At 62.9% G+C, this 56460-nt stretch carries 51 protein-coding genes, 2 tRNA genes and 1 pseudogene (2 of these 54 running past the window's edge); 24 read left to right on the forward strand and 30 right to left on the reverse strand.

The window, feature by feature from the left end; all coding sequences use genetic code 11:
- From mutL to VMP31_RS23365, 11 genes and pseudogenes are all read left to right on the forward strand, one after another.
- On the forward strand, nt 1-1451 hold the 3' portion of the coding sequence (mutL, locus tag VMP31_RS08175) for a DNA mismatch repair endonuclease MutL (protein ID WP_325505886.1). It extends 430 nt beyond the left edge of the window; 1451 of the gene's 1881 nt are visible here — the last part of the coding sequence; its start codon lies off the left edge, out of view; it ends in the stop codon at nt 1449-1451.
- Between the two features lie 33 nt (nt 1452-1484).
- Complete coding sequence (gene miaA / locus VMP31_RS08180; RefSeq protein WP_325506128.1) at nt 1485-2426, forward strand: tRNA (adenosine(37)-N6)-dimethylallyltransferase MiaA; 942 nt, start codon at nt 1485-1487, stop codon at nt 2424-2426.
- A gap of 102 nt (nt 2427-2528) precedes the next feature.
- The gene (hfq, locus tag VMP31_RS08185) at nt 2529-2789 is read left to right on the forward strand and encodes an RNA chaperone Hfq (RefSeq protein ID WP_325505888.1); all 261 of its coding nucleotides are present in this window, start codon (nt 2529-2531) and stop codon (nt 2787-2789) included.
- Between the two features lie 14 nt (nt 2790-2803).
- Nucleotides 2804-4105, forward strand: coding sequence for a ribosome rescue GTPase HflX (gene hflX / locus VMP31_RS08190; protein ID WP_325505890.1), 1302 nt, complete (start codon nt 2804-2806; stop codon nt 4103-4105).
- 96 nt (nt 4106-4201) lie between these two features.
- Nucleotides 4202-5356, forward strand: coding sequence for an FtsH protease activity modulator HflK (gene hflK, locus VMP31_RS08195; protein ID WP_325505892.1), 1155 nt, complete (start codon nt 4202-4204; stop codon nt 5354-5356).
- Nucleotides 5356-6225 (forward strand): protease modulator HflC, encoded by an 870-nt coding sequence (gene hflC, locus VMP31_RS08200; protein WP_325505893.1) that lies wholly within the window; start codon nt 5356-5358, stop codon nt 6223-6225. Before hflK ends, hflC begins: the two co-directional genes overlap by 1 nt.
- 141 nt (nt 6226-6366) lie before the next feature.
- Nucleotides 6367-6552: a DUF2065 domain-containing protein gene (locus tag VMP31_RS08205; RefSeq protein ID WP_325505895.1), complete on the forward strand. Its 186-nt coding sequence runs from the start codon at nt 6367-6369 to the stop codon at nt 6550-6552.
- 37 nt (nt 6553-6589) lie between these two features.
- A complete protein-coding gene (locus tag VMP31_RS08210) occupies nt 6590-7777 on the forward strand; it encodes an ATP phosphoribosyltransferase regulatory subunit (RefSeq protein ID WP_325505897.1) in 1188 nt (395 codons plus the stop codon).
- A gap of 79 nt (nt 7778-7856) precedes the next feature.
- A complete protein-coding gene (locus VMP31_RS08215; RefSeq protein ID WP_325505899.1) occupies nt 7857-9152 on the forward strand; it encodes an adenylosuccinate synthase in 1296 nt (431 codons plus the stop codon).
- A gap of 931 nt (nt 9153-10083) precedes the next feature.
- Nucleotides 10084-10344 (forward strand): annotated as a pseudogene (locus tag VMP31_RS23360) (HAMP domain-containing protein); the annotation flags it as partial.
- Nucleotides 10318-11202: a methyl-accepting chemotaxis protein gene (locus VMP31_RS23365; RefSeq protein ID WP_414705438.1), complete on the forward strand. Its 885-nt coding sequence runs from the start codon at nt 10318-10320 to the stop codon at nt 11200-11202. The pseudogene VMP31_RS23360 and the gene VMP31_RS23365, both read left to right, overlap by 27 nt.
- A gap of 95 nt (nt 11203-11297) precedes the next feature.
- On the opposite strand, the gene VMP31_RS08225 is transcribed toward VMP31_RS23365, so the two are convergent.
- Together VMP31_RS08225 and VMP31_RS08230 are read right to left on the reverse strand one after the other, a co-directional pair.
- Nucleotides 11298-11384 (reverse strand) — tRNA-Leu (locus VMP31_RS08225).
- Nucleotides 11385-11468: 84 nt separating this feature from the next.
- Nucleotides 11469-11555 (reverse strand) — tRNA-Leu (locus tag VMP31_RS08230).
- 206 nt (nt 11556-11761) lie between these two features.
- On the opposite strand from VMP31_RS08230, the gene rnr reads away from it, so the two are divergent.
- The 7 genes from rnr (at nt 11762) to dnaB (ending at nt 18869) form a co-directional block, all read left to right on the forward strand.
- Entirely contained in the window at nt 11762-14275 is a 2514-nt protein-coding gene (rnr, locus tag VMP31_RS08235) for a ribonuclease R (protein WP_325505903.1), read from the forward strand.
- On the forward strand, nt 14272-15024 hold the full coding sequence (gene rlmB, locus VMP31_RS08240; RefSeq protein ID WP_325505905.1) for a 23S rRNA (guanosine(2251)-2'-O)-methyltransferase RlmB: 753 nt from the start codon (nt 14272-14274) through the stop codon (nt 15022-15024). The genes rnr and rlmB overlap by 4 nt, the downstream gene beginning before the upstream one ends.
- 254 nt (nt 15025-15278) lie before the next feature.
- Nucleotides 15279-15701, forward strand: a complete 423-nt coding sequence (rpsF, locus tag VMP31_RS08245) for a 30S ribosomal protein S6 (RefSeq protein WP_069519638.1) — start codon at nt 15279-15281, stop codon at nt 15699-15701.
- A gap of 28 nt (nt 15702-15729) precedes the next feature.
- A complete protein-coding gene (gene rpsR / locus VMP31_RS08250) occupies nt 15730-15960 on the forward strand; it encodes a 30S ribosomal protein S18 (RefSeq protein WP_069519637.1) in 231 nt (76 codons plus the stop codon).
- A 36-nt stretch (nt 15961-15996) separates the two neighbouring features.
- On the forward strand, nt 15997-16890 hold the full coding sequence (locus VMP31_RS08255) for a hypothetical protein (RefSeq protein ID WP_325505908.1): 894 nt from the start codon (nt 15997-15999) through the stop codon (nt 16888-16890).
- A gap of 21 nt (nt 16891-16911) precedes the next feature.
- Nucleotides 16912-17358, forward strand: a complete 447-nt coding sequence (rplI, locus tag VMP31_RS08260; RefSeq protein WP_325505910.1) for a 50S ribosomal protein L9 — start codon at nt 16912-16914, stop codon at nt 17356-17358.
- Nucleotides 17359-17474: 116 nt separating this feature from the next.
- Nucleotides 17475-18869 (forward strand): replicative DNA helicase, encoded by a 1395-nt coding sequence (gene dnaB, locus VMP31_RS08265; RefSeq protein WP_325505912.1) that lies wholly within the window; start codon nt 17475-17477, stop codon nt 18867-18869.
- Nucleotides 18870-18901: 32 nt separating this feature from the next.
- Here the strand turns inward: dnaB and VMP31_RS08270 are convergent, their stop codons facing one another.
- On the reverse strand, nt 18902-19603 hold the full coding sequence (locus VMP31_RS08270; protein ID WP_325505914.1) for a YafY family protein: 702 nt from the start codon (nt 19601-19603) through the stop codon (nt 18902-18904).
- A 63-nt stretch (nt 19604-19666) separates the two neighbouring features.
- Complete coding sequence (locus VMP31_RS08275; protein WP_325505916.1) at nt 19667-20032, reverse strand: VOC family protein; 366 nt, start codon at nt 20030-20032, stop codon at nt 19667-19669.
- 250 nt (nt 20033-20282) lie between these two features.
- On the opposite strand from VMP31_RS08275, the gene alr reads away from it, so the two are divergent.
- Entirely contained in the window at nt 20283-21359 is a 1077-nt protein-coding gene (gene alr, locus VMP31_RS08280; RefSeq protein ID WP_325505917.1) for an alanine racemase, read from the forward strand.
- A 1-nt stretch (nt 21360) separates the two neighbouring features.
- Here alr and VMP31_RS08285 read toward each other — a convergent pair whose 3' ends face one another.
- The 8 genes from VMP31_RS08285 to VMP31_RS08320 all read right to left on the reverse strand — a co-directional run bounded on the left by VMP31_RS08285 (nt 21361) and on the right by VMP31_RS08320 (nt 33053).
- The gene (locus VMP31_RS08285; RefSeq protein WP_325505919.1) at nt 21361-23265 is read right to left on the reverse strand and encodes a diguanylate cyclase domain-containing protein; all 1905 of its coding nucleotides are present in this window, start codon (nt 23263-23265) and stop codon (nt 21361-21363) included.
- 119 nt (nt 23266-23384) lie between these two features.
- Entirely contained in the window at nt 23385-25259 is a 1875-nt protein-coding gene (locus tag VMP31_RS08290) for a diguanylate cyclase (RefSeq protein ID WP_325505921.1), read from the reverse strand.
- Nucleotides 25260-25480: 221 nt separating this feature from the next.
- Nucleotides 25481-26617: a catalase family protein gene (locus tag VMP31_RS08295; protein ID WP_325505923.1), complete on the reverse strand. Its 1137-nt coding sequence runs from the start codon at nt 26615-26617 to the stop codon at nt 25481-25483.
- 232 nt (nt 26618-26849) lie between these two features.
- Nucleotides 26850-28394: a DHA2 family efflux MFS transporter permease subunit gene (locus VMP31_RS08300; protein WP_325505925.1), complete on the reverse strand. Its 1545-nt coding sequence runs from the start codon at nt 28392-28394 to the stop codon at nt 26850-26852.
- A complete protein-coding gene (locus VMP31_RS08305; protein ID WP_325505927.1) occupies nt 28387-29517 on the reverse strand; it encodes an HlyD family secretion protein in 1131 nt (376 codons plus the stop codon). The genes VMP31_RS08300 and VMP31_RS08305 overlap by 8 nt, the downstream gene beginning before the upstream one ends.
- Nucleotides 29495-30601: a hypothetical protein gene (locus tag VMP31_RS08310; protein ID WP_325505929.1), complete on the reverse strand. Its 1107-nt coding sequence runs from the start codon at nt 30599-30601 to the stop codon at nt 29495-29497. The genes VMP31_RS08305 and VMP31_RS08310 overlap by 23 nt, the downstream gene beginning before the upstream one ends.
- Nucleotides 30601-32232: a GH3 family domain-containing protein gene (locus VMP31_RS08315; protein WP_325505931.1), complete on the reverse strand. Its 1632-nt coding sequence runs from the start codon at nt 32230-32232 to the stop codon at nt 30601-30603. Before VMP31_RS08315 ends, VMP31_RS08310 begins: the two co-directional genes overlap by 1 nt.
- Nucleotides 32229-33053, reverse strand: coding sequence for a hypothetical protein (locus VMP31_RS08320; protein ID WP_325505933.1), 825 nt, complete (start codon nt 33051-33053; stop codon nt 32229-32231). Before VMP31_RS08320 ends, VMP31_RS08315 begins: the two co-directional genes overlap by 4 nt.
- Before the next feature lie 421 nt (nt 33054-33474).
- Between VMP31_RS08320 and VMP31_RS08325 the strand changes: the two genes are divergently transcribed.
- Nucleotides 33475-35811, forward strand: a complete 2337-nt coding sequence (locus VMP31_RS08325; protein ID WP_325505935.1) for a YgiQ family radical SAM protein — start codon at nt 33475-33477, stop codon at nt 35809-35811.
- Nucleotides 35812-35917: 106 nt separating this feature from the next.
- Here VMP31_RS08325 and VMP31_RS08330 read toward each other — a convergent pair whose 3' ends face one another.
- The 4 genes from VMP31_RS08330 to VMP31_RS08345 all read right to left on the reverse strand — a co-directional run bounded on the left by VMP31_RS08330 (nt 35918) and on the right by VMP31_RS08345 (nt 39479).
- Nucleotides 35918-37183 carry an Hsp70 family protein gene (locus VMP31_RS08330; RefSeq protein ID WP_325505937.1) on the reverse strand — a complete coding sequence of 422 codons (1266 nt, stop codon included), beginning with the start codon at nt 37181-37183 and terminating at the stop codon, nt 35918-35920.
- Nucleotides 37184-37335: 152 nt separating this feature from the next.
- A complete protein-coding gene (locus tag VMP31_RS08335; protein ID WP_325505939.1) occupies nt 37336-38136 on the reverse strand; it encodes an undecaprenyl-diphosphate phosphatase in 801 nt (266 codons plus the stop codon).
- 121 nt (nt 38137-38257) lie between these two features.
- A complete protein-coding gene (locus VMP31_RS08340) occupies nt 38258-38695 on the reverse strand; it encodes a YqaA family protein (RefSeq protein ID WP_325505941.1) in 438 nt (145 codons plus the stop codon).
- A gap of 55 nt (nt 38696-38750) precedes the next feature.
- The gene (locus VMP31_RS08345) at nt 38751-39479 is read right to left on the reverse strand and encodes a VC0807 family protein (protein ID WP_325505943.1); all 729 of its coding nucleotides are present in this window, start codon (nt 39477-39479) and stop codon (nt 38751-38753) included.
- Nucleotides 39480-39795: 316 nt separating this feature from the next.
- Between VMP31_RS08345 and VMP31_RS08350 the strand changes: the two genes are divergently transcribed.
- From VMP31_RS08350 to VMP31_RS08365, 4 genes are all read left to right on the forward strand, one after another.
- Nucleotides 39796-40707 (forward strand): substrate-binding domain-containing protein, encoded by a 912-nt coding sequence (locus VMP31_RS08350; protein ID WP_325505944.1) that lies wholly within the window; start codon nt 39796-39798, stop codon nt 40705-40707.
- Nucleotides 40708-40817: 110 nt separating this feature from the next.
- Nucleotides 40818-41588, forward strand: a complete 771-nt coding sequence (locus VMP31_RS08355; RefSeq protein ID WP_325505946.1) for a substrate-binding periplasmic protein — start codon at nt 40818-40820, stop codon at nt 41586-41588.
- 236 nt (nt 41589-41824) lie between these two features.
- Complete coding sequence (locus tag VMP31_RS08360; RefSeq protein WP_325506130.1) at nt 41825-42688, forward strand: oxaloacetate decarboxylase; 864 nt, start codon at nt 41825-41827, stop codon at nt 42686-42688.
- 82 nt (nt 42689-42770) lie between these two features.
- Entirely contained in the window at nt 42771-43037 is a 267-nt protein-coding gene (locus tag VMP31_RS08365) for a DksA/TraR family C4-type zinc finger protein (RefSeq protein ID WP_325505948.1), read from the forward strand.
- A gap of 1 nt (nt 43038) precedes the next feature.
- Here VMP31_RS08365 and VMP31_RS08370 read toward each other — a convergent pair whose 3' ends face one another.
- From VMP31_RS08370 to VMP31_RS08435, 14 genes are all read right to left on the reverse strand, one after another.
- A complete protein-coding gene (locus VMP31_RS08370) occupies nt 43039-43527 on the reverse strand; it encodes a hypothetical protein (RefSeq protein ID WP_325505950.1) in 489 nt (162 codons plus the stop codon).
- Nucleotides 43528-43596: 69 nt separating this feature from the next.
- On the reverse strand, nt 43597-45297 hold the full coding sequence (gene ureC, locus VMP31_RS08375; protein WP_325505951.1) for an urease subunit alpha: 1701 nt from the start codon (nt 45295-45297) through the stop codon (nt 43597-43599).
- A 101-nt stretch (nt 45298-45398) separates the two neighbouring features.
- Nucleotides 45399-45707, reverse strand: coding sequence for an urease subunit beta (locus VMP31_RS08380; protein WP_325505953.1), 309 nt, complete (start codon nt 45705-45707; stop codon nt 45399-45401).
- Nucleotides 45704-46222, reverse strand: a complete 519-nt coding sequence (locus VMP31_RS08385; protein WP_325505955.1) for a GNAT family N-acetyltransferase — start codon at nt 46220-46222, stop codon at nt 45704-45706. Before VMP31_RS08385 ends, VMP31_RS08380 begins: the two co-directional genes overlap by 4 nt.
- Nucleotides 46223-46226: 4 nt before the next feature.
- The gene (gene ureA / locus VMP31_RS08390) at nt 46227-46529 is read right to left on the reverse strand and encodes an urease subunit gamma (protein WP_325505957.1); all 303 of its coding nucleotides are present in this window, start codon (nt 46527-46529) and stop codon (nt 46227-46229) included.
- A gap of 3 nt (nt 46530-46532) precedes the next feature.
- Nucleotides 46533-47366, reverse strand: a complete 834-nt coding sequence (locus VMP31_RS08395) for an urease accessory protein UreD (protein ID WP_325505959.1) — start codon at nt 47364-47366, stop codon at nt 46533-46535.
- Nucleotides 47363-47779 carry a hypothetical protein gene (locus VMP31_RS08400; protein ID WP_325505961.1) on the reverse strand — a complete coding sequence of 139 codons (417 nt, stop codon included), beginning with the start codon at nt 47777-47779 and terminating at the stop codon, nt 47363-47365. Before VMP31_RS08400 ends, VMP31_RS08395 begins: the two co-directional genes overlap by 4 nt.
- Nucleotides 47780-47842: 63 nt before the next feature.
- Nucleotides 47843-48541 (reverse strand): urea ABC transporter ATP-binding subunit UrtE, encoded by a 699-nt coding sequence (gene urtE / locus VMP31_RS08405; RefSeq protein ID WP_325505963.1) that lies wholly within the window; start codon nt 48539-48541, stop codon nt 47843-47845.
- 124 nt (nt 48542-48665) lie between these two features.
- Nucleotides 48666-49517: an urea ABC transporter ATP-binding protein UrtD gene (gene urtD / locus VMP31_RS08410; RefSeq protein ID WP_325505965.1), complete on the reverse strand. Its 852-nt coding sequence runs from the start codon at nt 49515-49517 to the stop codon at nt 48666-48668.
- Nucleotides 49517-50608, reverse strand: coding sequence for an urea ABC transporter permease subunit UrtC (gene urtC, locus VMP31_RS08415; RefSeq protein WP_325505967.1), 1092 nt, complete (start codon nt 50606-50608; stop codon nt 49517-49519). The genes urtD and urtC overlap by 1 nt, the downstream gene beginning before the upstream one ends.
- The gene (gene urtB / locus VMP31_RS08420) at nt 50608-52179 is read right to left on the reverse strand and encodes an urea ABC transporter permease subunit UrtB (RefSeq protein WP_325505969.1); all 1572 of its coding nucleotides are present in this window, start codon (nt 52177-52179) and stop codon (nt 50608-50610) included. Before urtB ends, urtC begins: the two co-directional genes overlap by 1 nt.
- Nucleotides 52180-52328: 149 nt before the next feature.
- Entirely contained in the window at nt 52329-53597 is a 1269-nt protein-coding gene (gene urtA, locus VMP31_RS08425; protein WP_325505971.1) for an urea ABC transporter substrate-binding protein, read from the reverse strand.
- A 358-nt stretch (nt 53598-53955) separates the two neighbouring features.
- Nucleotides 53956-54552 (reverse strand): MarC family protein, encoded by a 597-nt coding sequence (locus tag VMP31_RS08430; protein WP_325505973.1) that lies wholly within the window; start codon nt 54550-54552, stop codon nt 53956-53958.
- Between the two features lie 54 nt (nt 54553-54606).
- Nucleotides 54607-56460, reverse strand: partial view of a hybrid sensor histidine kinase/response regulator gene (locus tag VMP31_RS08435; protein ID WP_325505975.1) — the 3' portion only. The gene runs 930 nt beyond the window's last position; the window shows 1854 of its 2784 coding nt (coding positions 931-2784); its start codon lies beyond the right edge, outside the window; its stop codon occupies nt 54607-54609.

The raw sequence follows: 56460 nt of genomic DNA on the forward strand, positions 1-56460 counted from the left end.
CGGTCGGTACTTCGGTCGAGGTGCGCGACCTGTTCTTCAACACCCCCGCGCGGCGCAAGTTCCTCAAGACCGAGAAGACCGAATTCGACCACCTGCAGGAAGTGATCAAGCGTCTGGCCCTGGCCCGTTTCGATGTGGCCTTCCATCTGCGCCATAACGGCAAGACCGTGCTCGGCCTGCACGAGGCCCCGGATGAACTCAGCCGCGCGCGGCGCGTGGCCTCGGTCTGTGGCCCGGCCTTCCTGGAGCAGGCCCTGCCTATCGACATCGAACGCAACGGCCTGCATTTGTGGGGCTGGGTTGGTTTACCGACCTTCTCCCGCAGCCAGGCGGACTTGCAGTATTTCTACGTCAACGGCCGCATGGTGCGCGACAAACTGGTTGCCCATGCGGTGCGTCAGGCCTACCGCGATGTACTGTTCAACGGTCGTCATCCGACCTTTGTGCTGTTTCTCGAGATCGATCCCTCGGTGGTCGATGTCAACGTGCACCCGACCAAGCATGAGGTGCGCTTCCGTGACGGGCGCATGGTCCATGACTTCCTCTACGGCACCCTGCACCGCGCACTGGGTGAGGTACGCCCGGAAGATCAGCTGGCGGCTCCGGCCGGCATTAGCGAGATGGTGCGCCCCACCGGGCAGTCCGCCGGCGAGTTCGGCCCCCAGGGCGAAATCGGCCTGGCGGCCAGCTTGCTCGAAGCTGCGCCCGCCGCTTCGGTGTGGCGCTCCCCAGGTGCCGGCTATCAGGGCGTGCGCCCCGAGCCAGCCCTGCCCGCGGCGGAGGCCCAGGGGGCCTACCGCGAATACTTCGCGCCGCTGCCAACGGGCGGTGCTGCAGCGCCCGCTCTGCCGGAAGCGCAGGGCGATATCCCGCCGTTGGGCTATGCCATCGCCCAGCTGAAAGGCATCTATATCCTTGCCGAGAACGTCCAGGGCCTGGTGGTGGTGGATATGCACGCCGCCCATGAGCGCATCACCTATGAGCGGCTGAAGGTGGCTATGGCCAGTGAGGGCCTGCGCGGTCAGCCGCTGCTGGTGCCGGAGTCTATTGCGGTCAGCCAGCGCGAGGCCGATTGCGCTGAGGAACATGCCGAGTGGTTCCAGCGCCTGGGCTTCGAGTTGCAGCGCCTGGGTCCTGAAAGCCTGGCGATCCGGCAGATTCCCGCCTTGCTCAAGCAGGCCGAAGCGACCCGCCTGGTCCACGATGTACTGGCCGATCTGCTGGAGTACGGTACCACCGACCGCATCCAGGCCCACCTCAACGAGTTGCTCGGCACCATGGCTTGCCACGGTTCAGTGCGGGCCAATCGCCGTCTGACCCTGCCGGAAATGAACGCGCTGCTGCGTGATATGGAACACACCGAGCGCAGCGGCCAGTGCAACCATGGTCGCCCGACCTGGACCCAGCTGGGCATGGACGATCTCGACAAGCTGTTCTTGCGGGGGCGTTAAGTGAGCAACTTATTGCCGCCGGCCATCTTCCTGATGGGACCGACGGCCGCCGGCAAGACCGATCTGGCCCTGGATCTGGCGCGGGTGCTGCCCTGCGAGTTGATCAGCGTCGACTCGGCGCTGGTCTACCGCGGTATGGATATCGGCACGGCCAAGCCGGACAAGGCGACCCTGACCGAATTTCCTCATCGTCTGGTGGATATCCGCGATCCGGCCGAGAGCTATTCAGCGGCCGAGTTTCGCAGTGACGCCCTGGCGGCCATGGCCGAGGCCACGGCGCGCGGGCGGATTCCGCTGCTGGTGGGCGGCACCATGTTGTATTACAAGGCGTTGCTGGAAGGCCTGGCGGATATGCCTGGTGCCGATCCGCTGCTGCGCGCAGAGCTGGAGGCGCGTGCCGAGCGTGAAGGCTGGCAGGCGCTGCATGACGAGCTGCGCGGGGTCGACCCTGAGTCTGCGGCGCGGATTCACCCCAACGATCCGCAGCGTCTGATCCGTGCATTGGAGGTCTACCGCCTCAGCGGCCTGAGCATGAGCGCACACCGTCAGCGCCAGGCTGCAGAAAATACCGCAGCCGGCGCATCGGCGGCGGGGCAATTCCCCTATACTGTCGCGCAATTGGTTATCGCTCCGGCCCAGCGTTCGATTCTGCACGAGCGAATCGCTCAGCGATTTCGCCTGATGCTGGAACAGGGTTTGCTCGAAGAGGTCGAAGGCCTGCGCCAACGAAGTGACTTGCATCCCGGCTTGCCGTCTATACGAGCTGTAGGTTATCGCCAGGTGTGGGATTACCTCGACGGCAACCTGAGCAGGGCGCAGATGGAGGAGCAGGGCATTATTGCCACGCGCCAACTGGCCAAACGGCAGTTCACCTGGTTGCGCGGTTGGGGCGATGCACATTGGCTGGACAGTCTGGACTGTGACAATCTGCCGCGCGCCTTGAAATACCTGGCAGCGGTCTCCATATTGACCTGAGACCTTGCCGTTAGCCGTCTACTCTGAGAAGTGGGGCGGTTTGAACCGTTTACTGGTTTTACTAAAAATTATTGAAAATTGATCCTTAAAGGAGTGCGGCACATGTCAAAAGGGCATTCGCTACAAGACCCTTACCTGAATACCTTGCGTAAGGAGCGCGTCCCGGTTTCCATCTACCTGGTCAACGGCATCAAGCTGCAGGGTCAGATCGAGTCTTTCGACCAGTTCGTGATTTTGCTGAAGAACACTGTCAGCCAGATGGTCTACAAGCACGCCATCTCCACCGTAGTGCCAAGCCGTCCGGTGCGTCTGCCGAGTGCAGCCGAGACCGAGCTGGCAGAAGCAGAGCCGGGTAACGCCTGATCTAGGAGGTTGTATTGTTCTTCGAGCGCCATGAAGGTGGGGAACGGGCTCTCCTGGTTCATCTGGACGGTCAGGATTCCGCGGCGCGTGAAGATCCGCAAGAATTCCAGGAGCTGGCCATTTCGGCAGGTGCCGATACGGTGGCCTTCTTCAATGTGCCGAGCAATCGGCTGACCGCCAAATACCTGATTGGTAGCGGCAAGGTTGAAGAATTGCGCGATCAGGTCAAAGCCACCGAGGCCGACCTGGTGATCTTCAATCACGTGCTGACGCCCAGTCAGGAACGCAACCTGGAGCGGGTGTTCGAGTGTCGGGTGTTGGACCGTACCGGTCTGATCCTCGATATCTTCGCCCAGCGCGCGCGCACCCATGAGGGCAAGCTGCAGGTCGAGCTTGCACAGCTGGATCATCTGAGTACGCGCCTGGTGCGCGGCTGGACTCACCTTGAGCGGCAGAAGGGTGGTATCGGTCTGCGCGGTCCGGGGGAAACCCAGTTGGAGACTGACCGTCGCCTGTTGCGTGTGCGTATTCGCCAGATCAAGCAGAAACTCGAGAAGGTGCGCAGCCAGCGCGAGCAAGCGCGGCGTGGGCGTCAGCGTGCCGATATCCCCTCGGTGTCCCTGGTCGGCTATACCAACGCCGGCAAATCGACCCTGTTCAATGCCCTGACCGAATCGGATGTGTACGCCGCCGATCAGCTGTTCGCCACCCTGGATCCAACCCTGCGCCGTCTGGAGCTGGACGATCTGGGGCCAATAGTGCTGGCCGATACGGTGGGCTTTATCCGTCATCTACCGCACAAACTGGTCGAAGCCTTTCGCGCCACCCTCGAAGAATCGAGCAACTCCGACCTGTTGTTGCACGTTATCGATGCCCATGAGCCCGAGCGCGATCAGCAAATCGAGCAGGTCATGGCGGTGCTGAGCGAGATCGGGGCTCATGAGCTGCCGATGCTCGAGGTATACAACAAGCTGGATTTGCTGGAAGGTGTCGAGCCGCAGATCCAGCGCGATGCCGACGGCAAACCGCAGCGGGTCTGGTTATCGGCCCGTGACGGGCGCGGCTTGCCGTTATTGAAGCAGGCCATCGCCGAGTTGCTGGGCGATGACCTGTTTGTCGCTACATTGCAGTTGCCGCAGGACCTGGCGCGTTTGCGCGCACAGTTTTTCGCTCTGGGGGCGGTGCAAAGCGAGGCCCATGCCGAGGATGGCAGCAGTCTGTTGGCGGTTCGACTACCGCGCATCGAGCTGAATCGACTGGTCACCCGAGCGGGTTTGAAGCCGTTGGAATTTATTGAGCAACACACTTTGCAATAAAGCCTGCGTCAGTGGTTTTGCCGCTGGCTGCATGCATTCGGTAGCATTGGCGGGCGCGCCGTGGGCGCGTCTTTGCTTTATCAGATGGAGAGCGCTATGGCTTGGAATGAGCCGGGTGGCAACTCGAATAATCAGGATCCATGGGGTGGCCGCAAAGGCGGTGACCGCAAGGGGCCACCGGATCTCGATGAGGCCTTCCGCAAGCTACAGGAGAGCCTCAACGGGCTGTTCGGTGGCGGTAAGAAACGTGGCAGCGATACCGGCTCCAGCAGTGGCGGTGGTTATGGCCTGCTGTTAGTGGGCCTGGCGGTGCTGGCTGCGGTCTGGCTGTACAGCGCCATTTATGTGGTCGATGAACAGGAGCAGGCTGTGGTGCTGCGTTTCGGCAAGTACTACGAAACCGTAGGGCCGGGCCTGAACATCTATTTCCCGCCGATTGATCGCAAGTTCCAGGAAAACGTCACCCGCGAGCGTGCTTACAGCAAGCAGGGGCAGATGTTGACCGAGGACGAGAACATCATCGAAGTGCCGCTGACCGTGCAGTACAAGATCAGCAATTTGCAGGATTTCGTGCTCAACGTTGATCAACCGGAAGTCAGCCTGCAGCACGCTACCGACAGTGCCGTGCGCCATGTCGTGGGTTCCACCGAGATGGATCAGGTGCTGACCGAAGGTCGCGAACTGATGGCCAGCGAGGTCAAGGATCGCTTGCAGCGCTTCCTCGACAACTACCGCACCGGTATCAACGTCACCCAGGTCAACTTGCAGAGTGCGGCCGCGCCGCGCGAAGTGCAGGAAGCCTTCGATGACGTGATCCGTGCCCGTGAAGACGAGCAGCGCGAGAAGAACCAGGCGGAAACCTACGCCAATGGCGTGGTGCCGGAAGCTCGCGGTCAGGCTCAGCGCCTGATTGAGGATGCCAGCGGTTACCGCGAGGAAGTGGTATCCCGTGCCCAGGGTGAGGCGGATCGCTTCACGGCTCTGGTGACCGAGTACCGCAAGGCACCGGAAGTCACCCGCGAGCGTCTGTATCTGGACACCATGCAGGAGTTGATGAGCAACACCAGCAAGGTCCTGGTGACCGGTGACAAGGGGCAGAACAACCTGCTGTATCTGCCGCTGGACAAGATGATCGACGGCCGCAGCTCGTCTGCACCCAGCTCCATCTCGGGTGCGGGTGCCAGTGATGCGGGGTCGCGTGTGAGTATCGATCCGCGTCAGGTTGAGCTGCGCGCAAGGGAGAGCCGCTGATGAGCAATAAATCGCTGATCGCCCTGATTGTTGGCGTGGTCGTGGCGCTGGTGGCCTGGAACAGCTTCTATATCGTGGCGCAAACCGAGCGGGCGGTGCTGTTGCAGTTCGGCCGTATCGTAAAGCCGGATGTACAGCCTGGCCTGCATGTGAAGGTTCCTTACGTCAACCAGGTGCGCAAGTTCGACGCGCGTCTGCTGACGCTGGACTCCACCAGCTCGCGTTTCCTTACCCTGGAAAAGAAGGCCTTGATGGTCGATGCGTTCGCCAAGTGGCGCGTGCTGGATGCCGAGCGGTACTACACCGCGACGTCCGGTATGAAGCAGATTGCCGACGAGCGTCTGGCTCGTCGTCTTGAAGCTTCGCTGCGTGACCAGTTTGGTAAGCGCACCCTGCACGAGTCGGTATCCGGCGAGCGCGATGCGCTGATGGCCGACGTGACTGCGTCGCTCAACCGTGCTGCGCAGCGTGAGCTGGGCATCGAGGTGGTGGATGTACGGGTCAAGGCCATCGACCTGCCGAAGGAAGTGAACCGCAGCGTGTTCGATCGGATGAGTTCCGAGCGTGAGCGTGAAGCTCGCGAGCACCGCGCCAAGGGTAAAGAGCTGGCTGAGGGGATTCGTGCCGATGCCGATCGTCAGCGCCGCGTGCTGTTGGCTGATGCCTATCGTCAGGCTGAAGAGCTGCGCGGTGATGGTGATGCCCAGGCCGCTGCGATCTACTCCAAGGCCTACGGTATGGACCAGGAGTTCTACTCCTTCTATCGCAGCCTGAGGGCCTATCGCGAGAGTTTCGCCGATAAGCGCGATGTGCTGGTGCTGGATCCGAGCAGCGACTTCTTCCGTTATCTGGAGAAATCCAAGCCGTAAAGGCAGCTGCACGCCACAAGCTACAAGCCGCAGGTCAGCGTGTGACGCTCACTTGTTGCTTGGGGCTTGTGGCCTGAAGCTTTTAGCGTGGTATCATGCGGCAGCCGGGAAAATCCCGGCTTTTTTGCGTCTGTGGGAGCCATGTGGCAGGAACTTGGCATCGCATTGTGTCTATTGCTGGTGCTGGAAGGCATCCTGCCCTTCCTCGGTCCGCGTGTTTGGCGCGGGGCGCTCGTACAGTTGGCGCAGCTGTCTGATCGACAGCTACGTCTGATGGGGTTGGCCAGCATGCTGCTGGGCACAACCTTCCTTTATTGGCTTCACTGAAGGCTTGTGCCGCCCGGTTCAAGAGGGGAATGGCGAAATGGCAACGGTAGACCGCTGGCTCCTGCCAGATGGCATCGAAGAAGTACTGCCGCCGCATGCGGCGCGTATCGAAGTGGCACGTCGTCAGGTGCTGGATCTGTTCCAGCGCTGGGGCTATGAATTCGTGGTAACGCCGCATATCGAATACCTGGAGTCGCTGTTGACCGGCGCGGGCCAGGATCTCGACTTGCGTACCTTCAAGGTGACTGACCCGCTGTCCGGTCGGCAGATGGGCTTTCGTGCCGACATCACGCCGCAGGTGGCGCGCATCGATGCGCATACCCTGCGCCGTGAAGGGCCGAGCCGTCTGTGCTACGCCGGTAGCGTGGTGCACGCCCAGCCGCGTGCGCTGACGACTTCGCGCAGCCCGATCCAGCTGGGTGCCGAGCTGTATGGCGACGCCAGCCCGGCCAGCGATGTCGAGGTGATCAGCCTGCTGGTCAATACCCTGGAGCTGGCGGCGGTGCCGGATGTGCACATGGACCTTGGCCATGTTGGTATCTACCGCGGTCTGGCTCGGGCCGCCGAATTGTCCGGCGAAGTCGAGCAGCAGCTATTCGATGCGTTGCAGCGCAAGGCCGTGGATGAAGTGGCCGAGCTGACCGCGGAGCTGCCGGAAGAGTTGCGCAAGATGCTGCGTGCTCTTAGCGAGCTGTGCGGCGGCCGTGAAGTGCTGGATCTGGCCCAGGCCTGTCTGGTTGAAGCGCCGGACGACGTGCATGCGGCGCTGGATGATCTGATGGCGATTGCCGATGCCTTGAGCCTGCGTTACCCGGAGCTGCCGCTGTATTTCGACTTGGGCGAGCTGCGCGGTTATCACTATCACACCGGCGTGGTGTTCGCTGCCTTTGTCCCTGGGGTTGGCTATGCCATCGCCCAGGGTGGCCGCTATGACGACATCGGTGCCGACTTCGGTCGCGCCCGCCCGGCTACCGGCTTTTCCACCGATCTGAAAACCCTGGTTGGCCTGGGGCAGATGCAGCTGGACGAGATGCCGGCGAGTGTCTGGGCTCCGGATAATCATGATGTGTTCTTGTGGCAGGCGATTCAGCGCTTGCGCCTGGCCGGTCAACGCGTGGTCCAGGCGTTGCCTGGGCAGACGGTTGCCGATGCCGGCGCGGCGGGTTGTGATCGCCAGCTGCTGTTGCGTGACGGCCGTTGGCAGTTGGCGGCGCTGGCGTCCTGAAGGATTGTCGGGCTGCTCGTCCTGAAATGTTTCCGTCGGCTGCGGCCGGCATCAAGTTTGCGCGAAGAGGGTTAGTGTTATGGGTAAGAATGTCGTAGTCCTGGGCACCCAGTGGGGCGATGAAGGCAAGGGCAAGATCGTCGACCTGCTGACCGAACAGGCTGCAGCCGTCGTGCGTTACCAGGGCGGCCATAACGCCGGTCATACCCTGGTGATCGACGGCGAAAAAACCGTTCTGCACCTGATCCCCTCGGGCATCCTGCGCGAGAACGTGCAGTGCCTGATCGGCAACGGCGTGGTGGTAGCTCCCGACGCTCTGATGCGCGAGATCGTCAAGCTGGAAGCCAAGGGTGTGCCGGTGCGCGAGCGTCTGCGTATCAGCCCGTCCTGCCCGCTGATTCTGGCTTATCACGTGGCCCTGGATCAGGCCCGCGAGAAGGCCCGTGGCGATCTGAAGATCGGCACCACCGGTCGCGGCATCGGCCCGGCCTATGAAGACAAGGTGGCTCGGCGCGGTTTGCGCATTGGCGACCTGTTCCATCGCGAGCGTTTCGCCGCCAAGCTCGGTGAGCTGCTCGACTACCACAACTTCGTGCTGGTCAATTACTACAAAGAGCCGGCCATCGACTTCCAGAAGACTCTGGATGAGTGCATGGAATACGCCGAGCTGCTCAAGCCGATGATGGCCGACGTCACTGCGGTGCTGCACGAGATGCGTCGCGAATCCAAGGACATCATGTTCGAGGGGGCTCAGGGTTCGCTGCTGGATATCGACCATGGCACCTACCCCTACGTCACCAGTTCCAACACCACGGCGGGCGGCATCGCCACCGGTTCCGGTTTCGGTCCGATGTACCTGGATTACATCCTGGGTATCACCAAGGCCTACACCACCCGCGTCGGTTCCGGTCCTTTCCCTACCGAGCTGTTCGATGAAACCGGTGCCTTCCTCGCCAAGCGTGGCCATGAGTTCGGCTCCACCACCGGTCGTGCGCGCCGTTGCGGCTGGTTCGATGCGGTGATCCTGCGTCGCGCCATCGAGATCAACAGCATCTCCGGCCTGTGTCTGACCAAGCTCGACGTGCTCGACGGTCTGGAAACCATCTGCATCTGCGTCGGCTACAAGGATGAGCATGGCGAAGTGCTGGTCGATGCGCCGACCGATGCCGACAGCTACCTGGGTCTGCAGCCGGTCTACGAAGAGCTGCCGGGCTGGAGCGAGTCGACCCTTGGGGCCAAGACCCTGGAAGAGCTGCCGGCCAATGCCCGTGCCTATATCCTGCGCGTGCAGGAGCTGGTGGGTGCGCCGATCGACATCATTTCCACCGGCCCGGACCGTAACGAGACCATCGTGCTTCGTCATCCGTTTGCCTGATAGCCATCGGTTGTGCAACAAAGGGTCGCCATGGGCGGCCCTTTGTCGTTCTGGCGATTACAGTTTTGCCTGTTGCGGTCGATTCATGGGGTATCGGTCGTTCTGATTTTGAAGGGGTGGTGCCTTGTTCTCTCTACTGCATAGTCGCTTGTTGCGTCCGGTGTTTATCGCCCTGGGTGTTGCCATGTTGTTGCAGGTGCTGCTGGCGGTCTGGCTGACCCGAACGACGGTGGACGACCTGGTGACCGATCTGGCGGCGCGCATGCAGGACGACAGTCAGCGTCTGGGGGCTGAATTGGCTGCGGCCGAGCGCGAGGTGGTGCAGGGCCTTGAAGCGCTGTCGACGAAGACTCGCGAGAGTCTTGGGGCGGCCCTGTCCGGGCGTTTGCAGGCCGAGCGCGAACAGTTGCGTGGCGTGCTGGAGGCCAATCTCAAGCAGTCCGGCATGGCCATGGCGCAACTGCTGGCGGGTGTCGCGCCCAAGGCCATCTGGGATGACGATGTGCCGGCCCTGACCGCCTTTGCGCGGATTGCCCAGCGCGATCCGGCGGTGCTCTTTGCGATTTACTACGACGCGGCGGGGCAGCGCCTGACTCGGCATTTCAATCGCAGCGATGCGCGAATCAGGGCGCTGGTTGCGACGGGGCAGGGCGATACGCCGTTGGACAAGCTGATCGATGCGGCGTCGCGCGATCCGCAGGTGTATATGCTGGAAATGGACATCAATCCCATGGGGGCGCAGATCGGCAAGGTTCAGCTGGGCTTGTCCCGGGCGGCCATCGAGCAGGAGCTGCAGGCGCTGGATCAGCGTTTCGCCGGCTTGGTCGGCGATGCCGGCGAGTTGGTTGACAGCAGTCTGGCTGGTGCGTCGCGCGACAGTGCTCAGGCGCTGCAGCGGCGGCTGCTTGAGGCGCAGCAGGCGGCCGAGGGCATGGCGCAGAGCAGTCTGGGTTCGGTGCAGGTGGCGGCGGACAATCTGCGCTGGCGCATCGCCCTGGGTCTGTTGGTGGTGGGCGTGCTGACTTTGCTGGCGGTGGCGCTGGTGCTTGGCTGGCGGGTGCTCAGTCGTCTGCAGTTGCTGGTGGCGGCGCTGCATGACCTGGCGGCGGGCGAGGGCGATCTGACCCGGCGGGTCGAGCTGGTGAGCGGCGATGAGGTCGGTGATATGGCGGCAGCGGTCAATCAGTTCCTGGCCAAGCTGCAGCCCATCGTGCGTGAGGCCGGTGAGGTGGCGGTACGTACCGGGCAGGAAATCGCCAGCCTGGCCTCGCGCAGTGCGGCGGCCGAGTCGGCCGCGGGGCGTCAGCGTGACGAGGTGGCGGGCAGCTTGCAGGCTCTGGCGCAGATGGCCGGCGAAGCGCAGGCAGAAAGCCAGGCGATGCAGGAGGCCTTGCGCCGGGTTGCGGCGATTCGTCAGGCGACCCAGGACAACGCGGCCATCGCGACGCGGGTCGGCGGGGCGATCGAGGAGCTGGTGCTGCGGGTCGGCACCGGTGCGGCGGTGATCGAGCGGCTGGCCAAGCAAAGCGAGCAGATCGAGGTGGTGCTGACGGTGATCCATGGCATTGCCGAGCAGACCAATCTGCTGGCCTTGAATGCGGCCATCGAAGCGGCGCGTGCCGGCGAGAGCGGTCGTGGCTTTGCCGTGGTGGCTGACGAGGTGCGGGCCCTGGCGAGCAAGACCCAGCAATCCACCGGCGATATTCAGGCGCATATCGGGGCCTTGCAGAAGGGCGCGCATGAGGCGGTTGGGGCCATCGCCCAGGCCGGGCAGCAGGCGGATCTTGGATTGGCGGCATTGCGTGAAAGCGCCAAGGTGCAGCAGTCGGTGCAGGCGGCGGTGGAAGAGGTGCATGGCGCGATCAATGCGGCGACTGCGGCAGCGGCTCATCAGGCTGAGGGTGCCGATGCGGTGCGCGGGCGGGTCGAGGTGATTCATGCCGAAGCCCAGCGCGCGGCCGAGGCCGTCGCGGCCACGGCGGACAGTGGACGGGTGTTGGATGGTCTGGCCCGACAGCTGAAGGCCAGTCTGGGGCAGTTCCGCGTTTAGCGCTGTGGTCCAGTAACTGCCGGGCATGGTCCCGGCGGTTTACTGGGGTAAACCGCAGGCAATAAAAAACCGAGCACTTGGCTCGGTTTTTGAATTGGTGCCCAGGAGAAGACTCGAACTTCCACGACCGTAAGGTCACCAGCACCTGAAGCTGGCGTGTCTACCAATTTCACCACCTGGGCATTGCAGCAGGCTTTGTCGTTACCGACACGGAGCGTTGCGTCCGTTTATTACAGGAATCGAGTCATCGACTCGATTCTTGAATTTGGTGCCCAGGAGAAGACTCGAACTTCCACGATCTTGCGATCACTGATACCTGAAACCAGCGCGTCTACCAATTCCGCCACCTGGGCACTGAAACGATGATTACTCATCAGTTCCGTGTTACAACGTCTGTTCGACGCTGTGGGCGCGAACTATACGGGCGACCTTTTGCCTTGTAAAGCCCTGCTGTCGAAAAAAATATTGTCGCTGGAAAAGCTGACCGAGAAGCCTTTTTCGCGCTTCAATAGGCACATGACTCACCTATATATACATAAGCAAAGGTAGCCCCAACTCAATGGCCGATTGGCAATCCCTCGATCCCGAGGCCGCACGTGAAGCGGAAAAATACGAAAACCCTATCCCAAGCCGTGAGCTGATCCTGCAGCATCTGGACGAGCGCGGCTCCCCGGCCGCCCGCGAAGAGCTGGCCCAGGAGTTCGGTCTCAGCACGGATGATCAACTGGAAGCCTTGCGCCGTCGCCTGCGGGCCATGGAGCGCGACGGTCAGCTGATCTATACCCGGCGCGGCACCTATGCCCCGGTGGACAAGCTCGATCTGATCCTTGGGCGGGTCAGCGGCCATCGCGATGGCTTCGGCTTCCTGATTCCCGATGACGGCAGCGACGACCTGTTCCTCAGCCCGGCGCAAATGCGCCTGGTGTTCGATGGCGACCGTGCGCTGGCCCGTGTCACCGGGCTTGACCGTCGCGGTCGGCGCGAGGGTGGTGTGGTTGAGGTGATCTCCCGCGCCCATGAATCCATCGTCGGTCGTTACTACGAAGAAAGCGGCATCGGCTTCGTGGTTGCCGACAACCCGAAGATCCAGCAGGAAGTGCTGGTCACTCCGGGGCGTAATGCCGGGGCCAAGCAGGGTCAGTTCGTCGAGGTGAAAATCACCCATTGGCCGACGCCGCGCTTCCAGCCTCAGGGCGATGTGGTCGAAGTGGTCGGCAACTATATGGCGCCGGGCATGGAGATCGATGTCGCTCTGCGCAGCTATGACATTCCCCATGTCTGGCCGGAAGCGGTGATCAAAGAGGCACGTAAGCTCAAGCCGGAAGTCGAGGAGAAGGACAAGGAGAAGCGCGTCGATATGCGCCATCTGCCGTTCGTTACCATCGATGGCGAAGACGCCCGCGACTTCGACGATGCGGTGTACTGCGAGAAGAACGGCAGCAACTGGCGGCTCTTCTCCGGTGGCTGGAAGCTCTATGTGGCCATCGCCGACGTCTCCCACTACGTCAAGGTTGATTCGGCGCTGGACGCCGAGGCCCAGGTGCGCGGCAACTCGGTGTATTTCCCCGAGCGGGTGATCCCGATGCTGCCGGAGGAGCTGTCCAACGGTCTGTGTTCGCTCAATCCTCAGGTCGATCGTCTGGCCATGGTCTGTGAGATCAGCATCTCCAAGACCGGCAAGATGACCGATTACCAGTTCTATGAGGCGGTGATCCACTCCCATGCGCGCCTGACCTACAACAAGGTCAGTGCCATGCTTGAGGACCCCAAGGGTGGCGACGGCAAGGCCCTGCGCAGTGAGTACAAGCAGGTGCTGCCGCATCTCAAGCAGCTCTACTCGCTGTATCAGGTGTTGCTGGCGGCGCGTCACGAGCGCGGTGCCATCGACTTCGAGACTCAGGAAACCCGCATCATTTTCGGCACCGGGCGCAAGATCGCGGAGATCCGTCCGACCCAGCGCAACGATGCCCACAAGCTGATCGAAGAATGCATGCTGGCCGCCAACGTGGCCACCGCGGCCTTTATGCAGAAGCATGAGATCCCGGCGCTGTATCGCGTGCATGACGGTCCGCCGCCGGAGCGGGTTGAGAAGCTCAAGGCCTTCCTCACCGAGCTGGGTCTGTCCCTGCATCGCGGCAAGTCCAAGGACGGCCCTAGCCCTAAGGACTATCAGCTGCTGCTGGAAAGCATCCGCGAGCGTCCCGACTATCACCTGATCCAGACCGTGATGCTGCGCTCGCTGAGCCAGGCGGTGTACAGCGCCGACAATCAGGGTCACTTCGGTCTGAATTATGAAGCCTACGCCCACTTCACCTCGCCGATTCGTCGCTACCCGGATCTGTTGATCCACCGGGCGATTCGCAGCGTGATCCGCTCCAAGCAGGACACTCCACACGTCCAGCGTGCTGGTGCGCAGAGCATGCCCAAGGCGCGCATCTACCCCTACGACGAGCCGGCCCTGGAGCAGCTCGGCGAGCAGTGCTCGATGTCCGAGCGGCGCGCCGATGAGGCCACCCGCGATGTGGTGAACTGGCTCAAGTGCGAGTTTATGAAGGACCGCGTCGGCGAAACCTTCCCCGGGGTGATTACCGCGGTGACCGGTTTTGGCCTGTTCGTCGAGTTGAAGGACATCTACGTCGAAGGCCTGGTGCATGTCACCGCGCTGCCGGGCGACTACTACCACTTCGACCCGGTGCACCATCGCCTGGCCGGCGAGCGTAGCGGTCGCAGCTTCCGTCTGGGCGACAGCGTCGAGGTCAAGGTCATGCGCGTCGATCTGGACGAACGCAAGATCGACTTCGAACTGGCCGAAGGCAAGGCGGTCGCGCCGGATGGTCCGCGTCGTGGTGGCTTCGAGTCGGCGGGTAAGGGCGTGCGGCGCAGTGAGCGTGCAGCCGGCAATACCGATGTAGCCAAGAGTCGTGAAGTGAAAAAGGCCCTGTTGTCCGAATCCAAGGGCAAGGGGGCTAAGGCGCGCACCGGTAAGGCCGAGGCGGCCAAGCCCGCTGCCAAGGCCGGCAGTCATCGCAAGGGTGGCGCGGGTGCAGCGCGCAAACCTAAGGCGAAATCATGAGCCAACTGGAGAAGATCTACGGTGTGCATGCCGTAGAAGCCCTGTTGCGTCATCACCCGAAGCGAGTCAAGCAGGTTTGGCTGGCCGAGGGTCGTAACGATCCGCGGGTACAGGTCCTGCTGGGTCTGGCGGCGGAGGCCCGGGTAAGCGTCGGCCAGTGTGAGCGGCGCGAGATGGACGCCTGGGTCGAGGGTGTGCACCAGGGCGTGGTGGCAGATGTCAGCCCCAGCCAGGTGTGGGGCGAGGCCATGCTCGAAGAGTTGCTCGACCGCGCCGAGGGCCCGCCGCTGTTGCTGGTGCTCGATGGCGTCACCGATCCGCATAACCTCGGGGCCTGTCTGCGTACTGCCGATGCCGCCGGTGCCCTGGCGGTCATCGTGCCGAAGGACAAGTCGGCCACCCTCAACGCCACGGTGCGTAAAGTCGCCTGCGGGGCCGCCGAGGTCATCCCGCTGGTGGCCGTAACCAACCTGGCGCGCAGCCTGGAGAAACTCCAGCAGCGCGGTCTGTGGGTGGTCGGCACCGCCGGCGAGGCAGAGCTGGAGCTGTACGATCACGACTTGACCGGGCCGACCGTGCTGATCATGGGGGCCGAAGGCAAGGGCATGCGCCGCCTGACCCGCGAGCACTGCGATTACCTGGTCAAGCTGCCGATGGCCGGCAGCGTCAGCAGCCTGAACGTCTCGGTAGCCACCGGGGTCTGCCTGTTTGAGGCATTGCGTCAGCGCAAGGTTGGCGGCAAGAAGTAACTCTGTGGTGGGCACCCTGTGGGTGCCCGCTGCTGTTGCTCCCTGAACAACAGCCTCCCTTTCCGCGCATTCGCTGCGGATTGTTCAAATAATCACCAGTTCACCTTGCTTGTGTCCTGGGGCTTCACTAGAATGTCGCCCCTTGCCGCTCCGGCAGGCGCAATTGCGCCCTTCTGATCGAGCAAGACAAACAGTGTCATTCACTCCTTGCCTGACCGCATTTGGCGGCAGGCTACAACCCGTAAGGAGCATTTATGCGTCATTACGAAATCATCTTTCTGGTTCACCCGGACCAGAGCGAGCAAGTCGGCGGCATGGTTGAGCGTTACACCAAGCTGATCGAAGAAGACGGCGGCAAGATTCACCGCCTGGAAGATTGGGGCCGTCGTCAGCTGGCCTATGCAATCAACAATGTTCACAAGGCTCACTACGTGATGCTGAACGTTGAGTGCACCGGCAAGGCCCTGGCCGAGCTGGAAGACAACTTCCGTTACAACGATGCCGTGATCCGTAACCTGGTCATCCGTCGCGACGAAGCTGTTACCGATCAGTCCGAGATGCTTAAGGCTGAGGAAAATCGTAGCGAGCGCCGCGAGCGTCGTGATCGTCCTGAAAGCGCTGACTCCGCCGATGGCGATGACAGCGACAACAGCGACAGCGATAACGCTGACGAGTAATCCACGGATCTATTGAGGAGCCAATCTCATGGCACGTTTCTTCCGTCGTCGTAAATTCTGCCGTTTCACCGCAGAAGAAGTGAAAGAGATCGATTTCAAGGATCTCAACACGCTGAAGGCTTACATCTCGGAAACCGGCAAGATCGTTCCTAGCCGTATCACCGGTACTAAGGCTCGTTATCAGCGTCAGCTGGCTACCGCTATCAAGCGCGCCCGCTTCCTGGCCCTGCTGCCTTACACCGACAGCCACGGCCGCTGAGACCAGATGTTCGACAAGAAGTAAGGGATAAATCGCATGCGCGCCTTAGCTGAATTTATTATGCGCGGCCGTATGCAGGCCACCCTGGTGGTGGTCGTTTCTGCGGCATTGCCGCTGCTGTTCTGGTTAAGTGCTGCCGCCGGATGCCTGGTGCTCCTGCGGCGCGGTTTGAGTGATGCCCTGGGCATCCTCGTCTGGGCCCTGCTGCCGGCCATAGGCTGGTGGTACTTTGGTGAGCCGCGCACCCTGTTGGTGTTGCTCGGTGCGCTGGGGTTGGCGTTGGTGTTGCGCGCCAACCCGTCCTGGAATCGCGTGCTGCTATGCAGTGTGGCATTGGGCCTGGTGTACGGGTTGGTCTTGGGTGCGGTGTTCCGCGAACCCATCGAAGCAATGGCGCTTGAGCTGCAGAAGCTGATGCCGCAAATGCTCGATGGGGTTCACCAGCAGATGTCGGTGGACGAGCGAGCGCGCCTGGATAGCCTGATTGCACCGGTGCTGACCGGTTTGATAGCGGCGTTGCTGCAGATAGTCAGCCTGCTAAGCCTGATGCTTGGGCGTTTTTGGCAGGCGCAGTTGTATAACCCGGGTGGTTTCGGGCGCGAGTTTCGCGCGTTGCGACTGCCGATACCGCTGGCGATGTTGCTGCTGGGGTGCATGCTGTTGGGGCCCAATCTGGGGCCGCAGATGGCCATGCTGACCCCGCTGAGCAGCGTGCCGCTGGTGTTTGCGGGCATCGCCCTGTTGCATGGGCTGGTGGCGCAAGGTCGGCTAGGCAAGTTCTGGCTGGTTGGGTTGTACATCACGCTGCTGCTGTTTATGCAGCTGACTTATCCGTTACTGGTGGTTTTGGCCATTGTCGACAGTCTGTTTGATTTTCGTGGTCGCTTCGAGCGCAAGCACGGCTCGGGTCCCGCGAACGGTGAAGGTTAAAAGTTAAGAGGTTATTACCAAATGGAACTGATCCTGCTGGAAAAAATCGCCAACCTGGGCAACCTGGGCGATAAAGTGAATGTTAAGTCCGGTTACGGTCGTAACTTCCTGCTGCCGCAAGGCAAAGCCACTGCCGCTACCCCGGCCAACGTTGCGGCTTTCGAAGCCCGCCGCGCCGAGCTGGAAAAGCTGGCTGCCGAGAAGAAGGCTTACGCCGAATCCCGCGCTGCCCAGCTGGCTGAACTGGAAGTCACCATCACCGCTACCGCGGGCGATGAGGGCAAACTGTTCGGCTCTATCGGTACTCACGACATCGCTGAAGCCCTGACCGCCTCCGGCGTTGAAGTGGCCAAAGCTGAAGTGCGTCTGCCGAACGGCACCATTCGTCAAATCGGCGAATACGACGTAGCCGTGCACCTGCACAGCGACGTTGAAGCAACCGTACGGGTTGTCGTAGTAGCAGCCTAACTGGCCGCTAAACGGTCTTGCACTTAGGTGCAGGCCCGCTAACATCGGGCACGGCATTGCGAAAGCGATGCCGTGCCCTTTGTTTTTCAAACACAGATTTTATTTCCCAGAGCCTTATGAACGACATCAGCCTGCCCGAACAGTACGACCTGCAAACCTCTGCCCTGAAGGTGCCGCCGCACTCGATCGAGGCGGAGCAAGCCGTACTGGGCGGCCTGATGCTCGACAACAATGCCTGGGAACGGGTGCTCGATGCGGTGTCCGATGGCGACTTCTATCGGCATGACCACCGCCTGATCTTCCGCGCCGTCTTCAAGCTGGCCGAGCGTAATCACCCCTTCGACGTGGTCACCGTATCCGAGCAGCTGGACCAGGAGGGGCAGTTGTCGCAGGTCGGCGGCCTGGCCTATCTCGGCGAGCTGGCGAAGAACATTCCGTCGGTGGCCAACATCAAGGCCTATGCGCAGATCATTCGTGAGCGCGCCACGCTGCGCCAGTTGATCGGCATCAGCGGTGAAATCGCCGACAGCGCCTATATGCCGCAAGGTCGTACCGGTGCCGAGATTCTCGATGAGGCCGAGCGGCTGATCTTCCAGATTGCCGAGGCGCGGCCAAAGACCGGCGGCCCGGTGGGGATCAACGATATTCTGGTCAAGGCCATCGATCGCATCGACACCCTGTTCAATGCCGGCGACGCGATCACCGGCCTGTCCACCGGCTTTACCGATCTGGACGACCTGACCAGCGGCCTGCAGCCGGCCGACCTGATCATCGTCGCTGGCCGACCGTCGATGGGTAAGACCACCTTCGCCATGAACCTGGTGGAAAACGCGCTGATGCGCAGTGACAAGGTGGTGATGGTGTACTCGCTGGAGATGCCTTCCGATTCCATCGTTATGCGTATGTTGGCCTCGCTCGGGCGCATCGATCAGACCAAGGTGCGGGCCGGTCGCCTGGATGACGACGATTGGCCGCGCCTGACCTCGGCGGTCAACCTGCTTAACGACCGCAAGCTGTTTATCGACGATACCGCCGGTATCTCGCCCTCGGAGATGCGCGCGCGGACCCGCCGCCTGGCCCGCGAGCACGGCGAGATTGGCCTGATCATGGTCGACTATCTGCAGCTGATGCAGATTCCCGGCTCCAGCGGCGACAGCCGAGTCAATGAGATTTCCGAAATCTCCCGCTCGCTCAAGGCCCTGGCCAAGGAATTCAACTGCCCGGTGATCGCCCTGTCACAGCTTAACCGTGGTCTGGAACAACGCCCGAACAAACGCCCGATCAACTCCGACTTGCGTGAATCCGGCGCGATCGAGCAGGACGCCGACATCATCATGTTCGTCTACCGCGACGAGGTGTATCACCCCGAGACCGAGTACAAGGGCGTGGCCGAAATCATTATCGGCAAGCAGCGTAACGGCCCACTGGGTACGGCGCGGCTGGCGTTTCTCGGTAAGTTCTCGCGCTTCGAGAACCTCGCACCGGGTAGCTATCAGTTCGACGACGAGTGATTTGGCGGGCCCTGAGCCGCGATCTTCAGGCGTTAGCTTTTGTACAACGGAGCGGTGGCGTGCTCGCCTAGATACGGTTTGAGGTAGTCCTCCAGGCGTTGGCCCTCCACCGCTTCAAAGCTTTCCGCACGGTCCTGCAGCTGCTCCACGCGGTCGATGCGGAAGTTGCGAAAGTCGTTGCGCAGCTCACACCAGCTGCACAAGGTCCAGGTTTGCCCCCAGAAGAACAGTCCTAGCGGCCAGACGCAGCGTTTGCTGGCGTCTCCGCGCTCATCGCGGTAGCTGATCAGCAGTTTGTGGCGCTGGCGTATGGCCTGGCGCAGCTGGCCGAGCCAGTGCACTGGATACGGATTGGTTTCGGGGGCAAACAGCTGGTTGCGATTGAGCTCGTCGCGCAGCTCGTTGGGCAACACGCTGTGGATCTTCGCCAGTGCCGATTCGGCCGCTCTTTGCAGTTGTGGGTCCGCCCAGGCTTTGACCATGCGCGCGCCCACGAGCAACGCTTCTATCTCCTCGCGCTCGAACATCAGGGGCGGCAGATCCATCGGTTGGCGCAGCACGTAGCCGACACCGGCTTCACCTTCCAGAGGGACTCCGGAAAGAGAGAGGTCCTGGATATCGCGATAAATAGTGCGCACCGATACTTGCAGGCGTTCGGCCAGCCACTGGGCGGTGGTCAGGCGACGGCTGCGCAGAAACTGCACGATTTGGAATAGACGGTCGGCGCGCCTCATGTGGTCTCAGCTGCTCTCGCTCGGGATTACCGGGCGCGCTGACACACGCCCGGAATGCTGGGTTTAGGACATGCTGTGCAGGCCCACTTCATTACCTTCGCTGTCTTTTATCACAGCGATAAAGCCATGGGGCGCGATGGACATCTTGCTTTGGATGATTACGCCACCTGCCGCTGGAACCCGGTTCACCACGGCATCCAGTTGGCCCTCGACGTTCAGGTAGATTCGGGTACCGCCAATACCACTTTGTTGCTCGGCTGACTCGCTCAGGCAGCCGCCGACCCCGCTTTCCTGGGCATGGGGGAACAGGGCCATGCGCCCGCCCATGCCTTCCATTACCTCCAGCGGCGTTGCCAGGGCGCGTTCATAGAAGCCTCGGGCACGCTCGAAGTTGCTGACGAATAGTTCGAACCAGTTGATCGCATTCATTTTCTCTCTCCTTGAAGGTCAGGGTGCGACAGGCAACGGCAGTATCGGACGGCGCGTTTTAGCCTGTGGAGCCCACTCTAGGGGAGTGCTACTGACAGCTTATTGTCAGTAGCCTTCGCCTCGGCGCGATTAAATTTAAGTCGCTAACGGCGCTGCCGCTGATATGTGGGGTGTAGTTGGCTAGCTGACGCTTGCAGCCCGGGATCTGAGGTTTAAGATGCTCGGCTTTAGTCTGTCGTGGAGCCCCGTCATGCGTCCTCTTGTTGCCAGCATCGATCTGACCGCCATTCGCCACAACCACGCGCTGGCCAAACGCTGCGCGCCGGGGCGGCAGGCGTTTGCGGTGGTCAAGGCCAATGCCTATGGGCATGGCGTGCGTGAGGTGGTGACGGCGCTGCACGATGAAGCCGAGGGCTTTGCCGTGGCCAGCCTGGAGGAGGCCGCCGAGGTGCGCGCGCTGCACGGTACGGCGCGGATTCTGTTGCTTGAAGGCTGCTTCGAGGCGGACGAGTACCAGTTTGCCGCGCAACTGGGCCTGGATGTGGTGCTGCACAGCGAGCAGCAGGTGCAACAGCTGCTCGCCGCCAACCTGACGCGGCCGCTGAATCTGTGGTTGAAGCTGGACAGCGGCATGCACCGCCTCGGTTTTAGCGCCGCCGCTGTGCGTGAATGGCATGGGCGTTTGCAGGGGGCGGAGCAGGTGGCCGAGTTGAATCTGCTGAGCCACTTTGCCTGCGCCGATGAGCGCGGCAGCGAGACCACCGAACTGCAGCTTGAGCAGTTTCTCGACCTGCTGGATCTGGATTTCGCCCAGCGTTCGCTGGCCAACTCGGCGGCGATCCTGACCATTCCCGCTGCGCATATGGATTGGCTGCGTCCGGGCATCATGCTCTACGGTGCGACGCCCTTTGCCGATCTGGGCGCGGCCGAGCTAGGACTGCAGCCGGCCATGACCCTGACCGCGCAGCTGATTGCCTGTCGCGATGTCGAGGTGGGTGAAGCGGTTGGCTATGGCGGCAGCTGGCGTGCCGAGCGGCCGTCGCGCATCGGTACGGTGAGTTGTGGCTATGCCGATGGCTATCCCCGCCATGCGCCGGCCGGCACTCCTGTGGTCATCCAGGGTCAGCGGGTGGCGCTGGTCGGGCGGGTGTCCATGGATATGCTGACGGTTGACCTGACCGATTTGCCCGCTGCCGCCGTGGGTGATGCGGTCGAGCTGTGGGGCGCGCAGTTGCCGGTGGATGAAGTGGCGCAGGCCGCCGGCACCATTGGTTATGAGCTGCTGAGCAAGGTCACCGCGCGGGTGCCGCGGCGTTATCGCAACTGAGCTAGCTCAGGCCGCTGGGGACATTCAGCACATCCAGGTGCAGGCGTGCGCTGCTGCTCAGTTCGCCGCCTTCGCCGCAGACCGCCGAGCCTGAGCGGCCGCGGGCCTTGACCTTGTAGAGCATCTCGTCGGCGGCCTTGTACAGGCTGGTGAAGGTGTGGGCATGCTGCGGATAGAGCGCCACGCCGATGCTGATGGTCACGGTCAGGCGTTCGGCTCCGTAGCTGACCGGTTTGGCCAGTTCGGCAATCAGCCTGCGGGCGATATCGCGGGCATGTTCCTCGGCATCCGCGCCGCAGATCAGCACGGCGAATTCATCGCCGCCCAGGCGTGCTACGGCGTCGCCTGCGCGCACATGGTCGCGCAGGCGCTGGGCGATGGCTTGAAGCATCTGGTCACCGGCGTCGTGGCCATACCTGTCGTTGATGGGCTTGAAGTGGTCGAGGTCGATCAGCAGCAGGGCGACTGTCTGATTATGGCGCTTGGCGTTGGCCAGGGCGGCTTCACAGCGCTCGACCAGACAGCGGCGGTTGGGCAGCTCGGTCAGCGGGTCGTGGAAGGCGGCATGCTGCAGCTCTTGTTCGCGTTGGCGCAGGCGTTCATTGGTGGCGGCCAGCTCGGCGGTGCGCAGCTCTACCGAACGTTGCAGGTCGGCGGCACTGGCCTGGGCCAGGGCCAGGCGTGCGGTTTTTTCGCGGTCGGCCTGGAGGACGGCCTCGGCCTTTTCCTGTTTGAGCATCTGGATGCGATAGGCCAGGGCGAAGGAGAACAGGATCGCTTCGGCCGCGACGGCAAGTGGAAACAGATAGGCCGTGGATTCCCCCGGCTGCACCACGCCGGCGGCGCGCAGCACCAGAATCACAAAGCTCAATAGCACGCTGCCGTAGCCCAGCAGGTAGAACAGCGCCGGGGTAAAGCCCTGCTTCCAGCGGATGGCGGCGCTGAGCAGCAGGGTGGGTACGGTAATAATCGGGATCAGCCCGATCAGCAACCCCGTTTCACTGCGATAGCCGGCCAGGTTGACCGCCAGGGCCAGCAGGTAGACCGCGATACAGCCGTTGAGGATGGTGTGAGCAATGCGCAGGGTGGCGCGGGTGGACAGCAGCTCCTGAGCAAAACGCAGGATGCCGAGGCTGACCAGAATGGGCAGGGTGATGCGGTCCAACCAGGCGGGCACCGGGCCATTGGGCCAGAGGTACTGGAAGCCGTGGCCGCTCATGCTGGCGATAAACACCAGTGAGGCGGCCATGGTCAGCACATACCAGAGGTAGGCGCGGTCACGCAGGGCCAGCAGGATAAACAGGTTGTACAGCAGCAGGGCGAGGATCACCCCGTAGATCAGGCCGAGGATCAGGTGTTCTCGCTTGGCCAGTTGTTCGAGGTCGTGCAGCTGCCAGATCCGCAGCGGGAAGGAGTTGCCGGCCGGGTCGTAGGTGCGCAGGTAGAAGGTCTGTGGTTGCTCGCCTAGCGGCGGCAGGCTGAATACCGCGCGGCGGTAGTCGTGGTCGCGGCCTTCGGCAAAGCCGACGCGTTCACCGGCCTGGCGTGTTTGCCAGCCGCCTTGGGCGTCGGGCAGAAAGACTTGCAGGTCGAGCAGGGTCACCGCGCCGACTTCCAGCCACCACTGCGCGGGGGCGTCACTGGCGCGTTGCAGGCTGAGCTTGATCCACCAGGGGTTGCTGCTCTGGCCAACGCTGGTACGCCCGGCGGCCGCTTGAAAGCGGCCTTGCACGGCGGGGTCGGCCATATCGGCAATGCTCAGCTGGCCGCCGATATCTTCCAGCAGTTCGATCTGGCCATTGAGCACGCTGCCGCTGCTCGGCGCGCTCAGCAGTACCGGGCTGGCACAGGCCAGGGTGCCAAATAGGCTCAGAAACAGGAGGATGGCTAAGGTTAGGCGCTGCACTGCGGACTTCCCGATGTCGAGTGGCGTTTGGCGCGAGTATAGGCGCAGCCGGGCACTCGTTCACAGTCCTTGCTTTGGCGATCACCGGGACGCTGTCAGCGGCCACTGCCTTTGTGCAATCAGCCCAGACCGCTGGGCACATTCAGCACGTCCACCTGCAGGCGGGCGCTGCTGCTCAGTTCACCATCTTCGCCGCATACGGCCGAGCCGGAGCGGCCGCGGGCCTTGACCTTGTAGAGCATCTCGTCCGCGGCCTTGTACAGGCAGGTGAAGTTGTGGGCATGTTGCGGATAGAGCGCCGCCCCAATGCTGATGGTCACGGTGAGGCGTTCGGCACGGTAGCTGACCGGTTGCGCCAGCTCGGCGAGCAGCCGGCTGGCGATATCACGGGCATGCTCTTCGGCATCCGCGCCGCAGATCAGCACGGCGAATTCATCGCCGCCCAGGCGCGCCACGGCGTCGCCTGCGCGTACATGCTCGCGCAGGCGCTGGGCGATGGTCTGGAGCATCTGGTCGCCGGCATCGTGGCCGTGTCTGTCGTTGATCGGCTTGAAGTGATCGAGGTCGATCAGCAGCAGGGCCACCGCCTGGTTGTGGCGTTTGGCCTCGGCCAAGGCAGCTTCGCAGCGCTCGACCAGGTAGCGGCGGTTGGGCAGCTCGGTCAGCGGGTCGTGAAAGGCGGCGTGCTGCAACTCGCGCTCGCGCTCGCAGAGTTTCAGGTTGGCTTGGGCCAATTCGGCCGTGCGCAGTTTTACGGCGTTTTGCAGGTCGTCGGCGCTGCCCTGCATCTGCGCCAGGCGTGCGGTTTTCTCCCGGTCGGCCTGCTCTTGTGCTTTGGCTCTTTCCTGTTTGAGTGTCTGAATGCGATAAGCCAGGGCGAAGGAGAACAGGATTGATTCGGCGGCGACCGAAAGTGGGAACACATAGGAATTCCAGGTGGCGGGTTGCACCAGGCCGGTGGCGCGCATCAATGCCAGGCTGATACTGCCAAGAACCAGGCCGTAGCCGCAGAGATAGAGTAGTGCCGGGAAGTAGCCCTGACGCCAGCGAATCAGTGCTGAGCCCAGCGCCGCGGGGATGCTGGTCAGCGACAGCAAGGCAATGAGCCAGGCGGCGATATGGCGTTGTCCTAATGCCTCCAGGCTGACTGCCAGTACATAGCAGGCACAGGCAAAACTCAGCAGGTGATGGGCCCAGCGCACATGGCTGCGGGTTTGCAGCAGGGACTGGGTAAACCGGCAGGCGCAGAAGCCCCATAGCGACGGCAAGGTAATACGATCCAGCCAGAAGGGCACTGGGCTGCCTGGCCAGAGGTACTGGAAGCCATGGCCGCTCATGCTGAGGATCATCAGCAAGGCACCGGCGGTGGTCAGTACATACCAGAAATAAGCTGAGTCACGCAGGCTGATGAAGATAAACAGGTTGTACAGAAGCAGCGCGGCGATGATGCCGTAAACCACGCCCAGGGCGAGATTCTCTTCTGCGGCGGCCTGGGTCAGGTGGTCCAGCTGCCAGGCGCGCATCGGGAATGAATTGCCGGCAGGGTCATAGCTGCGCAGGTAGAAGGTCAGTGGCTCTTGATTCAGGGGCGGCAGCTTGAACAGCATGTGGCGGAAGTCATGGTCGCGACCTTCTTGGTGTGCAACGAGTTCGCCTGATTCACGCGCCTGCCAGTCACCGTTCTCGTTGGGTAGATAAAGACGCAGGTCGAGCAGGGTTACCGAGCTCACTTCCAGCCACCACTGGCTGGGGGCATCGGTCGTGCGTTGTAGGGTGACCTTGATCCACCAGGGGTTGCGGCTTTGACCGACGCTGGCGCGGCCATTGGCGGGGTTGAAGCGGCTCTGTACGGCTGGGTCGGCCATATCGGCAATGGTTAGCTGCGAACCGACATCTTCCAGTAGCTCGATCTGGTCGTTCAATGACGTACCGCTACTGGTGGCGGACAGCAGTAGTGGTGCGGCGCTGGCCGAGCCGACAAGGCTCAGGAACATGATGATCGTAGAGATTAAGCGCTGCACCGCACATATCCTGCATTCGAGGGCAGATAGTTGACGAAGTATAAGCACAATTGCGCTTATGAACAGAGAGCCTCTGGCACATTGCTACCTAGGTCCAGGGGAAGGCGTGAGCAGTGCTGCCCGAACGCCTGCCAGTTATGCTCAGTTTATTCACGCGTCGGTTCCAGGCGAGCGCTCAGGGGTATGTCTCAGGTTCAATTGGCGCTATTGCGTTGATGCCGAAAAACACTCACCGCCTCATACACTTCCTTACGCAGCCTGTTGATTCCGCCAATCGGGCGATGCGCTGGCAGTGAATGCCAAGTGTTGAACGAAAGGTTGTCACAGAACAGGTTCTGTTCGGTGCTATCGAAGTCCTGCCCTGGCACCTTGATGGTTGCCACCGTTTCGAACGGGGCTATGGACTCGTCCCATTGCACGCTGGTGTCTTCAATGGGCATGTAGTGCTGGGGATTCTGCCGCTGTACTTGCAGGGCGAAACAGGCTGGCATCCGGTCGAGGGCCAGTTGTTGGTGGAGGGCGCTGCGCAGGAAGTTGGGCAGGTCTTGGTTCTGTTTGGGCAGTTGGTAGCTCGGGCAGTCCTGCGGGGCGGGAATGACGCGGTATTTTATGTTGTGCGGGCCGAGCTTGAACGGAGTGATGGAGTTGTAGGTGGTAGCCACCGGGCTTGCCGGTGCCGGGGCCAGGGTTTGCAGGGCGATGATCAGGTGGCGCAGTTCCCAGGTGCGCGGGTCCCAACTGGGGAAGAAGGCCAGGACTCTTTTACCGCTGGCCTTGGCAGCGAAGAACTGTTTGAACTCGGCGACATCGCGAACGAAGAACACCGGATGGTTGATCATCACGAAGTCCTGGTCGGTGGCACCCTGGTCGCTGGTCAGGAGCTTGTCGCCGGGCACGTCGAGCAGCTTGATCGCCATACCGCGGGCGTCGCCGACGTTGTCGAACTGCTGGAGCGCATTGCCGTTGGAAAGGCGCATCCAGGCTTGCCACGTCTTGCCCGGTTCACTTAGTACACCGTGACGTAGTTCAGGGGCGAGGGTTGGCAGGACGCTGAGTTCGGCCCTTACGCAGCCGTGGGCCTTGGCGTGGGCATCGCGCAGGACACGGGTGTTGTCCCGGTGTTGGTCGGCGATGCGGATGGCGTCTTCGATGATGCCTTGGGTAAGGTCAGCCTCTCCCAGTGGAATCTGTTCATCGATGGACACTGGACCGGAGAATTTCCAGGCGTAGTAGGCGCTGCTGAGGCCCCAGCCGGCCAGGCCGACGATCAGCAGGAGTACCAGGAGTTTGCCGAGCAGGCGGCCTAAGCAGAGCCAGGCACGGGTGAGCATATATGAGTCCTTTTATGTCCTTCCGAGGAGAGGCGCTGTTGAATTTGCACTGCGTTTCAGCCCCTACGGCCAGACGCAGTAGCAGGATAATCGAGGTGGGGCTCGCAGTGTCACCTGCGGCCCGGCCTTTTCTGGTGATGAGCTTGGGCCGGGTAGGGCTAATGGATGAGGTCGTGCCGCGGATCTTGACGACCAGCGCTTGCTCTTCGCGGCTGATGCCTGGCGCTTTGCTTCAGTGCACCTCTCCAGGTTTCAGGCCGGGCGGCAGGCGGCGGGTGAACAGCATCGCCAGCACGCTGATTACCAGCGCGCAGCCCATGATATGGAAGGCCTCGTTGTAGGCAAGGATCGAGGCCTGTTCGCGGGTTTCCTGGCTGAGCACGGCGAGGGCGCGCTGGCTGCTGCCGAGCTTCTCCGTGAGCCACTCGAGCCGGGCCAGGGCCTCGGGGTTGAGGTTGCTGACCGACTCACTGAGGTAATGGTAATTACGGCTGGTGTCGTTCTGCAGCATGGTCATCAGCAGGGCGATAAAGATCGCGCCGCTGAGATTGCGCAGGATATTGAACAGCGCCGAGGCGGCCCCGGCATCCTTGTGTTCGATGTAGCTGGTGGCGATCAGCGACGAGGTGATCAGGATCAGCGGCTGGCCAATAGCGCGGATCAGCTGGATATGCAGCAGCTGTGGCCCCGACAGGTCGGGGTTGAGCGAGCCGCTGATAAAGCTGGCATAGCCGAACAGCATAAAACCAATGGCGCACAACAGGCGTGGGTCGATAACCCGCATCAGCAGCGGTACGAAGGGGATCAGCGCCAATTGCGGCAGGCCCATCCACATGATCAGCTCGCCGATCTGCAGCGGGCTGTAGTGCTGGATCTGCGACAGATAGAGCGGCAGCGCGTAGATCGAGCCATACAGGCCGATGCCCAGGCCCACGGCGGCGATGCAGCTGAGGGCGAAGTTGCGGTTCTTGAGAATACGCAGGTTGAGCAGCGGATGCTGGCGAGACAGCTGGATGATGACAAAACAGCCTAGGCTGACGAAGGCGATCAGCGCCAACACCACGATCATCCGCGAGCTGAACCAGTCGTTGCGGTAACCCTCCTCGAGAAACACCTGCAAGCAGCCCAGGCCGATGGCCATGCTGCAGATCCCTGCGTAGTCGGCGCGGCGTATCTGCCGCCAGTCGATGGCGCGTTTCTCCAGGCCGTAGAGCAGCCCGCAGAGCATCAGCAGGCCCGGCGGCAGGTTGATGTAGAACAGGTATTGCCAGCCCAGGTGTTCCGTCAGCCAGCCGCCGATGGACGGGCCGATGGCCGGGGCGAAGGTGGCGGTGACGGCGAACAGTGCCATGCCGATGGGGCGGCGATGGGGCGGCAGACGCGTCAGCACCATGCTGAAGGCCAGCGGAATAAAGGCCCCACCGCACAGCCCTTGCAGGGCGCGAAAGGTGATCATGCTGTGCAGCGACCAGGCCATCGAGCAGAGCAGCGAGGAGCCGATAAAACCGATCGTCAGCCAGACAGTCAGGCGGCGCGCGCCAAGTAGGTCGACCAGCCAGACGGTCAGCGGGATGACGATGATCTCCGCGACCAAGTAAGAGGTGGAGATCCACGAGCCTTCGCTGAGGGTGGCCCCGAGGGCAGCCTGGATCTCCTTGAGCGAGGCGTTGGTGATAAGGATGTCGATGACCGCCATAAAGGCCCCGAGCATCGCACTGAGGACCGCTATCCAGTCGCGCAGGCTGGGTTCACGTTGCGCTATCGGCTGCTCAGTCACGGCTGTCCACCGTCGCCACTACCGACATGCCGGGGCGAATGCGCTCCAGTTCGGGAATGTTCTCCGGCAGGCGGATTTTCACCGGCACGCGCTGGATCACCTTGGTGAAGTTGCCGGTGGCGTTGTCCGGCGGCAGTAGGCTGAATTCGGCACCAGTGGCGGGATACAGGCTGTCGAGGGTGCCTTGCAGGCGCAACTCGGGGAGGGCATCGAAGCGCAGCTCGACCTTTTGCTGCGGATGCATGCGCGCGACCTGGGTTTCCTTGAAGTTGGCCTGCACCCAGACGCTGCGCGGCACCAGGGCGAGCAGCGCCTCACCCGGGCGCACGTACTGCCCTTCGCGCAGCGAGCGGTTGCCGACGCGTCCGGCTATCGGCGCGACTATTTGCGTGCGGGCCAGGTTCAGGCGTGCCTGGGCCAGGTCGTTGCGGGCACCGTCAAGCTGGTTCTGCAGTTGCTGGCGGCGGTTATCCAGCTGGCTGAGTTCCAGGCGGTGGCCCTTTAGCCCGGCCTTGGCCTTGTCGACGCTGGCGCGGGCCACCGCGACATTGGCACCGAGGCTGGAGAACTGCTGCTCCGAGGCAAAGCCACCCCGGCGCAGGGTGCGGATGCGTTCGAGGTTGCCCTGCTGGCGGCCGAGTTCGGCACTGCTGGCCTGGACCTCGGCGGCCTGCGCCTCGATCCGTGCCTGCTGCTGCGCGTGCTGATTGGTCAGGCTGTGCAGCTGAACCTGCAGGTCGTCGATCTGGGTCTGGATGCGCTGCTCCTGATAGACGAAGTCGGCGTCATCCAGGCTGGCCAGGGTGTCGCCGGCCTCGACCCATTGGTTGTCCTCCACCTGCACGCGGGTGATGCGCGCGGCAAGCTGGCTGGAGACCACCACGATATCGGCGCGCACATAGGCGTTGTCGGTGCTTTCAAGAAAGCGCGCGTGGAGCATCCAGTAGGCCCCGAAAGCCAGGGCGATGCAGAGCAGCACGGCGGCGAAGAGGGACAGGCGGCGCAGGGTCTTGGCATCCATGGCGTAGCCTGGGTCCAGGTCGACCGGTGTGGTTGCGAGGGGGCGGGCAGGTTCGGCGTGGGTCATGGTCGGGCGAGTCTCACAGGCGGGCGATTTCGACATGGCGCGGGCCGCGCGCCTGTGCCGGGCGCGGATCGTGGTCGTAGCTGAGCAGGAAGTGACAGCTGTGCAGGGTCTGGCGCCGGTAAGGGCGTACGACTTGCGCCAGTGGGTCGTCGTCGAAGAAGCCGCACACCAGGCTTTGTTGGGGCTGTACCTGGTGGGCCAGAACATGCTCGAGCAGCGCCTGGAAAATCAGCGGATCGTCGTTCAGCACGCTCAACCCGTGCAGGCTCAGGTAGCTGAAGGTGTTGCCGACGGCGGGCAGGTGCAAGCCGCCGAACAACTGGCTGTAGAGGTTGTAGGGTCTGCGCAGGGCGGCCAGCCAGGGGCTGTAGCGGGCCACGCGGGTCTGCTTGAAGGCCTTCTGGTCCCATACCCCGACCACGCCGACCGCACGCTGGCCGATACAGGCCAGCCAGTAGTCCTCGATGCGCAGCCCCTGGTAGTACGGGCTGCCCTCCAGCAGGTCGCGGACCTGATAGACGGGGAAGCCCTGACGGCTACCAGCCTGCTGCCACAGCTGTTGCAACTGCTGCGCATCCGCGGCGGTCGCGGCGCGGATCTGCAGGCCGCTGTCGGCTCGGCTGCGGGACTGGCGGCCGGGCAGCAGGCTGGTGGTGATGCGCCCGTTCGGATAGAAATTGGGCAGGCCCGTGCGGCCGCGGCCGACGATACCCAGGGGCACCAGGTTGTCTTCGAGAATCACGGCCTCCATCCAGCTGCCGGGTGCCTGCATGGCCGTGGCGATGGCGCGAAACAGTGCGGCCAGCACGCGGCCGCCGCGTCCTTCGGCGGCGATGCGCAGGTCATGCAGGTAGCTGACCGTGCATGGCTGGCCGTCGAGGTACTGCTGGCGTTGGCCGATATCCACCATGCCGAGCAACCGGCCTGGGTGCTCGCGCCGCTCGGCGACCAGTACCCGCGGCACTTCGCAGGCCACCCGCGCGCCGCTGAAAAAATCCGTCTCGCGTTCGAAGGTCAGGGTAACGCTGCCCATCTGCGGCGTGCGCCGCAGCAGGTCGAGCAGCGCCGGGTTGTCCTCGGGGCGGGCCGGGCGTACCAGGATCTCGTGAGTGTCCGGCATCAGCTCACCTGCAACAGGTGGCGCAGGCTGGCGGGCAGTTCGCCGGGCCAGTGGCGCAGGGCTTCGAGCTTGATATTGCCCTCCAGCATGCCGCGCGCCCGTGCCTGCTCCAGGTACAGCTGGCGCATCTGCGGCTGGGCGATACAACGCGCGGGGGCGAGCTGGCCGAGGTCACGGGCCAGGCGGTAGTGGAAGTTGTCGAGCAAACCGGTTTCCAGCTGCTGGGCCAGGCTCTGCAGGGCGGGCAAGCTCTGCTCGGCGCTGCTTTCGAGCAGCAACACATAGCCGGGGCGGCCGCCGCTACTGTCGTCCAGGGCCAGCAGGGTGATCGGCAGGCGGCCGGCATAGTCGAGGCGGTCGAGCACGGTTTGCGCCAGGGTTGCGCTGATCTTCTCGCCGACCAGGTCGACGCCATCGTTGCGCCCGAGAAAGCGGAAGCAGGGCAGCGTGCGCCAGTGGCTGCTGACCTCGAGGACATCGTTCATCCGGTAGCGGGCGAAGCCGCTGCCGGTGGTCAGCAGCGGCATCACCTGCTGGCCCTGACGCAGGGCCCAGGGCGGCAGAATCCTGCCGCTGTCGAGGTCTTCGAATTCGTAGACATGGCTGCGGTAGGCCAGTGGGTAGCGGCCGCGAAACGGCACGGTGACCACCCCTTCGGTGGCCCACAGGCCCTTGCCTTGAAAGCGTGCCTGCGGCAGTAGCTGTTGCAGGCGTTGGGCCCAGGGCGCGGCGGCGACGGTGTCCCAGGCGCTGACCAGCGCCAGTTGCGGCCAGAGTTCGGCGAAGAATGCCGGGTCGACTGCGCCATTCCAGGCACGCAGACGCTGGGCTGCGGCCGTTGAGCGCGGGCAACGCAGCGCGGCCATGGCGGCGCTACGTTGGCCCCAATGGCCACGGCTGAGCACCTCGGCCAGCTCTTCGCGGCAGTGGCCCAGTTGCTCCAGCAGGCCGAGGCCGAAGGTCGGGCTCCAGATCGACATCACGCTCAGCCGTGCATCCGCGGCGAGGAAGGCCAGCGTGGCGAATAGCGAGTCGTCGGCGCTGCCGGCCAGGGCGATGCCCGGCGGCGCGGTCTGGGTCAGGCCGGCGATCAGGCGTTTGCCCAGCGACATCAATTGCATATCGTCGTTGAGGTCGGCGCTGCTGGTGTCGCGTAGTGCGCTGGGAATCCATGACAGCGACCAGTAGTGGCTGCCTTGGGCGATCTGCGGATATTGCCGATAGAGGTCGCCGATCCAGGGGCTGATCGCCCGGTCGAGTTCGGCGAGAAAGGTTCGGGTGTAGGGAATCCACTTGATCGCCGAGGTCGAGCCGCTGGTCGGTTGGTAGCGGCTGACCGGGCTGTCGATCAGGTGTTGGCTGTTCTCTCGGCGTTGCCGTTCGAGGTCGTCCTGGTAGTCGCTGTAGTGACTGCTGGGCAGGCGTGCGGTCACCTGCTCCCAGCTGTCTTCGGGGCGGATGCCGCTGTTGCGGCCACGCGGGGAGCGTACGAAGCGTTGGCTCCAGTCGCGCAGCAGGCGGCGTTGCACGGCTTCGAGGTCGTGGGCCTGACGTTCGAAACGCTGCAGCCCACTGTGCATAAATGCCTTGAGCAGGCGGTGGCCGCCACGGCTGGCAATCGCTGCGGTCATCGGCTCAGCTCGGTCGAGCCGTCCCTTGTGGTGTTGGCCTGTGCCTGATTCTGCGGGGCAGTCGCGGCCGCTCGCCAATTCAGGTTGCGGCGCAACAGCTTCAGGCTCAGGCGGGAGCAATAGCGCAGCAGGGCGGAATAGGACACTTCACCAGCGCAGGGCAGTTCGGTGCCACGCCGCCAGGACGGGTTGCACTGCTCGAAATAGGCGATATCGGCGTCCTCTGCGCACATCTCGGGGGTAATGCCGGCGACTTCTTCCTTCAGATGCTGCGCGCCTTCGCCGAAGTCCAGGAGCATGCGTTGCGGGTCGAAGGCCTTGGGGAAGAGCTGCTGGCTGTAGGCCGAAACGACCTGCTGCAGAGGGCTGTTGGGCGTGTTGCGGTCGGGGTAGTACGCATAGAAATTGCGGGTCAGCAGCAGATAGGTCTTGTAGCCCTTGGAAATCAACAGCCAGTAGAGCGGCGTCAGTGGATGGCGCATACGTACGCGCATCAGTTGCAGGTAGAACGCCACGTGCAGGCAGCGAACGCCCCAGTAGGCCGGCTCGACTATGGTGTCGCCGCTGAACAGGCCCCTGGCGCGTTTGCCGTCGACAGTGATGTCGAAGTCAGTAAGGGTCGAGAAGCCGACGATGCGTTTGCTCTTGCGGGTACGCGCGAGAATTACGCCGCTCTTGCGTGACAGGTCGTCGAGGAAGGTCTGCTGCGTGGTGTTCTGGTAGTACTGCGCGAGGATGGCGTACATCTGCTGGGTATCAGCAGGCGTCAAACGCTGCAAGGGTACATAGCGGCTGCTCAGTTTTTCCGCAGGTTCAAGCATGAAAGATGCCCTCAATGGTCTCGTTGTTCTTATTGTCTAGGGCAGGTGCCGCCGCAAATTGCTGGGGGGCCTGCATACCGCGACGGGTCGCCAAACACGAGTCGTCGGGGGGGCACCGGTCTTGTCGAAATGTGCACGGTGGAGAGTGTTCAATTGGCGGCAGGGCGGGACCATTGATCCAAAGTTCGGCGGCGGGGAACTTGTGCGCTGTGTTGTTTCCCGCCTTGGGCGGTGTGCTGCCAAACGACCCAATAGCTGCGATGCCTGGCCGTGCACGCCAACTTTTGGATAGGGGTGCAGGTGGGTGAGTAAGGGATGAGGGGAGGTAAAAGCCCGAGCGGAGGGGTCGGGTTTGGTTAAAAATTGTGCTATATTCCGCGCCCGCGATTTTTCGTTCCTGTAGCCAGCGCCGGTCATTCCCATGCAAGCAGTCAAGCCGTTATTCGATTATCCAAAATACTGGGCCGAGTGCTTCGGGCCGGCACCTTTCCTGCCGATGAGCCGGGAAGAGATGGATCAGCTTGGCTGGGACAGTTGCGACATCATCATCGTCACCGGCGATGCCTACGTTGACCATCCGTCGTTTGGCATGGCGATTATTGGCCGCTTGCTCGAGTCCCAGGGTTTTCGCGTGGGCATCATTGCCCAGCCGGACTGGACCAGCAAAGACGACTTTATGAGGCTCGGCGAGCCCAACCTGTTCTTCGGCGTCGCCGCCGGCAATATGGACTCGATGATCAACCGCTACACCGCCGACAAGAAGATCCGCTCCGACGACGCCTATACCCCCGGCGGCCTGGCCGGCAAGCGTCCGGACCGCGCCAGCCTGGTGTATAGCCAGCGCTGCAAGGAAGCCTACAAGCATGTGCCGATCGTCCTCGGCGGCATCGAGGCCTCGCTGCGCCGTATCGCCCATTACGACTACTGGCAGGACAAGGTCCGTCATTCGATTCTGATCGACGCCTGCGCCGATATCCTGCTCTACGGCAACGCCGAGCGCGCCATCGTCGAAGTGGCTCAGCGCCTGTCCTACGGCCACAAGATCGAAGACATCACCGACGTGCGCGGCACCGCCTTTATCCGCCGCGACACCCCCGTGGGCTGGCTGGAAATCGACTCCAGCCGTATCGACCGTCCGGGCAAGATCGACAAGATCATCAACCCCTACGTCAATACCCAGGACACCCAGGCCTGCGCCATCGAGCAGGAGAAGGGCGGCCCGGTGGAAGATCCCAACGAGGCCAAGGTGGTGCAGCTGCTGCCGCACCCGCGCCTGGAGCGCGACAAGACGGTAATTCGCCTGCCCTCGTTCGAGAAGGTGCGCGCCGACTCGGTGCTCTACGCCCACGCCAACCGCGTGCTGCACCTGGAGACCAATCCGGGCAACGCCCGCGCCCTGGTGCAGAAGCATGGCGAGGTGGATGTGTGGTTCAACCCGCCGCCCATCCCCATGACCACCGAAGAGATGGATTACGTGTTCGGCATGCCCTACGCGCGGGTGCCGCACCCGGCCTATGGCAAGGAGAAAATCCCGGCCTACGAGATGATCCGTTTCTCGGTGAATATCATGCGCGGCTGCTTCGGCGGCTGCACCTTCTGCTCCATTACGGAACATGAGGGGCGGATTATTCAGAACCGTTCCGAAGAGTCGATCATCCGCGAGATCGAAGAGATCCGCGACAAGGTGCCGGGCTTCACTGGAGTGATTTCCGACCTCGGCGGGCCGACCGCGAATATGTACCGCATCGCCTGCAAGACCCCGGAAATCGAGTCCGCCTGCCGCAAGCCGTCCTGCGTGTTCCCCGGTATCTGCGAGAACCTCAATACCGATCACTCGGCGCTGATTCAGCTGTACCGCTCGGCTCGCGCCCTGCCGGGGGTGAAGAAGATCCTGATTGCCTCGGGGCTGCGTTACGACCTCGCTGTCGAGTCGCCGGAGTACGTCAAGGAACTGGTCACCCACCACGTCGGTGGCTACCTGAAGATCGCCCCGGAGCACACCGAGGAAGGCCCGCTCAATCAGATGATGAAGCCGGGCATTGGCAGCTACGACAAGTTCAAGCGCATGTTCGAGAAGTACTCGAAAGAAGCGGGCAAAGAGCAGTACCTGATCCCCTACTTTATCGCCGCGCACCCGGGCACCACCGACGAAGACATGATGAACTTGGCCCTGTGGCTCAAGGGCAATGGCTTCCGCGCCGATCAGGTGCAGGCCTTCTACCCCTCGCCGATGGCCACCGCCACCGCCATGTACCACTCGGGCAAGAACCCGCTGCGCAAGGTCACCTACAAGAGCGACGGCGTGACCATCGTCAAGAGCGAAGAGCAGCGCCGGCTGCACAAGGCCTTCTTGCGTTATCACGACCCGAAAGGCTGGCCGATGCTGCGCGAGGCGCTGGAGCGCATGGGCCGCAGCGATCTGATCGGGCCGGGCAAGAACCAGCTGATCCCGCTGCACCAGCCGGCCACCGACAGCTACCAGAGCGCACGCCGCAAGAACTCCACTCCGGCTGGCAGCAAGAAGGTCGGCGGGGCTGCTGCAGCTCGCGGCACGGGCGACAAAACCCGGCCGCTGTTGACCCAGCACACCGGCCTGCCGCCGCGCGACACTGGTGCGGCGGGCGGCAACCCCTGGGACAAGCGCGAACAGGCCAAGGCAGCGGCTCAGGTGCGTAACCAGCAAGCCGCCAAAGAGCGCTCGGATGCCGCCAAGGGCAAAGGCAAGAAGCCGCCGAAGAAGCCCGTCGCGCCGCGCTGATCCAGCTTGGCATTCTCGTAGGATGGGTTAGCCGCGCAGCGGCGTAACCCATCGGTCGGTCTTCGGGTTTTGATGGGTATCGCTTCGCTCAACCCATCCTACGGCCTTAGCCGTAACGCTTCTGCGCTTCGATGGCCAAGCCGCTGCCGATGCTGCCGAAGGTGTTGCCTTCCACATGGCGGGCGTTGGGTAGCATTGCCGCGACGCTCTGGCGCAAGGCCGGAATGCCGCTGGAACCGCCGGTAAAGAACACCGTATCGACCTGCGCCACACTCACGCCAGCATCGCTTAGCAGCTGGGTGACGCTGGCGCGCACACGCTCCAGCAGCGGCTCGATGGCCCCTTCAAACAGCTCACGGGTCAGCTCGGCGACCAGGCCGTCTTCCAGGCGGCTAAGGTCGATGGGGCGCGCATCCTGCTCGGTCAGGGCGATCTTGCTTTCTTCCACCTGCATGGCCAGCCAGTGGCCGTCGCGCCGTTCGATCAGCTGGAACAGGCGGTCGATGCCGGTGGGGTCGACGATGTCGTAGCGCATGCTCTGCAGCTGGCGCTGCGACTGCGCGGAGTAGACCGCGTTGATGGTGTGCCAGGTGGCCAGATTGAGGTGGGTGCTGGTGGGCATGGGTGCGTCGCTTTTCATCCGGCTGCCGTAGCCGAACAGCGGCATCACCCCGGCCAGGGACAGCTGCTTGTCGAAGTCGGTGCCGCCGATATGCACGCCGCCGGTGGCGAGGATGTCGCTGTGCCGGTCGGCGATGGCGCGGCGTTCCGGGGCCAGGCGCACCAGGGAAAAGTCCGAGGTACCGCCGCCGATATCGACGATCAGCACTAGCTCTTCGCGGCTGATGCCAGACTCATAGTCGAAGGCCGCGGCAATCGGCTCGAACTGGAACGACACGTCCTTGAAGCCGAGCTTGTGCGCCACGGCCACCAGGGTGTTCTGTGCTTCCCGATCGGCCACCGGGTCATCATCGACGAAGAACACGGGGCGCCCCAGCACCACTTCCTCAAACGGCCGGCCGGCGGTGTTTTCTGCGCGGGTTTTCAGTTCGCCGATAAAGAAACCGAGCAGGTCCTTGAACGGCAGGGAGCTGCCCAGCACGGTGGTTTCGCTTTTCAGCAGCTTGGAACCGAGGAGGCTTTTCAGCGAACGCATCAGGCGGCCTTCGTAGCCTTCCAGGTATTCCTGCAGGGCCAGGCGGCCATACACCGGGCGACGCTCTTCGAGATTGAAGAACACCACCGAGGGCAGGGTGATCTTGCCGTCTTCCAGTTCGATCAGGGTTTCGGCGTCGGGTCGGATCCAGCCGACGGTGGAGTTGGAGGTGCCGAAGTCGATGCCGCAGGCGCGGGCGGGAGTGGAGAGAGTCATGCGGCGCGCTGTTCCTGAAAAAATGACCGGGAGTTTTGCCCGCAAGCCCAGATGGGAGGACTGCTGAGCGCAAAAACGGCCGCGCATTCTATGCGAGTGCCGCGCTTTGCGCTTGTGGCTTTTGGGGCGGCGCGACGAAACGGCAACAGACCCTAAGCCAGGCTGAGAAAGGCGAACAAACCCAGGCCCAGGCAAAGCCGGTAGATGACAAAGGGCAGCATGCTGATGCGCTCCAGCAGCTTGAGGAACCAGTGGATGCACAGCAGGGCGCTGACAAAGGACACCAGGGTGCCCAGGCCGATCTGCATCCAGTTCACCGCGTCGCCTGCTTCCGCCAGTTTGAGGCCTTCATAGCTGCCAGCCATGATGATGATCGGGATCGACATCAGAAAGGAGAAGCGCGCAGCGGCGGTGCGGCTGAGGCCGAGCATCAGGGCGGCGGTCATGGTGATACCCGAGCGCGAGGTGCCGGGAATCAGCGCCAGGACCTGGGCGAAACCTATGATGGCGGCGTCTTTCCAGCTGGCCTGGTATTCATCCTTGGTTTGCCGGGCGCGGCTGTCCGCCCACCACAACAGCAGGCCGAAGAGGATGGTGGTGGTGGCGATCACCCAGGCGGAGCGGGCGTAATGCTCGATCTGTTCGCTGGCCAGCAGGCCGAATACCATCGCCGGCAGGGTCGCCGCGGCGATCTGCCAGGCCAGGCGCGACTCCTGGTTGTGCTGGCCGCCAAATGAGCCGTACCAGGCGACCAGCAGGCGTTTGACCTCGTGGCGGAAGTAGCAGACCACCGCCAGCAGAGTGCCGACGTGCACGGCCACATCGAAGGCCAGGCCCTGGTCAGCCCAGCCCAGTACCTGGGACGGCAGGATCAGGTGGGCGGAGGACGAAATCGGCAGAAATTCGGTCAGACCCTGGATCAGGGCCAGGGCAATGGTTTCCAGGGGATTCAAAAGAGCTCCTTGGTGAGCATGCTGGGTGGGCATGGGGAAGGCCTGGAGCGGGCCAGACAAAACGGCGGCCATTTTGCCTGGCCTTGGGGGCGCAAGGCCAGTCGCAGGTAAGGCGCAGTGCTTACATCAGGCCCAGGGTCAGCGCCGCCAGTACCAGGTAGCGGCCGCCCTTGGCCAGGCTGACGATCGGCAGGAAGACCCACAGACGTTCGCGCATCACCCCGGCGACCAGGGTCAGCGGGTCGCCGATAATCGGTACCCAGCTGAGCAGCAACGACCAGCGGCCATAGCGCGTATACCAATGCTGGGCCTGTTGCAGGCGGGCGTCGCTGACAGGGAACCAGCGCCTATGGCGAAAATGTTCGAGGTAACGGCCCAGCAGCCAGTTGAGCAGGGAGCCGAGTACGTTGCCGCACGTGGCCACCGCCAGCAAGGTCCACAACGGGTAGGCCTCGCTGAGCAGCAGCGCCACCAGCACGCTTTCCGATTGCAGCGGCAGCAGGGTGGCCGCGCCCAGGGCGGAAAGGAACAGGCCCAGATAGGCCGATAGGCTCAACATAAATGGCCGCAGCGGGTCGCTTCAGGTGTGTTGGCGCAGCCCTGGCCCTGCTCGCTCAGGGCTGTTGGTCCTGCTCGGCATTGGCCATCACTTCTTCCAGCTTCAGGCCGGTCAGGCCATGGATGGTGCGCCACAGGTAGTAGAAGATCGCCATCAGCATGATCATCGAGGGAATCGCGATCATCGGGTAGCTGAGCAGGTTCATCCGCCCCAGTTCGGCGTTGAAGGCTTCGCTGCCGGACGGGCTGATCACGATCCACTTGGCCAGCACGTAGTTCATTGCCGAGGAGAAGAAGAAGGTGCCGCTCAGCCAGTAGGTGGCCCGGAGCAGGCGCGCTTCGAACTGTTCGGTATTGCCGCCTTGTTCCAGGCGCGCATGGATCTTGTCGACGTTGAGCACGGTCTTGTTGAACAGCAGGGTGCGGATCAGTGGGTAGCGGGTGCGGGTCGACACCAGCACGGCGATGCCGATCAGCCCTGGGATAGCCGCTTCCTTGATCGCCAGCCACTGGTTGTCCAGCTTGAGCAGGCCAATACCGCCGGTAAGTAGCACGCTGACCAGGCCAAGCAGGGCGATAAAGTTGAATTTGCGGTACTTGATCAGCTCGAAGCTGCCCCAGCAAAGCGGGAAGGCCAGCGCCAGCATCAGCGCGCCATCGGCTCCGAGCCTGGCTTCACCGCTAAGCTTCATCAGAATCAGCGAGGGAATCAGGATGCTGATCAGCAAATCGATCAGCGGGCGCGGCTTATGTGTGGCGTGGGCGGTCTGTGTGGTATCGGTCATGTTATTCAGCGTGCAGGAAAGAACCCCGATCATCGCCTGCCTGGGCTGCGGCTGCTAGCCCGGCGGTCGCCTGGAATGTGAAAAAGTATGAGTACTAGGGCTCCAGGACGGCTGTCGAGCACGAGTGGCGATTTTCTGGCAGCGTCTCGGCGGGCAATCCGTCAGCGCCGCTAAAGGGTTGATGCTAAATTGATATTGCAGGGCGTTTCACCGAGGGAGGATCTTGTTGGTGGTGCCAGTTAGGCTGGGTGCCAGATTCTGGACGGTGTCTGGGAGTCGTACCTTGATGTACAACCGTGGTTTGTGGTGGCGAGCCATGCAAGGGTTCGCGCTGCTTGTCTGCCTGAATGCGCCGGCCTGGGCCCGCGAGTGCATTGGTGTGGTCCCTGCGGGGGCCTCGGCCTTCTGGTCGCAGCTGGAGCAGGGCGCGCAGCAGGCAGCGCAGGAACTCGACATCGATGTGCTCTATCGCGGGCCAAGGCGTGAAGGCGGCGTGGACAGCCAGTTGCAGTTGATCGAGCGCTTTGTTGCCCGCGGCTGCACGGCCCTGGTCGTAGCCCCCAGTGGCAAGGCGGTGGGTACGCTGGCGGCTGAACTGCTGGCGCAGGGTATTCCCACTATTTATATTGACCGCGCCCTGGGGAACGGCCCACTGCTGGGGTTGGTGGCGACCGATAATTTTGCCGCCGGCTTGCGCGCCGGCCAGCATATGGCCGAACAGCTCCAGGGCCGGGGGCGGGTAGCCTTGTTACGCTTGCGTCCAGACCTGCAGTCGACCAGCGAGCGCGAGCGGGGTTTCCGTCAGGGGGCCGAAGCGGGCGGCTTGCAGGTTGTGCTGGATGCCTATGTGGGGGACGACAGTCAGCTGGCGCTGCAGACCCTGAAGCAGCAGATGGCGCGACTCGATGGGCTGTTCACCCCCAATAGCAGCAGTACCCGCGTGGCGCTGGCGGCCTTGCGTCGCCTGGGCAAAGCCGGGCAGTTGCTGCATATAGGTTTTGATGGCGATGAGGTGCTGCTCGAGGCGCTGCGTCTGGGCGATATCCACACCTTGCTGGTGCAGCAGCCGCGTCTGATCGGTTACCGGGCGGTTATGCTGGCCCGGCAGATGCGCCGCAGTGGCGTGGCCCAGGCCCCGATTTATATCCCCCTCGAGGTGCGTCTGATTACCCGCGCCAATATGGGCGAGTTACATGAGCAATTGCAGGATGCGCCCGCCACACCCTGAGGGCGCGGGCACCGACCTGCGATAATAGTTTTTTCCAGTGCGCAGGCGTGGCTGGCGCTGCTTGCGATTCACTCGCGGGCTATGCCGCCGTTTTATACAGGTGTCGAGTGATGGCTATGGGGTTGAAGATTGCAACCTTGCTACTGGCGAGCTGCTGGGCGGCCTGTGCCGGTGCGCAGTTGCGCCTTTACACCGAGGACTATCGACCGCTGAGCTATATGGACAATGGCCAGCTGACCGGCATGGTGGTCGAGGTGGTCGAAGCGCTTATTCAGCGCACCGGCCAGCCTGCGACCATCGAACTGGTGCCCTGGACGCGGGGTTATCAGCAGGCTCAGCGTGAAGCCGACACGGCGGTGTTCCCCACTGTGCGCACTGCCCTGCGTGAAGACAAGTTCCACTGGGTGGGCCCCGTAGCCGCGGGCCATACCAGCTTCTACAGTCATCAGGGTGCAGGGGTGCGGGTGCGCAATCTGGCGGATGTTGAACAGCTTGGCACCCTGGCGGTGCCCAAACTCTGGTACTCCTACGAGGTGTTGAAGGAGCAGGGTCTGAAGACCCTCTACGGCGTGCCCACCCCGCAGCATATGCTGAAGATGTTCAAACATGGGCGAACCCAACTGATGCTGGCCAACAGTCTGGTTCTGGACGAAATGCTCGCCAGCCAGGGCATGAGTCGTGAGCAGGTCGAGTGGCAGTACGCGCTGATGGACAACACCACCTATATCGCCTTTTCCCGCCAGACCGACGGCAAGCTGATCGCCGCCTGGCAGCAGGCTCTGGATGCCATGCGCCGCGACGGCAGCCTGGAGCGCATTCATCGCCGCTGGTTCGTTCATGCCAGTGAGGCCGAGTTGGCGGAAATTCTCAGGGAGCGTTAGGGGCTGTTGCCGTTCCTGTCTTGGCGGAAATGCGCCAGGTGGGCCGCCTTGCGGCGACTTTCCGCCGCAGGCGAGTGGGCCTGGTGAGCCATGACTGCGCAGGGGCGGTGTGTCCCGCCGTCGCCGACCGGGGTCACAGGTTGGCGGGCAAATTGCATTTACCGGTCGTTTGGCGATCCGCCGCACCCGGTGCTCGAACTCCGATTGACCGCTGTCCTGGAACCCCTATGCCGATTCTGCAACGAGCTTCCCACCACGACCTGCGTTGTGCCTTTCGCGCCCTGCTGGCCACCGATGCCTGTTACCACACCGCCTCGGTATTCGACCCGATGTCGGCCCGGATTGCCGCCGACCTGGGCTTTGAAGTCGGCATTCTCGGCGGCTCGGTGGCCTCGCTGCAGGTGCTGGCCGCCCCCGATTTTGCCCTGATCACCCTTAGCGAATTTGTCGAGCAGGCCACCCGTATCGGCCGGGTCAGCCGCCTGCCGGTGATCGCTGACGCCGACCACGGCTATGGCAATGCGCTCAATGTGATGCGCACCGTGGTCGAACTGGAGCGTGCCGGCATCGCCGCGCTGACCCTCGAGGACACCCTGCTGCCGGCGCAATTCGGGCGCAAATCCACCGACCTGATCAGCGTCGAGGAGGGCGTCGGCAAAATCCGTGCGGCGCTGCAGGCGCGGGTCGATCCGGAGCTGGCGATCATCGCCCGGACCCATGCCGGCGTGCTGGATGTCAGCGAGGTGATTCGCCGTACCCTGGCCTACCAGGCCGCCGGTGCCGATGCCATCTGCATTGTTGGCATTGAGGATTTCGCCCACCTGGAACAGATTGCCGAGCAACTGCGCGTGCCGCTGATGCTGGTCACCTACGGCAACCCCAAACTGCGCGACAACGCCCGCCTGGCCGGCCTCGGTGTGCGTATCGTGGTCAACGGCCACGCGGCCTACTTCGCCGCGATCAAGGCTACTTACGACTGCCTGCGCGAGCAGCGCGGCGTCGACGCCAGCGACCTCAGCGCTTCCGAACTGGCACTGAAATACACCCTGCCCGAGGAGTATTTCGTCTGGGCCGAAACCTTTATGGATGTGAAGGAGTAGTCGCCGCTGGTCAGCCGCGCTTGTAAACCCGGCGCGACCGGCTCATACCTGCGCTAAGCGTGAATCACCTGCGGAGGTTGCCATGGCCGGTGGCTGGGCAAATGACGGTGCGGTACAGGAACAGATCGACAACAGCATCGAGGACGCCATCCAGCGTGCGCGCAGCCAGCTGCCGAGCGGCGAGAGCCTGACCCACTGTGAAGAGTGCGGCGCAGCCATTCCCGAGGCGCGGCGCAAGGCCATCCCCGGCGTGCATCTGTGCGTGGCCTGCCAGACCGAGCGCGACAAGGAGCAGGCCAGATTCAGCGGCTATAACCGCCGCGGCAGCAAGGACAGTCAGCTGCGTTGATTCAGGGTGTGACGGAATAACCGCGGCCGCTCATGCAGTTGGCGTAGGCCTGGCTCGCGCTGTTCTGCGCCTGGGCGGCTGCGTCGGCGTTGCGCCGATCTTCGCGGCGGTCCTGACGCTGGCGCGAGCCGCCGACTACTACGCCGACAGCGGCTGCATCGCGGGCCTGATTCTGCCGGTACTCCTGCTTGATATCGTCATCCACCCGGTCATAGATCTCGTCATGCTGGTTGCCGCGTATCTGCGCCGCTGCTGCACCGACCGCCGCGCCTTTGGCAGCTCCGCGCAAGCGCTCACCGCCGCGAGTGTCGCTACTGGTGCTGGTGTTGCTTGGGGGCGTGCCGGCCTGGGTTTGGCAGGCGGCGATATCGCTCTGGATCTGTTGCGGGTTCTGGCCCTGCAAGGGCGTGATGGTTTGCGCCTGCGCGAGCGGCAGGCTGAGCAGCAATACGCAGCCGAACAGGCTGGGCCGTGTCGAGAATCGGTACATGGGGCACCTCCCGCGCGAGTACTGGAATGTGCAGTCTAGCTCCGCGCGGTGATTGCCCAGTGCCGCAGGTCAGAAAAGGAAATAGCGCTGCGCCATCGGCAGCACGTCGGCTGGTTCGCACCAGAGCAATTGGCCGTCGGCCTTGACCTGATAGTTCTGCGCGTCGACCTCGATGTTCGGCAGGTAGTCGTTGTGGATCAGGTCGCTCTTCTGCACCTCGCGGCAGCCTTTGACCACGCCGATCTTCTTCTTCAACCCCAGCTGCTCAGGTACGCCGGCATCAAATGCCGCCTGGCTGATAAAGGTTATGCTGGTAGCGTGGCGGCTGCCGCCGTAGCTGGCGAACATCGGTCGATAATGCACCGGCTGCGGCGTTGGGATTGAGGCGTTGGCGTCGCCCATCAGGCTGGCGGCAATGGCCCCGCCCTTCAAAATAAGGCTGGGTTTAACCCCGAAAAACGCCGGCCGCCAGAGCACCAGATCGGCCCATTTACCCACTTCGATGGAGCCCACTTCATGGCTGATGCCGTGAGTGATCGCCGGGTTGATGGTGTACTTGGCGATATAGCGTTTAACCCGGAAGTTGCTGTTGCCGGGGCCGTCACCTGCCAGCGGGCCGCGTTGTTTGTGCATCTTGTCGGCGGTCTGCCAGGTGCGCGTAATCACCTCGCCCACACGGCCCATGGCCTGGCTGTCGGAGCTGATCATCGAGAACGCGCCGAGGTCGTGCAGGATATCTTCGGCGGCAATGGTCTCGCGGCGGATACGGCTTTCGGCAAATGCGACGTCTTCGGCGATGCTCGGGTCGAGGTGGTGACAGACCATCAGCATGTCCAGGTGTTCGTCGATGGTGTTGCGGGTAAACGGCCGGGTCGGGTTGGTCGAACTCGGCAGCACATTGGCGAAGCCGCAGGCCTTGATAATGTCCGGCGCATGGCCGCCACCGGCACCCTCGGTGTGGTAGGTGTGGATGGTGCGGCCTTTGAAGGCGGCCAAGGTGGTTTCGACAAAGCCGGACTCGTTCAGCGTGTCGGTGTGGATCGCCACTTGTACGTCGTACTGGTCGGCCACGCTCAGGCAGTTGTCGATGGCCGCCGGGGTGGTGCCCCAGTCTTCGTGCAGCTTGAGACCAATAGCGCCGGCCTTGACCTGCTCGATCAAAGGCTCTGGCAGGCTGGCGTTACCCTTGCCGGTAAAGCCCAGGTTCATCGGGAAGGCGTCGGCGGCCTGCAGCATGCGCGCCATATGCCAGGGCCCGGGGGTGCAGGTGGTGGCGTTGGTGCCGGTGGCCGGCCCGGTGCCGCCGCCGATCATGGTGGTGACGCCGCTCATCAGCGCCTCTTCGATCTGCTGCGGGCAGATAAAGTGAATATGGCTGTCGATGCCGCCGGCGGTGAGGATCATGCCCTCGCCGGCGATCACCTCAGTGCCGGCACCGATGGCGATGGTCACGTCGGGCTGGATATCCGGGTTGCCGGCCTTGCCGATGGCGGCGATACGGCCGTCCTTGAGACCGACGTCGGCCTTGACGATGCCCCAGTGGTCGATGATCAGTGCATTGGTGATCAGGGTGTCGACCACGTCCGCCGCGCAGAGCTGACCCTGGCCCATGCCGTCGCGTATCACCTTGCCGCCGCCAAATTTCACTTCTTCGCCGTAGGTGGTGAAGTCCTGCTCCACTTCGATCCACAGTTCGGTATCAGCCAGACGCACCTTGTCGCCGACGGTGGGGCCGAACATATCGGCATAGGCTTGGCGGGAGATTTTCATGGGTTCGCCTTCAAATTCAATTGGGTTTGCAACCGTTCGCTGCGCTCACTATCGCGGGCAAGCCCGCTCCTACCGGTGAGCGCATTTCCCTGTGGGTGTGCTTAATCCAGCTCGCCCATCACTCGCCCGGCAAAGCCGAACACGCGGCGATGGCCGGCGAGGTCGACCAGTTCGACTTCGCGGCTCTGCCCCGGCTCGAAGCGCACGGCGGTGCCGGCCGGAATATTCAGGCGCATACCGCGCGCCGCGCTGCGATCGAAGGTCAGCGCATCGTTGGTTTCGAAGAAGTGGTAGTGCGAGCCGACCTGAATTGGCCGGTCGCCGCTATTGGCCACATTCAGGGTCAGGGTGCGGCGGCCGGCATTGAGTTCGATCTCGCCGTCCTGAATCTGGTATTCGCCGGGAATCATGGCGCGCTCCTCTCGGGGGTAAGCGTCAGTTGCATAAAAGTCAGGTCGAACCAGCGGCCGAATTTGCAGCCGACCTGGGGCATTTGCCCGGTGGTGCTGAAACCGAAGCGCTGGTGCAGGCCGATGGAGGCGAGGTTGCCGCTCTCGATGGCGGCAACCATTACGTGCAGTTCGGCCGCGCGCGCTCGCTCTATCAGCGCACTGAGCAGCAGCACGCCGAGGCCACGGCCGCGCTGGTCGGCGCGTACGTACAGCGAGTGCTCGACGGTATGGCGAAAGCCTTCGTTGCTGCGCCAACCGCCGTAACTGGCATAGCCCAGCACCTCGCCGTTGCTGTCGTGGGCCACCAACACGGGAAAGCCGGCGGTCTCGCGCTCGATCAGCCAGGCGCGGCGGTTGGCCAGGTCGGCCAGGGTTTCGATCCACAGCGCGGTGCTGTGTAGCACCGCATCGTTATAGATGGCCAGGATGCCGGGCAGGTCGTCGTCGCGGGCATCGCGAATCGAAATACTCATGGCGTCACACTATCGGCTGATGGACGGTGACCAGCTTGGTGCCGTCGGGAAAGGTGGCTTCGACCTGGATCTCCGGGATCATTTCCGGAATGCCCTCCATCACCTGGTCGCGGGTCAGCAGGGTGGTGCCGAAGTGCATCAGCTCGGCCACGGTCCGACCGTCGCGCGCGCCTTCGAGCAGGGCGGCGGAGATATAGGCCATGGCTTCCGGGTAGTTGAGTTTTACCCCGCGGGCCAGGCGCCGTTCGGCCACCAGGCCGGCGGTGAAGATCAGCAGTTTGTCTTTTTCGCGGGGCGTCAGGTCCATGGTTCAGGTGCTCCAGATTCTTGGGGGGACGGCAGTGCGGCCGAGCAGGGCCGGGCGCAGCAGGTGCCAGAGTTCGATCAGCCAGGCGCGGGCGTGCAAGGTCTCGTCGGCCAGGCAGCGGGCCACCAGCAGGCCGGGTAATTGGCTCAGATCGCCGCGCACCGGCGTGCTCAGGCTGCGGCAGTGCTCCAGTAGTTCGCTGTCGATTTCGCCGCTGATCAGCAGGGTGGCGAAGACCGGTTTGCCGTCCAGGCCGATGGGCGAGTCGAGCAGGCCATCGCCGCCGACCACGCGCTGGCGTTCATGCCAGAGCAGCTGGCCGTCGCGACGGATATTCAGCTGCGCTTGAAAGTGGCCCGCTTCGAAGCGTTCGCCACTGGCCGGGCGGCCGAGGGCGACGATATCCCAGTAGAGCAGCTTGGCATCGCCGTGCAGTTCGATATCGGTGGTCAGTTCAGCCTGGGCGGCGGCGTAGACGATGGTTTCCTGCGGCAGCCATTCCAGGGTGGCACCGGCTTCGACGCGCAGCGTGAGGCTCTGGTAAGCCGGGCCGGCGGCGCGGTACCACTTGGCCGCGCCGGGGCTGGTCAGTTGCGCCCAGGCGTTGGTGCCGACCGTGGCCGAAATATCCAGGCGATCACCGCCGGCAATGCCGCCGGGTGGGTGGACGATGATGTGTTGGCACACCTGCGGGCCTTCGGCATACAGGTGCTTCTGCACCCGCAGCGGGCCTTTATGTCGGCGCAATGTCGGCCGTGTGCAGTCACCGTCACGGCCATAACCCAGCTCCAGCTCGGCATGCCAGCTGGGGGTAAATACGGTGGCGGGGGCGTTCATGTCGCCACCCTGCGGTGGCGCTGTCGCCAGGCCTGAACTGCGGAGTAAACGCTCAGCAGCACCAGGCCCAGGCAAACCGACAGCCACCATTGCAGGTGCATGCCGTAGTAGGGCGGGGCATGCAGAATGCCCTGTATCCACACCAGCGCCAGGCCCATGGCCAGCGCGCTGGCACACAGGGCACGGCCCCAGGAGCGGCAATAGGATCGCGGGCGCAATACCGCCAGCAGCACGCTGCATTCGGCCAGAACTATGGCGCAGAAAATTAGCACCGGCTTGAGCGGATAGACCGCTTCTCTGCCCACCGGCATGGCGCGCAGCATCCAGTAATCCGGCTGGCTGCCGGCCCAGATCACCAGTGCCATACCGACCAGTGCGGTAAGCGGGAGAAGAAGCGTGCGCAAGGGTGGCATTGGGGCCTCGAGTCCATGAGCGAAAGGCTGATTATGCGCAAAATGCAGGTGCGGCGTCGCCATTCAGATGGCGACCAGGCCGCGAACGCCATCGCTTTCCATGGTTTCGCCTCGTCCCTGCTGAACGATCTCACCACGGCTCATTACCAGGTATTGGTCGGCCAGTTCGGCGGCAAAGTCATAGAACTGCTCGACCAGCAGAATGGCCATATCACCGCGCTCAGCGAGCTTCTTGATCACCACGCCGATCTCCTTGATCACCGAGGGCTGGATGCCTTCGGTGGGCTCGTCGAGGATCAGCAAGCGCGGCTTGCTCGCCAGTGCGCGGCCGATGGCCAGCTGTTGCTGCTGACCGCCGGAGAGGTCGCCGCCGCGGCGTTGCTTCATCTCGCGCAGCACCGGAAATAGCTCGTAGATAAATTCCGGCACCACCTTGGCGTCGCTGCCGGGAAAGCGCGACAGCCCCATCAGCAGGTTCTCTTCCACGGTCAGGCGGCCGAAGATTTCCCGGCCCTGGGGCACGTAGGCAATGCCAGCGTGCACGCGCTGGTGCGGTTTGAACGCGGTGATCGGCTGGCCTTCCCAGCTCACTGCGCCTTGCTTGGCCGGAATCAGACCCATCAGGCATTTCAGCAAGGTGGTCTTGCCCACGCCGTTGCGCCCGAGAAGGCAGGTGACTTCGCCGACCTTTGCCTCGAACGACAGGCCGCGGAGGATATGGCTGCCGCCGTAGTATTGATGCAGTTGCTCAACTTGCAGCATGTTCAGGCTCTCAATTCTGTGGAGTTTGGTAGGCCGTTATCGCGAGCAAGGCTAGGCACCCCCGCCGCTCCTACAGGTTCAGCGCTGCCCGTGTAGGAGCGAGCTTGCTCGCGATCCTCGGTATTTAGCGGCCCAAATAAACCTCGATCACCCGCTCATCGTTCTGCACCTGCTCAAGCGATCCCTCGGCCAGCACGCTGCCCTGGTGCAGCACGGTGACATGGTCGGCAATGCTGCCGACAAAGCCCATATCGTGTTCCACCACCATCAGCGAGTGCTTGCGCGCCAGGGACTTGAACAGCTCGGCGGTGAACTCGGTTTCGGCATCGGTCATGCCCGCCACCGGTTCATCGAGCAGCAACAGTTGTGGGTCCTGCACCAGCAGCATGCCGATCTCGAGAAACTGCTTCTGGCCGTGGGACAACAGCCCAGCCGGGCGCTGGCGCGAGCTGTCGAGCTTGATCGTCTGCAGCACTTCATCGATGCGGTCTTTCTGCTCGCCGCTGAGTTTGGCGCGCAGGCTGGCCCACACCGACTTGTTGGTTTTTTGCGCCAGTTCGAGGTTTTCGAACACGCTAAGTGCCTCGAATACCGTGGGCTTCTGGAACTTGCGACCGATGCCGGACTGGGCGATTTCCACTTCGCTCATCTGGGTCAGGTCGAGGGTTTCACCGAAGTAGGCGACGCCGTTGTCCGGGCGGGTCTTGCCGGTGATCACGTCCATCATGGTTGTCTTGCCGGCACCGTTGGGGCCGATGATGCAGCGCAGTTCACCGACGCCGATATACAGGGTCAAGTTGGTCAGGGCCTTGAAGCCATCGAAGCTGACGTTGATATCTTCGAGGGTCAGGATGGTGCCGTGACGAACGTTCAGGCCCTTGCTCGCCAGGGTGCTTGCCCCTATCGCATCGCGGCCGCTGCCGGCGGGGTCAAAGGCAGGTTCGAGCATAAATTCGGGTACTGGAGTGGCGCGCATCATTGCTCTCCTTTTTTACGCAATAGGCCGATTACGCCCTTGGGTAAGAACAGGGTTACGACAATGAAAAGGAAGCCCAGGGCGAACAGCCAGTACTCGGGGAAGGCCACGGTAAACCAGCTTTTCATACCGTTGACCAAACCTGCGCCGAGCAGCGGACCGATCAGCGTGCCGCGCCCGCCGAGGGCGACCCACACGGCGGCTTCGATGGAGTTGGTCGGTGACATTTCGCTGGGGTTGATGATGCCCACCTGCGGCACATAGAGCGCGCCGGCCAGGCCGCACAACACAGCACTGAGCACCCAGATAAACAGCTTGTAGCCGCGCGGGTCGTAGCCGCAGAACATCAGGCGGTTTTCCGCATCACGCAGCGCGGTTAGCACGCGGCCGAACTTGCTGCGCGCCAGCGTCCAGCCCAGATATAGGCTGGCCACGAGTAAGGTGACTGTGGCGAGAAACAGCACCGCGCGGGTGTGCGCCGAGGTGATATCGAAGCCGAGTATGGTCTTGAAGTTGGTAAAGCCGTTGTTGCCGCCAAAGCCGGTTTCGTTGCGAAAGAACAGCAGCATGCCGGCGAAGGTCAACGCCTGGGTCATGATCGAGAAGTACACGCCCTTGATCCGCGAACGGAAGGCGAAGAAGCCGAACACCAGGGCCAACAAACCGGGTGCCAGCACCACCAGGCACATGGCCCAGAGAAAGCTTGAGGTGCCGTACCAGTACCAGGGCAGCTCGGTCCAGGCGAGAAAACTCATAAAGGCCGGTAGGCCGTCGCCGGCCGCTTCGCGCATCAGGTACATGCCCATGGCGTAACCGCCCAGCGCAAAGAACAGGCCGTGGCCGAGCGACAGCAGGCCGGCGTAACCCCAGACCAGATCGAGCGCCAGGGCGACGATGCAGTAGCAGAGGATCTTGCCAACCAGGGTCAGGGTATAGGCCGACACATGCAGAGCATTGTCCGCGGGCAGCAGGTGCAGCAGCGGCATGGCGATCAGCAGGGCAAGCACCAGCAGGCCGATGGCGATTGATACCTGAGGGCCGAGCTTGGCGCTGGCACGCGCCAGCAACGTTTGGTTGAGTGGCATAGTCATCAGTCGATCACCCGTCCTTTCAAAGCAAACAGACCTTGCGGGCGTTTCTGAATAAACAGAATGATCAGCGCGAGGATCAGAATTTTGCCCAGCACGGCACCGATCTGCGGTTCGAGAATCTTGTTGGCGATGCCTAAGCCGAAGGCCGCCATCACGCTACCGGCGAGCTGGCCGACGCCGCCGAGTACCACCACCAGGAACGAGTCGATGATATAGCTCTGCCCGAGATCGGGACCGACGTTGCCGATCTGGCTAAGGGCGACGCCACCGAGGCCGGCAATACCGGAGCCCAAACCGAACGCCAGCATATCCACCCGGCCAGTCGGCACACCGCAGCAGGCGGCCATATTGCGGTTCTGGGTGACGGCACGGACGTTAAGGCCGAGGCGGGTCTTGTTCAGCAGCAACCAGGTCAGCACCACCACAAACAGGGCGAAGCCGATAATCACGATGCGGTTGTACGGCAGCACCAGATTCGGCAGCACCTGGATGCCGCCGGACAGCCAGTAGGGGTTGGCCACCTCGACGTTCTGCGCGCCGAAGATCACCCGCACCAGCTGAATCAGGATCAGGCTGATGCCCCAGGTGGCCAGCAGGGTTTCCAGCGGGCGACCGTAGAGGTGGCGAATTACTGTGCGTTCCAGGGCCATGCCGATGGCGGCGGTGACGAAGAACGCCACCGGCAGCGCCACCAGCGGGTAGAGCGCCAGGGCCTCTGGGGCGAAACGCTGGAACAGCACCTGCACCATATAGGTGGAGTAGGCCCCGAGCATCAGCATCTCGCCGTGGGCCATATTGATCACGCCGAGCAGGCCGAAGGTGATGGCCAGACCCAGCGCGGCCAGCAGCAGAATCGAGCCGAGCGACAGGCCGCTAAAGGCCTGGCCGAGCAGTTCGCCGACCAGCAGTTTGCGTTTGACCTGGGCCAGGCTGGTTTCGGCAGCGGTGCGTACCGTGGCGTCACTTTCTACGGCCGGATCCAGCAGGGTTTCCAGGCGGGTGCGCGCCAGCGGGTCGCCGGTTTCACCGAGCAGGCGTACCGCAGCCAGGCGCACGGCCGGGTCGCTGTCGACCAATTGCAGGTTGGCCAGGGCCAGGGTCAGGGCATCGCGCACGCCATCATCGGTTTCGCTGGTGACGCGAGCGTTAAGCAATTCCAGCTGCGCCGGTTTGGCGCTCTTCTGCAATTGCTGGGCGGCGCTCAGGCGCAGCGCCGGGTCTTCGGCCAGCAGCTGGTGGCTGGCCATGGCGGTGCTGATCAGGCCGCGCAGGCGATTGTTCAGGCGCAGTTTGCGCGGTGTTTCAGTGGGCGCAGCTTCGCCTTCGGCTGGCTGATAAGCGCCACTCACTTCGATAAAGGCGGTCTTTGTGCTGTCGGCGGCGACGCGGCCTTGTTGCAGGGCTTCGAGCAGCGGCAGGCGCGCGGCATCCGGCGCGGCGGACCAGCTTTCCAGCAGGCTGGCCTGCTTGGCCGGGCTGGCGGCGACAAAGTCCTGGGCGTCACCGGCGTGCGCGGCCATGGGCAGCAGCAACAGCAGGCTCAGCAGAATTCGGGTAAGGGCAGTGGGCATGGGGGTTCCTTGGCGTAGCCCGGATGTAATCCGGGAGCGGTCTTCCCGGATTACATCCGGGCTACAGCGACCCTCTCCCCTAGCCCTCTCCTAGGTGCAGGAAAGGGGCGACACACTTAGCGTGTCGCCACAGGGGAAGGGCTTTTGCCTTAGTTAGACTTCACCGCGTAATCCGGTTTCTTGTCGTTGCCTTCGATGTAGGGACTCCACGGCTGGGCGCGGATTGGGCTGCTGGTTTCCCAGACTACCGAGAACTGACCGTCTTCCTGGATTTCACCGATCATCACCGGCTTGTGCAGGTGGTGGTTGGTGGCGTCCATGGTCAGGGTGTAGCCGCTCGGCGCGGCGAAGGTCTGCCCGGCCAGCGCCTCGCGCACCTTGTCGACATCGGTGGTGCCGGCCTTCTCGACTGCTTGCGCCCACATATTGATGCCCACGTAGGTGGCTTCCATCGGGTCGTTGGTCACGGCCTTGTCGGCACCTGGCAGGTTCTTGGCCTTGGCATAGGCCTTCCACTTGTTGACGAACTCGGTGTTGACCGGGTTTTCCACCGACTGGAAGTAGTTCCAGGCGGCCAGGTGACCAACCAGCGGCTTGGTGTCGATGCCGCGCAGTTCTTCCTCGCCCACGGAGAAGGCCACGACTGGTACGTCGGTGGCTTCCAGGCCCTGGTTGGCCAGTTCCTTGTAGAACGGCACGTTGGAGTCGCCGTTAACAGTGGAGATCACCGCGGTCTTGCCGCCAGCGGAGAACTTCTTGATGTTGGCGACGATGGTTTGATAGTCGCTATGACCGAAGGGGGTGTAGACCTCTTCGATGTCTTTTTCAGCCACGCCCTTGCTGATCAGGAAGGCGCGCAGGATCTTGTTGGTGGTGCGCGGGTAGACATAGTCGGTGCCGAGCAGGAAGTAGCGCTTGGCGGCACCGCCGTCTTCGCTCATCAGGTACTCGACCGCCGGGATGGCCTGCTGGTTTGGCGCGGCGCCGGTGTAGAAGACGTTCGGCGACAGCTCTTCGCCTTCGTACTGCACGGGATAGAACAGCAGGCCATTCAGCTCTTCATAGACCGGCAATACGGATTTGCGCGACACCGAAGTCCAGCAGCCGAAGGTGACGTCGACCTTGTCCTGGGTCAGCAGCTGGCGACCGCGTTCGGCGAACAGCGGCCAGTTGGAGGCCGGGTCGACCACTACGGGTTCGAGTTGCTTGCCGAGTACGCCGCCCTTGGCATTGATCTCGTCGATGGTCATCAGCGCCATGTCTTTCAACGAGGTTTCGGAAATAGCCATGGTGCCGGACAGCGAGTGGAGGATGCCGACCTTGATGGTCTCGGCGGCCTGCGCGGTGAACGGGAACAGACCGCTGAGCAGCAGGGCGCTGGCGGCAAAGGTGGATTTCAGAAAAGGACGACGTTTCATTCTTATGGCTCCGTGCGCAACGATTGGGAGAGACCTAGGAGCCTGTCGGGCTTAACCGTTCGTAGCGAGGGAAAGTCCGGGTTGAGGCAGTTTTGTTGCTTTTCCGAGGCGAATAGCTGGCTATTTAACGAGGGAAAGCAGCAAAAATGACCAATCCGACTTTTCCGCAGTAGAACAGCGTTGAGCCTGGCAGGCTCCTATAGGTCGTCAGTCCAATGGCAGCATCCGTGCCAAGCGCCGCAAAGCCCTGTTTTAGAAGGTTTTGGCGCGATCAGGAGGTAATCGCCGGGTTGGCAGGTGCGCTGCTTTGGTGCGCCAGCCTGGCCGAAACGGCGCTTTGTGGCGAGAGTGCACCGAGTTAGAGCGCCAGGTAATTCTTCACCCCGGTAAAGATAATCTGCGCAGCCAGGGCGCAGACAAACAGGCCCATCAGGCGGCTGACGATCTGCAGGCCCTGATCACCGAGCAGGCGTTCGAACTGGTTGGACAGGTACAGCACCACGCCGACCGTGAGGCTGGCCAGGAAGATGGCCAATACCGCCACCAGCTTGTCGTCCCAGTGCGGCTGGCTGGCCCCCATCAACAGCAGCGCACCGATGGTGCCGGGGCCGACGGTAAGCGGGATGGTCAGCGGCACTATGGTCACGTCCTGCTGCACGTTGTCGCTCTGCACCGCCGGTTTGCCTTGGGCCATGCCCAGGGCGGAGATAAACAGCACGCTGCCGGCACCGATGCGGAAGGCGTCGATGGTGATGCCGAACAGGGTGAAGATGTGCTTGCCGAACAGGTACAGCAGCACGCTGGCGATCAGTACGCCGAGGGCGACTTTCCAGGCCAGGCGCTTGCGCTCCTTGACCGTATAGCCGCGGCTCAGGCCGATAAAACACGACAGCACGAAGAAGGGGCTATAGAGCACCAGCAGTTTCAAATACAGGCTGAACAGCGCGGACGCCATGGAAGACTCGTCTCTTGGAATGGGTGGATTAGAGCCTGGAGGCAGGCTCGGGGCTTATAACGGTAGGGCATTGCGCTGGCGGCGAATTTCCCGCTCGGCGACCCAGTGTTCGATCAGTTCGCGCAGCTGCGACAGCTCCACCGGCTTGGACATATGGCCGTCCATGCCGACCTGGCGCGCGCGCTCCTTGTGTTCGTTGAGGATGTGCGCGGTCAGGGCCACCACCGGGGTGCGGTTGCGCTGTTCGGCGGCTTCCCAAGCGCGCAATTGCTCCGTGGCGGAGAAACCGTCGAGCACCGGCATCTCGCAGTCCATCAGCACCAGATCGTACTGCTGGGCTTTCATGGCGCTAAGGGCTTCTTCGCCGTTGCTGGCGGTGTCGGGCTGCAGATTGAGCTTGCCGAGCATTCCGCGGATCACCTTGGTGGAGATGCTGTTGTCCTCGGCCACCAGGATACGGAAGTCGCTGGGCACATTCAGCGGCTGGCTGACCTGAGCCGGGGTAAACAGCGGCGAGTCGCCTTTGCCGCGCTGCGCCAGCTCGTCGGCCAAGGTGGTGCGCAGGGTGTAGCCGGCCACCGGTTTGGCCAGGATGCGCTTGATCCCGGCGTTGCGCGCGATGATCTTGCTCGGCGCGTTGCTGATGCCGGTGAGCATGATCACCAGGATGTCGTGGTTGAGGTTGGGGTCTTCCTTGATCCGCGCGGCCAGCTGCATGCCGCTCATGCCGGGCATGTCCTGGTCGAGCAGGACGGCATCGAAATACTCATGCAGATGCGCCTTGGTGCGCAGCAGGGCCATGGCTTCCTTGCCCGAAGGCACGGCGCTGACCTGCAGGCCCCAGGCGCTGCACTGCTGCACCAGGACCTTGCGGCAGGTGTCGTTGTCGTCGACCACCAGCAGCCGCGCACCCTGCAGCGAGGCGTCGAGATCGGCGGGTGGTTGCTCCAGGCGGGTGCTGTCCAGCGGCAGGCTGACCCACAGGGTCGAGCCCTGATTGCCGCCGCTTTGAATGCCGAATTCGCCGCCCATCAGGCGTACCAGCTGGCGGGCAATGATCAGCCCCAGGCGGCCGCCGAGCTTGGTGGCGGCGAGAAAGTCCTTGCTATGCAGCTCGGCGTTGAGCAGGGCATCGCGTTCGCTGGCATCCAGCGGCTTGCCGCTGTCCTGTACGGCGATGCGTAGGCGTGGCAGGTCGCTGCTGGTGTCGAGGGCCACCACCAGGAGGACCTCGCCTTCGTCGGTCTGCTTGAAGGCGTTGTCCAGCAGGCTCAGCAGGGTCTGGCGCAGGCGTGTTGGGTCGCCGCTGATCACCCGCGGTACCTGCGGCTGCATAAAGCTGATCAGTTCGACCTTCTGCTGCTCGGCTTTGGCGCGGAAGATATCCAGGCTGTCTTCGATCAGGGCATTGAGGTCGAACTGCACGTCGTCCAGCTCGATCTGGCCGGACTCGAGCTTGGAGATATCGAGGATTTCGTTGATCAGGGTGAGCAGCTCGTTGCCCGAGCTGTGGATGGTCTGCACGTAATCGCGTTGCTTGGCTGAGAGTGGCGTGCCGAGCAGCAGCTCGGTCATGCCCAGCACGCCGTTCATCGGGGTGCGGATTTCGTGGCTGATCTTGGCGAGGAATTCGGCTTTGGCTTTCAACTCCGCCGAACTGGCGGCCAGGGCGCGGCTGGTACTGAACTGGTCCTGCATGATGCGTCGCTGTCGCTCGCTCAGGGCCATGCTGAGAATAAAGCCGCTGACCACGGTGACGCTTAGCAGGCCGTAGACCAGCCAGTCGGTTTGTACTGCCCAGTAGCCGAACAGAATCGGTAACGAGCCAATAAAGGCCACGCAGAACAGCAGCAGGGCCAGGCTGAACAGGCGGGCCGGGCCGTAGCCATGGTGCCAGTGCGTCAGCGC

Source organism: Pseudomonas sp., from assembly GCF_035512415.1.
Taxonomy (GTDB): domain Bacteria; phylum Pseudomonadota; class Gammaproteobacteria; order Pseudomonadales; family Pseudomonadaceae; genus Aquipseudomonas.

What these genes read in the sequence shown, in the direction of transcription:
- miaA (WP_325506128.1), top strand. Translation starts at nt 1,485, where the DNA reads ATGGGACCGACGGCCGCCGGCAAGACCGATCTGGCCCTGGATCTGGCG.
- hfq (WP_325505888.1), top strand. Translation starts at nt 2,529, where the DNA reads ATGTCAAAAGGGCATTCGCTACAAGACCCTTACCTGAATACCTTGCGT.
- hflK (WP_325505892.1), top strand. Translation starts at nt 4,202, where the DNA reads ATGGCTTGGAATGAGCCGGGTGGCAACTCGAATAATCAGGATCCATGG.
- hflC (WP_325505893.1), top strand. Translation starts at nt 5,356, where the DNA reads ATGAGCAATAAATCGCTGATCGCCCTGATTGTTGGCGTGGTCGTGGCG.
- VMP31_RS08205 (WP_325505895.1), top strand. Translation starts at nt 6,367, where the DNA reads ATGTGGCAGGAACTTGGCATCGCATTGTGTCTATTGCTGGTGCTGGAA.
- VMP31_RS08210 (WP_325505897.1), top strand. Translation starts at nt 6,590, where the DNA reads ATGGCAACGGTAGACCGCTGGCTCCTGCCAGATGGCATCGAAGAAGTA.
- VMP31_RS08215 (WP_325505899.1), top strand. Translation starts at nt 7,857, where the DNA reads ATGGGTAAGAATGTCGTAGTCCTGGGCACCCAGTGGGGCGATGAAGGC.
- VMP31_RS23365 (WP_414705438.1), top strand. Translation starts at nt 10,318, where the DNA reads ATGGCGGCAGCGGTCAATCAGTTCCTGGCCAAGCTGCAGCCCATCGTG.
- rnr (WP_325505903.1), top strand. Translation starts at nt 11,762, where the DNA reads ATGGCCGATTGGCAATCCCTCGATCCCGAGGCCGCACGTGAAGCGGAA.
- rlmB (WP_325505905.1), top strand. Translation starts at nt 14,272, where the DNA reads ATGAGCCAACTGGAGAAGATCTACGGTGTGCATGCCGTAGAAGCCCTG.
- rpsF (WP_069519638.1), top strand. Translation starts at nt 15,279, where the DNA reads ATGCGTCATTACGAAATCATCTTTCTGGTTCACCCGGACCAGAGCGAG.
- rpsR (WP_069519637.1), top strand. Translation starts at nt 15,730, where the DNA reads ATGGCACGTTTCTTCCGTCGTCGTAAATTCTGCCGTTTCACCGCAGAA.
- VMP31_RS08255 (WP_325505908.1), top strand. Translation starts at nt 15,997, where the DNA reads ATGCGCGCCTTAGCTGAATTTATTATGCGCGGCCGTATGCAGGCCACC.
- rplI (WP_325505910.1), top strand. Translation starts at nt 16,912, where the DNA reads ATGGAACTGATCCTGCTGGAAAAAATCGCCAACCTGGGCAACCTGGGC.
- dnaB (WP_325505912.1), top strand. Translation starts at nt 17,475, where the DNA reads ATGAACGACATCAGCCTGCCCGAACAGTACGACCTGCAAACCTCTGCC.
- VMP31_RS08270 (WP_325505914.1), bottom strand. Translation starts at nt 19,603, where the DNA reads ATGAGGCGCGCCGACCGTCTATTCCAAATCGTGCAGTTTCTGCGCAGC.
- VMP31_RS08275 (WP_325505916.1), bottom strand. Translation starts at nt 20,032, where the DNA reads ATGAATGCGATCAACTGGTTCGAACTATTCGTCAGCAACTTCGAGCGT.
- alr (WP_325505917.1), top strand. Translation starts at nt 20,283, where the DNA reads ATGCGTCCTCTTGTTGCCAGCATCGATCTGACCGCCATTCGCCACAAC.
- VMP31_RS08290 (WP_325505921.1), bottom strand. Translation starts at nt 25,259, where the DNA reads ATGTTCCTGAGCCTTGTCGGCTCGGCCAGCGCCGCACCACTACTGCTG.
- VMP31_RS08295 (WP_325505923.1), bottom strand. Translation starts at nt 26,617, where the DNA reads ATGCTCACCCGTGCCTGGCTCTGCTTAGGCCGCCTGCTCGGCAAACTC.
- VMP31_RS08305 (WP_325505927.1), bottom strand. Translation starts at nt 29,517, where the DNA reads ATGTCGAAATCGCCCGCCTGTGAGACTCGCCCGACCATGACCCACGCC.
- VMP31_RS08310 (WP_325505929.1), bottom strand. Translation starts at nt 30,601, where the DNA reads ATGCCGGACACTCACGAGATCCTGGTACGCCCGGCCCGCCCCGAGGAC.
- VMP31_RS08315 (WP_325505931.1), bottom strand. Translation starts at nt 32,232, where the DNA reads ATGACCGCAGCGATTGCCAGCCGTGGCGGCCACCGCCTGCTCAAGGCA.
- VMP31_RS08320 (WP_325505933.1), bottom strand. Translation starts at nt 33,053, where the DNA reads ATGCTTGAACCTGCGGAAAAACTGAGCAGCCGCTATGTACCCTTGCAG.
- VMP31_RS08325 (WP_325505935.1), top strand. Translation starts at nt 33,475, where the DNA reads ATGCAAGCAGTCAAGCCGTTATTCGATTATCCAAAATACTGGGCCGAG.
- VMP31_RS08330 (WP_325505937.1), bottom strand. Translation starts at nt 37,183, where the DNA reads ATGACTCTCTCCACTCCCGCCCGCGCCTGCGGCATCGACTTCGGCACC.
- VMP31_RS08340 (WP_325505941.1), bottom strand. Translation starts at nt 38,695, where the DNA reads ATGTTGAGCCTATCGGCCTATCTGGGCCTGTTCCTTTCCGCCCTGGGC.
- VMP31_RS08345 (WP_325505943.1), bottom strand. Translation starts at nt 39,479, where the DNA reads ATGACCGATACCACACAGACCGCCCACGCCACACATAAGCCGCGCCCG.
- VMP31_RS08350 (WP_325505944.1), top strand. Translation starts at nt 39,796, where the DNA reads ATGCAAGGGTTCGCGCTGCTTGTCTGCCTGAATGCGCCGGCCTGGGCC.
- VMP31_RS08355 (WP_325505946.1), top strand. Translation starts at nt 40,818, where the DNA reads ATGGCTATGGGGTTGAAGATTGCAACCTTGCTACTGGCGAGCTGCTGG.
- VMP31_RS08365 (WP_325505948.1), top strand. Translation starts at nt 42,771, where the DNA reads ATGGCCGGTGGCTGGGCAAATGACGGTGCGGTACAGGAACAGATCGAC.
- VMP31_RS08370 (WP_325505950.1), bottom strand. Translation starts at nt 43,527, where the DNA reads ATGTACCGATTCTCGACACGGCCCAGCCTGTTCGGCTGCGTATTGCTG.
- ureC (WP_325505951.1), bottom strand. Translation starts at nt 45,297, where the DNA reads ATGAAAATCTCCCGCCAAGCCTATGCCGATATGTTCGGCCCCACCGTC.
- VMP31_RS08380 (WP_325505953.1), bottom strand. Translation starts at nt 45,707, where the DNA reads ATGATTCCCGGCGAATACCAGATTCAGGACGGCGAGATCGAACTCAAT.
- VMP31_RS08385 (WP_325505955.1), bottom strand. Translation starts at nt 46,222, where the DNA reads ATGAGTATTTCGATTCGCGATGCCCGCGACGACGACCTGCCCGGCATC.
- ureA (WP_325505957.1), bottom strand. Translation starts at nt 46,529, where the DNA reads ATGGACCTGACGCCCCGCGAAAAAGACAAACTGCTGATCTTCACCGCC.
- VMP31_RS08395 (WP_325505959.1), bottom strand. Translation starts at nt 47,366, where the DNA reads ATGAACGCCCCCGCCACCGTATTTACCCCCAGCTGGCATGCCGAGCTG.
- VMP31_RS08400 (WP_325505961.1), bottom strand. Translation starts at nt 47,779, where the DNA reads ATGCCACCCTTGCGCACGCTTCTTCTCCCGCTTACCGCACTGGTCGGT.
- urtE (WP_325505963.1), bottom strand. Translation starts at nt 48,541, where the DNA reads ATGCTGCAAGTTGAGCAACTGCATCAATACTACGGCGGCAGCCATATC.
- urtD (WP_325505965.1), bottom strand. Translation starts at nt 49,517, where the DNA reads ATGCGCGCCACTCCAGTACCCGAATTTATGCTCGAACCTGCCTTTGAC.
- urtC (WP_325505967.1), bottom strand. Translation starts at nt 50,608, where the DNA reads ATGACTATGCCACTCAACCAAACGTTGCTGGCGCGTGCCAGCGCCAAG.
- urtB (WP_325505969.1), bottom strand. Translation starts at nt 52,179, where the DNA reads ATGCCCACTGCCCTTACCCGAATTCTGCTGAGCCTGCTGTTGCTGCTG.
- urtA (WP_325505971.1), bottom strand. Translation starts at nt 53,597, where the DNA reads ATGAAACGTCGTCCTTTTCTGAAATCCACCTTTGCCGCCAGCGCCCTG.
- VMP31_RS08430 (WP_325505973.1), bottom strand. Translation starts at nt 54,552, where the DNA reads ATGGCGTCCGCGCTGTTCAGCCTGTATTTGAAACTGCTGGTGCTCTAT.